The sequence below is a fragment of the Pseudodesulfovibrio piezophilus C1TLV30 genome (genome assembly GCF_000341895.1).
GTDB lineage: Bacteria > Desulfobacterota > Desulfovibrionia > Desulfovibrionales > Desulfovibrionaceae > Pseudodesulfovibrio > Pseudodesulfovibrio piezophilus.
In genome coordinates this window covers 1,669,005-1,726,675 of the sequence record NC_020409.1, presented here as the reverse complement: position 1 = coordinate 1,726,675, position 57,671 = coordinate 1,669,005, and the positions used below count along the sequence as shown (strand labels likewise).

Annotated in this window: 51 protein-coding genes (2 of these 51 cut by a window edge); 30 read left to right on the top strand and 21 right to left on the bottom strand. The window is 52.2% G+C overall.

Translation table 11 applies throughout. The features are described 5' to 3' along the window. Positions 1 to 2,696 carry the 3' portion of an Ig-like domain-containing protein gene (locus tag BN4_RS08300; protein WP_015414934.1) on the top strand. It extends 5,491 nt beyond the left edge of the window, so only the last 2,696 of its 8,187 coding nucleotides appear in the window; the start codon falls outside the window, past its left edge; its stop codon occupies positions 2,694 to 2,696. A gap of 182 nt (positions 2,697 to 2,878) precedes the next feature. Further along, a complete protein-coding gene (locus tag BN4_RS17165) occupies positions 2,879 to 5,017 on the top strand; it encodes a diguanylate cyclase (protein WP_015414933.1) in 2,139 nt (712 codons plus the stop codon). Between the two features lie 69 nt (positions 5,018 to 5,086). Here BN4_RS17165 and BN4_RS08290 read toward each other — a convergent pair whose 3' ends face one another. The 4 genes from BN4_RS08290 to BN4_RS08275 all read right to left on the bottom strand — a co-directional run bounded on the left by BN4_RS08290 (position 5,087) and on the right by BN4_RS08275 (position 7,473). Further along, positions 5,087 to 5,545, bottom strand: coding sequence for a YaiI/YqxD family protein (locus BN4_RS08290; protein WP_015414932.1), 459 nt, complete (start codon positions 5,543 to 5,545; stop codon positions 5,087 to 5,089). A gap of 8 nt (positions 5,546 to 5,553) precedes the next feature. Beyond that, a complete protein-coding gene (locus BN4_RS08285; RefSeq protein WP_015414931.1) occupies positions 5,554 to 5,751 on the bottom strand; it encodes a YwbE family protein in 198 nt (65 codons plus the stop codon). A gap of 78 nt (positions 5,752 to 5,829) precedes the next feature. Next, the gene (locus BN4_RS08280; RefSeq protein WP_015414930.1) at positions 5,830 to 6,351 is read right to left on the bottom strand and encodes a hypothetical protein; all 522 of its coding nucleotides are present in this window, start codon (positions 6,349 to 6,351) and stop codon (positions 5,830 to 5,832) included. A gap of 69 nt (positions 6,352 to 6,420) precedes the next feature. Continuing rightward, positions 6,421 to 7,473, bottom strand: a complete 1,053-nt coding sequence (locus BN4_RS08275; protein ID WP_015414929.1) for an OmpA family protein — start codon at positions 7,471 to 7,473, stop codon at positions 6,421 to 6,423. A gap of 242 nt (positions 7,474 to 7,715) precedes the next feature. On the opposite strand from BN4_RS08275, the gene rfaD reads away from it, so the two are divergent. The 11 genes from rfaD to BN4_RS08210 all read left to right on the top strand — a co-directional run bounded on the left by rfaD (position 7,716) and on the right by BN4_RS08210 (position 21,958). Beyond that, positions 7,716 to 8,696 (top strand): ADP-glyceromanno-heptose 6-epimerase, encoded by a 981-nt coding sequence (rfaD, locus tag BN4_RS08270; RefSeq protein WP_015414928.1) that lies wholly within the window; start codon positions 7,716 to 7,718, stop codon positions 8,694 to 8,696. A gap of 12 nt (positions 8,697 to 8,708) precedes the next feature. Beyond that, positions 8,709 to 11,096: an LPS-assembly protein LptD gene (locus BN4_RS08265; protein ID WP_015414927.1), complete on the top strand. Its 2,388-nt coding sequence runs from the start codon at positions 8,709 to 8,711 to the stop codon at positions 11,094 to 11,096. 14 nt (positions 11,097 to 11,110) lie between these two features. After that, the gene (gene mutL / locus BN4_RS08260; protein ID WP_015414926.1) at positions 11,111 to 12,973 is read left to right on the top strand and encodes a DNA mismatch repair endonuclease MutL; all 1,863 of its coding nucleotides are present in this window, start codon (positions 11,111 to 11,113) and stop codon (positions 12,971 to 12,973) included. Between the two features lie 4 nt (positions 12,974 to 12,977). Continuing rightward, entirely contained in the window at positions 12,978 to 14,105 is a 1,128-nt protein-coding gene (alr, locus tag BN4_RS08255) for an alanine racemase (protein ID WP_015414925.1), read from the top strand. Positions 14,106 to 14,175: 70 nt separating this feature from the next. Continuing rightward, positions 14,176 to 14,397 (top strand): hypothetical protein, encoded by a 222-nt coding sequence (locus BN4_RS08250; RefSeq protein WP_015414924.1) that lies wholly within the window; start codon positions 14,176 to 14,178, stop codon positions 14,395 to 14,397. Between the two features lie 995 nt (positions 14,398 to 15,392). Beyond that, positions 15,393 to 17,180, top strand: a complete 1,788-nt coding sequence (locus BN4_RS08235; RefSeq protein WP_015414921.1) for a HAMP domain-containing sensor histidine kinase — start codon at positions 15,393 to 15,395, stop codon at positions 17,178 to 17,180. Between the two features lie 50 nt (positions 17,181 to 17,230). Further along, positions 17,231 to 18,469: an inorganic phosphate transporter gene (locus BN4_RS08230; protein ID WP_015414920.1), complete on the top strand. Its 1,239-nt coding sequence runs from the start codon at positions 17,231 to 17,233 to the stop codon at positions 18,467 to 18,469. A 40-nt stretch (positions 18,470 to 18,509) separates the two neighbouring features. After that, positions 18,510 to 19,184 carry a TIGR00153 family protein gene (locus BN4_RS08225; RefSeq protein WP_015414919.1) on the top strand — a complete coding sequence of 225 codons (675 nt, stop codon included), beginning with the start codon at positions 18,510 to 18,512 and terminating at the stop codon, positions 19,182 to 19,184. Between the two features lie 482 nt (positions 19,185 to 19,666). Further along, positions 19,667 to 19,990 (top strand): hypothetical protein, encoded by a 324-nt coding sequence (locus tag BN4_RS17160; protein ID WP_015414918.1) that lies wholly within the window; start codon positions 19,667 to 19,669, stop codon positions 19,988 to 19,990. Position 19,991: 1 nt separating this feature from the next. After that, positions 19,992 to 20,681, top strand: coding sequence for an HD-GYP domain-containing protein (locus BN4_RS08215; protein WP_015414917.1), 690 nt, complete (start codon positions 19,992 to 19,994; stop codon positions 20,679 to 20,681). Positions 20,682 to 21,097: 416 nt separating this feature from the next. Beyond that, entirely contained in the window at positions 21,098 to 21,958 is an 861-nt protein-coding gene (locus tag BN4_RS08210) for a substrate-binding periplasmic protein (RefSeq protein ID WP_231856616.1), read from the top strand. Between the two features lie 130 nt (positions 21,959 to 22,088). Here BN4_RS08210 and ilvD read toward each other — a convergent pair whose 3' ends face one another. Continuing rightward, entirely contained in the window at positions 22,089 to 23,750 is a 1,662-nt protein-coding gene (gene ilvD, locus BN4_RS08205; protein WP_015414915.1) for a dihydroxy-acid dehydratase, read from the bottom strand. Between the two features lie 231 nt (positions 23,751 to 23,981). Between ilvD and BN4_RS08200 the strand changes: the two genes are divergently transcribed. Then, positions 23,982 to 24,233 carry a YHS domain-containing protein gene (locus BN4_RS08200; protein ID WP_157871314.1) on the top strand — a complete coding sequence of 84 codons (252 nt, stop codon included), beginning with the start codon at positions 23,982 to 23,984 and terminating at the stop codon, positions 24,231 to 24,233. An 8-nt stretch (positions 24,234 to 24,241) separates the two neighbouring features. Here the strand turns inward: BN4_RS08200 and BN4_RS08195 are convergent, their stop codons facing one another. Then, on the bottom strand, positions 24,242 to 26,929 hold the full coding sequence (locus BN4_RS08195; RefSeq protein WP_015414914.1) for a cobyric acid synthase: 2,688 nt from the start codon (positions 26,927 to 26,929) through the stop codon (positions 24,242 to 24,244). Between the two features lie 278 nt (positions 26,930 to 27,207). Between BN4_RS08195 and BN4_RS08190 the strand changes: the two genes are divergently transcribed. Beyond that, positions 27,208 to 27,648, top strand: coding sequence for a flavodoxin (locus tag BN4_RS08190; RefSeq protein WP_015414913.1), 441 nt, complete (start codon positions 27,208 to 27,210; stop codon positions 27,646 to 27,648). 136 nt (positions 27,649 to 27,784) lie between these two features. On the opposite strand, the gene BN4_RS08185 is transcribed toward BN4_RS08190, so the two are convergent. The 5 genes from BN4_RS08185 to BN4_RS08165 all read right to left on the bottom strand — a co-directional run bounded on the left by BN4_RS08185 (position 27,785) and on the right by BN4_RS08165 (position 31,756). After that, positions 27,785 to 28,285, bottom strand: coding sequence for a PocR ligand-binding domain-containing protein (locus BN4_RS08185; RefSeq protein ID WP_015414912.1), 501 nt, complete (start codon positions 28,283 to 28,285; stop codon positions 27,785 to 27,787). A 188-nt stretch (positions 28,286 to 28,473) separates the two neighbouring features. Then, complete coding sequence (locus BN4_RS08180; RefSeq protein WP_015414911.1) at positions 28,474 to 29,130, bottom strand: riboflavin synthase; 657 nt, start codon at positions 29,128 to 29,130, stop codon at positions 28,474 to 28,476. 207 nt (positions 29,131 to 29,337) lie between these two features. Beyond that, a complete protein-coding gene (gene ribD / locus BN4_RS08175) occupies positions 29,338 to 30,480 on the bottom strand; it encodes a bifunctional diaminohydroxyphosphoribosylaminopyrimidine deaminase/5-amino-6-(5-phosphoribosylamino)uracil reductase RibD (protein ID WP_231856593.1) in 1,143 nt (380 codons plus the stop codon). Beyond that, positions 30,452 to 30,910, bottom strand: coding sequence for a deoxycytidylate deaminase (locus BN4_RS08170; RefSeq protein WP_015414909.1), 459 nt, complete (start codon positions 30,908 to 30,910; stop codon positions 30,452 to 30,454). Before BN4_RS08170 ends, ribD begins: the two co-directional genes overlap by 29 nt. 96 nt (positions 30,911 to 31,006) lie before the next feature. Next, positions 31,007 to 31,756 carry a substrate-binding periplasmic protein gene (locus BN4_RS08165; RefSeq protein ID WP_041720229.1) on the bottom strand — a complete coding sequence of 250 codons (750 nt, stop codon included), beginning with the start codon at positions 31,754 to 31,756 and terminating at the stop codon, positions 31,007 to 31,009. A 638-nt stretch (positions 31,757 to 32,394) separates the two neighbouring features. Here BN4_RS08165 and BN4_RS08160 point away from each other — a divergent pair. Beyond that, complete coding sequence (locus tag BN4_RS08160; RefSeq protein WP_015414907.1) at positions 32,395 to 32,892, top strand: Spy/CpxP family protein refolding chaperone; 498 nt, start codon at positions 32,395 to 32,397, stop codon at positions 32,890 to 32,892. Positions 32,893 to 32,906: 14 nt separating this feature from the next. Here the strand turns inward: BN4_RS08160 and BN4_RS08155 are convergent, their stop codons facing one another. Further along, the gene (locus tag BN4_RS08155; protein ID WP_041720227.1) at positions 32,907 to 33,323 is read right to left on the bottom strand and encodes a hypothetical protein; all 417 of its coding nucleotides are present in this window, start codon (positions 33,321 to 33,323) and stop codon (positions 32,907 to 32,909) included. A gap of 56 nt (positions 33,324 to 33,379) precedes the next feature. Here BN4_RS08155 and BN4_RS08150 point away from each other — a divergent pair, with 56 nt between their 5' ends. From BN4_RS08150 to gltX, 6 genes are all read left to right on the top strand, one after another. Beyond that, the gene (locus BN4_RS08150) at positions 33,380 to 35,221 is read left to right on the top strand and encodes a two-component system sensor histidine kinase NtrB (protein ID WP_015414905.1); all 1,842 of its coding nucleotides are present in this window, start codon (positions 33,380 to 33,382) and stop codon (positions 35,219 to 35,221) included. Between the two features lie 42 nt (positions 35,222 to 35,263). Next, positions 35,264 to 36,661 carry a sigma-54-dependent transcriptional regulator gene (locus BN4_RS08145; RefSeq protein WP_015414904.1) on the top strand — a complete coding sequence of 466 codons (1,398 nt, stop codon included), beginning with the start codon at positions 35,264 to 35,266 and terminating at the stop codon, positions 36,659 to 36,661. A gap of 8 nt (positions 36,662 to 36,669) precedes the next feature. Further along, positions 36,670 to 37,311 carry an MBL fold metallo-hydrolase gene (locus tag BN4_RS08140; protein WP_015414903.1) on the top strand — a complete coding sequence of 214 codons (642 nt, stop codon included), beginning with the start codon at positions 36,670 to 36,672 and terminating at the stop codon, positions 37,309 to 37,311. Positions 37,312 to 37,417: 106 nt separating this feature from the next. Then, a complete protein-coding gene (locus BN4_RS08135; RefSeq protein WP_015414902.1) occupies positions 37,418 to 38,485 on the top strand; it encodes an HDOD domain-containing protein in 1,068 nt (355 codons plus the stop codon). A 67-nt stretch (positions 38,486 to 38,552) separates the two neighbouring features. Beyond that, positions 38,553 to 38,780 carry a NifU family protein gene (locus BN4_RS08130; RefSeq protein WP_015414901.1) on the top strand — a complete coding sequence of 76 codons (228 nt, stop codon included), beginning with the start codon at positions 38,553 to 38,555 and terminating at the stop codon, positions 38,778 to 38,780. A gap of 532 nt (positions 38,781 to 39,312) precedes the next feature. Continuing rightward, positions 39,313 to 40,710 (top strand): glutamate--tRNA ligase, encoded by a 1,398-nt coding sequence (gene gltX, locus BN4_RS08120; RefSeq protein WP_015414899.1) that lies wholly within the window; start codon positions 39,313 to 39,315, stop codon positions 40,708 to 40,710. A 91-nt stretch (positions 40,711 to 40,801) separates the two neighbouring features. Here gltX and BN4_RS08115 read toward each other — a convergent pair whose 3' ends face one another. From BN4_RS08115 to rpmB, 4 genes are all read right to left on the bottom strand, one after another. Beyond that, complete coding sequence (locus BN4_RS08115; RefSeq protein ID WP_051053249.1) at positions 40,802 to 41,077, bottom strand: SHOCT domain-containing protein; 276 nt, start codon at positions 41,075 to 41,077, stop codon at positions 40,802 to 40,804. 153 nt (positions 41,078 to 41,230) lie between these two features. Then, positions 41,231 to 43,141, bottom strand: coding sequence for an ATP-binding protein (locus BN4_RS17155; protein ID WP_015414897.1), 1,911 nt, complete (start codon positions 43,139 to 43,141; stop codon positions 41,231 to 41,233). A 14-nt stretch (positions 43,142 to 43,155) separates the two neighbouring features. Further along, positions 43,156 to 44,418, bottom strand: a complete 1,263-nt coding sequence (locus tag BN4_RS08105; protein WP_015414896.1) for an ABC transporter substrate-binding protein — start codon at positions 44,416 to 44,418, stop codon at positions 43,156 to 43,158. Positions 44,419 to 44,609: 191 nt separating this feature from the next. Then, positions 44,610 to 44,825, bottom strand: a complete 216-nt coding sequence (gene rpmB / locus BN4_RS08100; RefSeq protein ID WP_041720224.1) for a 50S ribosomal protein L28 — start codon at positions 44,823 to 44,825, stop codon at positions 44,610 to 44,612. A 309-nt stretch (positions 44,826 to 45,134) separates the two neighbouring features. Here rpmB and BN4_RS08090 point away from each other — a divergent pair, with 309 nt between their 5' ends. From BN4_RS08090 to glyA, 8 genes are all read left to right on the top strand, one after another. After that, a complete protein-coding gene (locus BN4_RS08090) occupies positions 45,135 to 45,653 on the top strand; it encodes a DUF177 domain-containing protein (RefSeq protein WP_015414893.1) in 519 nt (172 codons plus the stop codon). Between the two features lie 79 nt (positions 45,654 to 45,732). Then, complete coding sequence (gene rpmF, locus BN4_RS17540; RefSeq protein ID WP_083863088.1) at positions 45,733 to 45,912, top strand: 50S ribosomal protein L32; 180 nt, start codon at positions 45,733 to 45,735, stop codon at positions 45,910 to 45,912. Further along, positions 45,905 to 46,963, top strand: coding sequence for a phosphate acyltransferase PlsX (gene plsX, locus BN4_RS08085; RefSeq protein WP_015414892.1), 1,059 nt, complete (start codon positions 45,905 to 45,907; stop codon positions 46,961 to 46,963). The genes rpmF and plsX overlap by 8 nt, the downstream gene beginning before the upstream one ends. A 65-nt stretch (positions 46,964 to 47,028) precedes the next feature. After that, positions 47,029 to 48,021 (top strand): beta-ketoacyl-ACP synthase III, encoded by a 993-nt coding sequence (locus BN4_RS08080; protein ID WP_015414891.1) that lies wholly within the window; start codon positions 47,029 to 47,031, stop codon positions 48,019 to 48,021. 143 nt (positions 48,022 to 48,164) lie between these two features. Beyond that, complete coding sequence (fabG, locus tag BN4_RS08075) at positions 48,165 to 48,908, top strand: 3-oxoacyl-[acyl-carrier-protein] reductase (protein WP_015414890.1); 744 nt, start codon at positions 48,165 to 48,167, stop codon at positions 48,906 to 48,908. A 29-nt stretch (positions 48,909 to 48,937) separates the two neighbouring features. After that, positions 48,938 to 49,171, top strand: coding sequence for an acyl carrier protein (locus BN4_RS08070; RefSeq protein WP_015414889.1), 234 nt, complete (start codon positions 48,938 to 48,940; stop codon positions 49,169 to 49,171). 98 nt (positions 49,172 to 49,269) lie between these two features. Further along, entirely contained in the window at positions 49,270 to 50,508 is a 1,239-nt protein-coding gene (gene fabF / locus BN4_RS08065) for a beta-ketoacyl-ACP synthase II (protein ID WP_015414888.1), read from the top strand. A gap of 361 nt (positions 50,509 to 50,869) precedes the next feature. Further along, a complete protein-coding gene (glyA, locus tag BN4_RS08060; RefSeq protein ID WP_015414887.1) occupies positions 50,870 to 52,108 on the top strand; it encodes a serine hydroxymethyltransferase in 1,239 nt (412 codons plus the stop codon). Between the two features lie 186 nt (positions 52,109 to 52,294). Here the strand turns inward: glyA and BN4_RS08055 are convergent, their stop codons facing one another. From BN4_RS08055 to murB, 5 genes are all read right to left on the bottom strand, one after another. Beyond that, complete coding sequence (locus BN4_RS08055; protein ID WP_041720221.1) at positions 52,295 to 53,956, bottom strand: radical SAM protein; 1,662 nt, start codon at positions 53,954 to 53,956, stop codon at positions 52,295 to 52,297. 39 nt (positions 53,957 to 53,995) lie between these two features. Beyond that, on the bottom strand, positions 53,996 to 55,261 hold the full coding sequence (gene ftsZ / locus BN4_RS08050; protein WP_015414885.1) for a cell division protein FtsZ: 1,266 nt from the start codon (positions 55,259 to 55,261) through the stop codon (positions 53,996 to 53,998). Between the two features lie 137 nt (positions 55,262 to 55,398). After that, entirely contained in the window at positions 55,399 to 56,634 is a 1,236-nt protein-coding gene (gene ftsA, locus BN4_RS08045; RefSeq protein WP_015414884.1) for a cell division protein FtsA, read from the bottom strand. 45 nt (positions 56,635 to 56,679) lie between these two features. After that, positions 56,680 to 57,531 (bottom strand): cell division protein FtsQ/DivIB, encoded by an 852-nt coding sequence (locus tag BN4_RS08040; protein WP_015414882.1) that lies wholly within the window; start codon positions 57,529 to 57,531, stop codon positions 56,680 to 56,682. Continuing rightward, positions 57,528 to 57,671, bottom strand: partial view of a UDP-N-acetylmuramate dehydrogenase gene (murB, locus tag BN4_RS08035; protein WP_015414881.1) — the end only. The gene runs 738 nt beyond the window's last position; only the last 144 of its 882 coding nucleotides appear in the window; its start codon lies beyond the right edge, outside the window — the gene reads right to left on this strand; the stop codon is at positions 57,528 to 57,530. Before murB ends, BN4_RS08040 begins: the two co-directional genes overlap by 4 nt.

Genomic DNA, 57,671 nt, shown 5'->3' with positions numbered 1-57,671 from the left:
CATGGACTTTTACTCCCGGACAACTTGACGGGTTGACCTTTACACCTCCCCCCAATGCGAGCGGGGATTTCGAATTGACCCTTTCGGTGTATACTCTTGAGGAGTCCACTGGTGAGGTTGCTGTTTCCACTCAGGCGGTGACGGTTAGTGTGGAGGGCGAGGCTGATGACGTTCCGGTCGATTCCATCGGTACGAGTGGCGATGAAGACACGGCCATTCCTATTGAACTCAGCTATTCTTCTATCGATACGGATGGTTCTGAGACGGTTACTGCTGTCTTGACGGGTATTCCCGCAGGGGCATCTCTCTCTGCCGGAGTGGTTCAGGGTGATGGATCGTGGCTTGTGCAGGGGGAAGATCTTCCTGATTTGACCATCACACCTCCTCTGGATTTCTCGGGAAGTATCGATATCCATGCTGAAATAGTCGTAACGGAAGCTGATGGCGACTCTGTTTCGACAGGAACTGATTTCTCAGTCGAGGTGATTCCTGTGGCTGATAATCCGAATCTCTCCCCACAATCCGTGGTGGGCGATGAAGACACGGCCATCCCGCTCGACCTTCAGGCCAGCGTGAGTGATGCTGGTGAAATACTTGAAGTGTCGGTTTCCGATCTTCCGGCAGGAGCAACGCTCTCTGCCGGGACGAAGAATAGTGATGGATCGTGGACTCTTTCCGCCTCGGACCTGCCTGGATTGACACTTCTTCCCGACCAAAATCAGAGTGGTGACTATACGCTGAGCGTCACAGCCACAAGCACGGAACCTGAGACGGGTGAGACTGCTCAAACTTCGGCAACTTTTGATGTGAGTATTACGCCCGTGGCCGATGCGCCAACGTTAATTGTGGACGCTGCGACCGGTGATGAAGATACGACTATCCCGTTGGATATCGAGGCTTCCTTGACTGACATCTCGGAAGTTCTGAGTGTGACTCTCTCTCAGTTGCCGGAAGGAGCATCCCTTTCCGCCGGGATAAATAATCCGGATGGATCGTGGACTCTGGCACCGGAAGATCTTCCTGGATTGACCTTGACTCCGGCTGATAACCAGAGTGGAGATTATACAATTACTGTGACGGCAACATCTCAGGATGGAGCCTCTCAAGCAGAAACCATTTCTGATTTATCGCTTTCCATTACACCCGTTGCGGACACGCCGAATCTGATTGTCGCTCCGGCAGTGGGTCTTGAGGATACAGCCATCTCCTTGGATATTCAGGCTGCGTTGCTCGACACCTCTGAAGTGCTTGAAGTGACGATCGAAGGTGTGCCGACAGACGCGACGTTGTCTGCCGGGACACAGAATCCCGATGGTTCGTGGTCGCTGCTTGCGGCCGATCTTGATGGCCTTCGTCTCTTCCCGGCTGAGGATCAGAGTGGGGATTACACCCTGACAGTGACAGCCACGGCCCTTGATGGTGCGGCAGAAGCCGAGGTTGTGGTTGACCTGCCGCTCTCCATTCTGCCCGTTGCGGACACGCCGAATCTGATTGTCGCTCCGGCAGTGGGTCTTGAGGATACAGCCATCTCCTTGGATATTCAGGCTGCGTTGCTCGACACCTCTGAAGTGCTTGAAGTGACGATCGAAGGTGTGCCGACAGACGCGACGTTGTCTGCCGGGACACAGAATCCTGATGGTTCGTGGTCGCTGCTTGCGGCCGATCTTGATGGCCTTCGTCTCTTCCCGGCCGAGGATCAGAGTGGGGATTACACCCTGACAGTGACAGCCACGGCCCTTGATGGTGCGGCCGAAGCCGAGGTTGTGGTTGACCTGCCGCTCTCCATCCTGCCCGTTGCGGACACGCCGAATCTTGTTGTTCTTCCGGCTGTTGGGCTTGAGGATACAGCCATCTCCTTGGATATTCAGACATCCCTTTTGGATACTTCAGAGCTTCTTGAAATAACGATCGAAGGTGTGCCGACAGACGCGACGTTGTCTGCCGGGACACAGAATCCCGATGGTTCATGGTCACTGCTTGCGGCCGATCTTGACGGATTGACCTTGACCCCGCCTCCTGACAGCGCTGAAGATTTTGACCTGACAGTCACGGCAACAGCTCTGGATGGTTCTTCGGAGGCTTCCACGACAGTGACATTGAATGTTGATGTCATTGGTGATCCTGATGTGCCGACATTTTCGGTACTCGATGTTTTGGGCGATCAGGACCAGCCTATCGCTCTTTCCATAGATGCGCAGACAGATTTACCGGGCGAGTTGCTTACAGTGACGATTTCAGGTGTTCCTGACGGTGGCAGCTTGACGGCAGGGCAAGACAATGGGGGAGGATCTTGGACGCTTTCTTCCGACGAAGTGCCGGGGCTTTCGCTGAATCCTCCCGAGGGGTTTACCGGGTTGCTCGATTTGACTGTTGAAGCCACTGTAGAACAGGATGGTTCAAGCATCACCTTGACTGAGAATGTCAGTGTGGAAGTCCTTTCCGTTGATCTCGGATTGAGCACTGAGGCCCAACTGTATACGGATATTCTCGGTCTTGGTACCCAGACGAATGATGGGTCGGATGCAACATTAGCCCAGGCTTTGGATCATACTCTGAACGGGCAGGACATGATTGCCGACAGTCTGGATAATTCGCTTCTCGAAGAACCCGTCACAAACGATGGGGATCTCGGAGCTGCGGATAATACGGAATTACTCGATCCTATTATAGAACAGATCATGCCGCCGGAAGAATAAACTCTGTGGAGCCAGACGGTCGAGATGGGGGGAGGCTCCGGTTTGGGAGTGACTTTCTGTTGCCATGATGAAAAATTATATAATAATTTGAAAACACAGTGCAGGCAGCATAATAAGTTTACCACATGTGGAAATTGTGATCATGTGCACCCTTACGAATATGCCGAGCAGGAGAATCTGCCTTGAAGATCCGGTCCTTTCTTCAAATCACTTTCGTGACGATTTTGATCCTCATAATGGATATAGTGGTTCAGCAAACAGCCTTATATCGATATCGAAATCAGCAAGTTGTTGAAATTACACAAGAATTATCTCCAGTTCGATTCGGATTGGAAAAAGAGATTGTCAGCGGTCTACTTCTTATACAGGGGATGGCAAATCATATTTCAATCCATCCGACATTCACGCAAAAAGAATTCGCGCTCTATGCCGAAAATGCGCTACGCATCTCACCTGTTTTAAAAAATATCGGAGCAGCACCCGACTTCATCATGGCTTACATGTACCCACGTGCCGGGAATGAAAAAATGCTGGGTGTCAATTATCGAAGTTTGCCAAAGCAGTGGCCACAGGTACAGCTGGCTTGGTTGAGCGGTGGTATTATTGTTGCCGGTCCTCTTGATCTTGTTCAGGGAGGGAGTGGACTTATTGGGCGTACTCCCGTCTTTGTCAGGCAGAACGACAAGGAAAATGTGGAAGGGGAAGATTCCTTCTGGGGTATTGTTTCGGCTGTGATCGATATGGATCGCCTTTTCGAAAGCGTCAATATAAATGCTCTTTCCGGGCTGAAAATTGCCATTCGAGGAATAGATGGCAAAGGTGCCGAGGGTGAGGTCTTCTGGGGAAGAGAGTCGCTCTTTGATCCCACTGGCGATCCGGTTTTGGTTGATGTGTTTTTCCCTTCGGGGTCATGGCAGATAGCGGCGCTTCCTGTTGGTGGGTGGCCGGAAGAGTCCCCTTACTCCCTCTCTATTCATCTTTTCATGGGGGGACTTCTTCTTATCGGACTTTTCCTGAGTTACAAGGACATACGGCATCGTATCGAAATTCAGAATGTGAAGGAAAAGCTCGGAGAAGCACAGGCCTTCGCCCACCTTGGAAGTTGGGAGCAGGATTTACGCCGGAAAACTCTCTGGTGGTCAGATGAAGTCTATAATATCTTTGGCGTATCCAAGGATGAGTTCGTCCCCTCAGAGCAGGGGTTTCTTCAAAAGGTGCACCCGAATGACCTTGTGCGGGTGAAAGAGGCCTACCGACAATCTGCCAAGGGCGAAAATGCTTTTTCATTGAAGTACAGAATCCTTCGACCGGATGGAGGAGTTCGGTTTGTTCAGGGACAGGGAAAACACCTTCGTAATGAAAAAGGAGAGCCAACCCGTTTTCTCGGTACCATTCATGATATTACAGAACAAAGAGAGATCGTGAATGCCCTTGAATCCGAGCAGGCAAAACTTCAGGCCATGGCCGAGGCCACATATGATCCGTACATTATGATAGACAGTCAGGACACAATCCTTTTTTGGAGTCCGGCCGCGGAAAAAGTCTTCGGGTGGACCAATGAAGAGGCCCTTGGGCAGAAAATGCATGAATTGATCACTCCTCCCGAATACATCGAACCAGCACTCGAGGGGCTTCATCATTTTGCGCAATCCGGAAAAGGGCCGGTTCTTGATTCCATTTCTGAGCTTCCCGCCATCAGAAAAAACGGCGAATACTTTCCGGTCGAGAGGTCGGTCAGTGCCTTTCAGGTGGGAGACTCCTATTATGCTGTGGGAGTTCTACGTGATATTACGGAAAGGAAAAAAGCGGAAGAAAAGTTGGCACAACTTGCCTCCACAGACGAACTGACAGGGCTTTTTAATCGCAGAACCTTCATTGAAATGACCGAGTATGAACTGAAACACAGTAAGCGAAGTGGCTCCCCAATATCTCTGGTGATGCTTGATGCGGATAAATTCAAGAATATCAACGATACCTATGGACACGCTTTTGGTGATGAGGTGCTGCAAGTTCTTGCTTCGACTGTCCTGTCCTGTGTTCGCGAGGTGGATATTCTCGGGCGGGTTGGCGGTGAGGAATTTTTGCTTATGTTACCTGATACTCCGCTGGAGGGAGCCGTTGGTGCTGCGGAGCGCATCAGGGCCGCCATTGAGCAGGTCGAGTTGCAGCATGAAAGTGGTGAAACAATTCGATTCACAGTGAGTATGGGAATTTCTGTCTGCAACCATGGGGAAGAGAGTTTTGATGATCTGTTTAATCGTGCGGATATGGCCATGTATCAGGCCAAGCAAAAGGGACGGAACAGAGTAGAGACAGCCTGACTCGAAGCTTTCTTCACGTAAGAGAGGGGCCGAGATGGTGGGGAGTCTGTAAGGCAGGCTGCCTGCTGTTCAGTTTTGTTTGTTTGCCTGTCGGGTGAGGTATCGGTCCAACTGATTGGTGAATTCCTGCCTGTCTTTTGGTCCTATGGGAGCAGGCCCGCCAGAGACCATGCCGCCGCTTCGAAGTTCTTCCATAAGATTGCGCATGCGCAGAAGTCCCTTCACATTTTCTTCGGTATAGACTTCCCCTCGAGGATTCAGACCGGTTGCCCCTTTATCCACTATGGCATCAGCCAAGGGGATATCTGCTGTAATGACCAGATCGCCAGGCCCGACTTGGTCAATGATCTCCTGGTCGGCCACATTGAATCCCGCTCCAACCCGGATTGTACTGATGAGTGAGGATTGAGGGACGGAGAGCGGTGAATTGGCTACCAGTGTCAGCTGAATATCACGTCTCTGTGCCACCTTGTATAAAACGTCCTTGATGATGTTCGGACACGCGTCGGCGTCCACCCATATTTGCATGGTCCTTCCTAGTCTTCGAGGATTTCCTTGACTCGCCCGACCTGCCCGTCTTCCAGACGAACTTTGATGCCGTGCGGATGAGTGGGAGATTTGGTCAGGAGATTCTTAATGATGCCCTGTGTGAGTGTGCCGGTTCGTTGGTCCTTTTTGAGGACGATGTTGACCCGCATGCCGGGTTTCAGATTTTTGCGTGTGCTGCCATCCATAAAAACTTCCTGTGTGGAGGTCTAGGCACAAAAAAAGCGGACCGTGTGGCCCGCAATCATTGTGGCTGTGAAATCCGGCTATTGCCAGAGGCCTTTCTTATAACTGAAAATATGACGGTTCGGAATGATTGAAACGGGTGAGAATTCCGCTTTTTTGCAGGCATCCGGGCTATCGGCAATTGCTTCAAAGACTTCTTCCTTGAAAGAAAGAACACCGACAAAAGGAATGGTCTTCGATTTGGATCGGCGGACTTTACAGACCAATGAATTGCTATCGATTTTGTGATACCGGGCACGGTATGTGCCGTCTGCCTGTTTGATTATCTGCATACGGCTGCGTGACATGCGGTGATTGCGATTGAGAGTCGAGACTTTGGATTTGGCGAAGCGGGAAAAATTGGCGTGTTTGTTGGCGAGGTCTTGATCGAGAAAGACAGGGAGATTGGTGCTGGCAACGGGAACTTCACCCAACCCCGGAGTGGCGATAGCCACATTGACCGGTGCGTCGGGGGTTTCGGCATCGGCAGCCAGTACGTTGGGGAGACTCCCCCAACAACTGAGAAATATCGCAAAAAAGAAAATGAAAACAGTTTTATGCATGATGGTAGATCCTTTGGCCAAGGCTATGAGGCTGGGCGGCAGTGCCGCCCAGCCGAATGGAACATACCTTTACTTGGTCTGGATTTCAACCCTACGATTGAGCTTGCGGCCTTCCTTGGTCCCGTTGTCATACTTGGGACTCAGTTCGCCGTATCCTTTTGCTTCGAGACGGGAGGCGGAGACGCCGGCGTTCTCAAGCCATGTCATGACCGAAGCTGCGCGGCGTTCGGAGAGACTCTGGTTATAAGCGGTGGGCCCCGTTGCATCAGTGTGTCCGGCAACTTCGAATTCTGCGTTCATGTCTTCATCAAGAATGGCCTTGGCTTCTTCCAGAACCGGAATCATTTCGTCGGTGATGGCGTCCTTGTCAAAGCCGAAGTTCAGGCTGAAGGTGATGGTTTCCTTGGCAGTGGAGACAGCCGGAACCGGGGCCGGGGCCGGAGCTTCAGCTTCTTCTGCATAGAAGACCTTTTTGGCGTATGCATCCATGGCACCGGGGGCCATGAGCGAATTGTAATCAGCAACTTCAGAGCAGGAAGACAGACCGCGGATTTCGTCAATGATCATTTTGCCGCGATTGGTGTCTGCAAAGCTGACCACATGAATGCACAGGTCATTGCCATACTTGGTGTACAAGGCTTTGGCTTGGGCCACGGGGTCGGCGCCGAGATTGGAGTCTCCATCGGTGAAAATGATCAATCCGGTCGTGCCGGACAGGCCGGAGATGACGGGGTCGATGTCCATGAGACCGTTACCCATGGCTGTCTGGCGATTGAAGATGTCGAAATCGGTGCTGACATCGGAAACGTCATCCATGAGGGCTGCCTTGTTAAAAACTCCGGGTTGGGAGGCTTCTTCAAAGGGAGCGAACAGGAACATGGAAGATGTATAATCCAGGGCCGGAACCGTTTTGGTCATGGCCTGCATGGTCTCCACAGCCATGTCGATCTTGAGCTTGCCCGTGGCATCGTCTTTTTGTGCCATGGACCCGGACTGGTCAAGGAAGTAGATGAAGTTGTCGATTCTCTTGACCTTTTTTGCACTGGCAGGGGCCGCCAGAGCAAAGGTCACTGCCAACATGGCGATAAAAGATGTCAGTAAGAGCTTGTTCAGGTGTTTCATGAGTCCTCTCTCCTTTGGGAATTATTTTTCAAGTGTGGCAATAGTGATCAGCTTCATTTGCCTTATATACGCGACAGAACAGACCCACGCAAGGGGGGGGCACGAAAAAACACGTTATAGAGCGAACTTTTCGTGACTGGGATTGAGATGTGAACTTCGGTTGCGTCTCACGCGTGAACACAGTATAAAGAAGCGTTTACCGTTTCTTTTGACGGTGTTTTCAGTGCAGCGAAGGAGTGTGCATGTATATAGTTACGGGCGGCGCAGGGTTCATCGGCAGCGCCATGGTTTGGAAGCTCAACCAGATGGGTATTGATGACATCCTGGTCGTCGACAACCTTTCGACCAGTGAGAAATGGAATAATCTCGTTGGACTGCGGTATGAGGATTATCTGCATAGGGATCAATTTCTCAAGCTCATATTGGAAGGAGAAGACGCATTCGATACTGATGCGGTCATCCATATGGGGGCGTGTTCGGCCACCACGGAGTTGGATGCCGACTTCCTGATGGAAAACAATTATCGTTACACCCAGTATGTCTGCCGTCACTGCCTCAATCACGATGCCCGGTTCATCAATGCTTCCAGCGCCGCCACCTACGGTAATGGCGAGTTTGGGTTCAATGATGACCACGAGGGAATAGATCGGTTGCGTCCTCTGAACATGTATGGATACTCCAAGCAGCTTTTCGATATCTGGGCCAAGCAGGGGGAAATCCTCGACAAGATTGTCTGCCTCAAATTTTTCAATGTGTATGGGCCGAATGAATTTCACAAGGATGACATGCGAAGCGTCATCTGCAAGGCACACAAGCAGATACTGGAGACAGGGAAGCTGAAGCTCTTCAAATCGTATCGCGAGGAATATCCTCACGGCGGGCAGAAAAGGGATTTTGTCTACATCAAGGATTGCGTCAACATCATGGCGTGGTTTCTGGAGAACCCGGACACAAACGGTATTTTCAATATCGGAACCGGTACGGCCCGTACCTGGAATGATCTGGCGAATTCAGTGTTTGCCGCCATGGACCGGGAGCCGAATCTTGAATATATTGAAATGCCTGAGTCTATTCGGGATAAATATCAATATTTTACCGAAGCCAATATGGACAAGCTGACCAAGGCCGGGTGCGATGTTGTCATGACTTCGCTTGAAGATGGTGCTGCCGATTATGTGCGGAACTATCTGGACAAAGACAACTCCTATCTCATGTCTCGCTAGTCAGAGGTTTTTTTGAGGCGTAAACGCTCCATAGCATTAATGGCGGTGTTGGCATTGGCCTTCACTCTGGCCCTGCCTTTGACGTTGCTCGGCAAAAATCCTTTGCTGTACAAGGTCAGACGATATGTGCCCGAGGCTCCGAAGAAAGTGCCGGCCAGTGACGAGTGGGTGTTTTCCGCCGACCGGGTGGTCGGCGACTACACCAGCGAGTACGTTGAGGCATTCGGCAACTGCACCTTGTCCATGGGTGAAGATCAGTTGCGAGCGGATTTTGCCCGCTATTATCAATCCACGGGGTGGGTTTTTCTCAAAGGAAATATCCGGGCGCACTGGGGAGGCGACTTTCTTCAGGCGGATGAAGGGGAGTTCGACCTCAATAACATGACCGGCTGGCTCAAGAACGGTAAATTGTTCATGACCAAGCCCCATATTTATGTTGAAGCCGAGCGTGTGGGCAAGGCCAAGGGCGACTCATATACTTTCAAGAATGCCAAGGTGACGGCCTGCGAGGGAGACAGACCCGCATGGTCGGTCACCAGCGAGGAAGGCGACATTGAACTGGACGGGAATGTCCGGTTGTATCGTTCGGCCTTTCGCATCAAGAATGTTCCGGTTTTTTATTGGCCATATATGTCTTTGCCGGGCCGCAAGAATCGGCAAAGCGGTTTTCTCATGCCAAGCCTCTCTTCCAGCGACAAACTCGGTTTTCAAACAAATCTCCCGTATTATTGGGTTATTGATGATGAAACCGACGCCACCTTCTACCAGAATTTCATGTCCAGGCGTGGGTATATGCAGGGTGTTGAATTTCGGCATACCGAAGATGCCTCTTCCAAGGGATTGTGGATGGCTGATTTTCTCAAGGACACCAAGCGGGCTGTCTCGGAATCCGACGAGTGGGATGACTACCAGGACGATGGATTGACCCGACCTAACAGGAGCCGTTGGTGGGTTCGCGGAAAGTATGATGGTTGGCTGGGAAGCCCTGAGTTGCAAGTCAAACTTGATGTGGATGTGGTTTCGGATCAGAATTACCTTCGGGATTTCCAGGATGGGCAAAACGGATTTGACAAGACTCGGGAGAATTTTCTTGAGACTTTCGGGCGTGATATCGACAACAAGGATGATTTCACTCGCACTTCCACGGCTCTGATTTCTCGAAGTTGGGATCGATTCGGGCTTGCCGGGAAAGCGCAGTTTACCGAGAATCTCGAATTCATGAACGGGAATGGCGATGAGGACGACAATACTACGGTACAGACCCTGCCTGAATTGGAGGCCTTTCTCTTTCAGCAGAAGTTGGCCGGAACACCCATCGAAGTTTCAGCTGAAACAAAATATGATTATTTCACCAGGAACAAGGGCGATACCGGGCACCGTGTGCGCGTGACCCCGTCTATTAAGGTGCCGATGTCCACGGACTACTTTACGTTCATTCCCGAGATATCGGCGGATCATACGTCCTACAACCTGACCTCGCATGAGGGGTATGGGAATCAGACGATCGTCGACTCGGGCGGGCGGAATGTCCAGATCAACACCAATGCCACGGATGACGGCTACAGCAGTCGAACGACATGGGAGGCCGGGTTCACGGCATTTAGCGAAATGACCCGCGTCTTCTCGCTTGATGAAACCATGACGGCATCTCCAAGCCTGGCCGGAACATCGCGTTGGACCAGCCTCAAACATTCTATCGTGCCTCGAGTCTCTTACGCGTATACGCCGACAATCACCGGACAGGACCATCTTCCTTATTTTGATGAATTTGACCGTATTTCCGGGAAAAACGAGGTCACGTATTCCATCACCAATGTGTTGGATCGCCGCCGGGATAAGGTCGTATTATCTCCGGGAATCCAAGATGGACCGCAGGCTTCGGTGGCCACGGATTATCTGGATTTTCTGTTGTTTCGGATAGAGCAGTCTTACGATATGAATGAAGCATCCCGCAAAGATGAGTTGTCTACCTATGCACGACGTCCTTTCTCGGATATTCTGACGGAGCTGAAAATCAGACCGGAAGACTATGTGGACCTCATTAGCCGGGTTTGGTTTTCTCCTTATAATGCCAGCATGACCCAGGCGGAAAATACTATTCGTTTTCATAAGGACGGACTGGGTGAATTTTCCATCGGGTACGACTATCAGGCCGAAATTGATGAATACAAGCGGTACAGGGACGATACCTTGTCGATTATCGATCTTGGTGCCAAATGGGAAATCAATGATGTATTCGCCTTGGGTGCCAGATTCCGTCATGACTTCAATGACCAGCAGGATCTTGAGCGGACGCTTCAGCTTGACTGGGCCGCAGAGTGCTACACCTTGCATTTCACGTTTTCGCAGAAACCCGGCGACAATCGTTTTGGGCTGAGTTTCGATCTCCTCAATTTCTAGATACCGGAGGGTATATGAGCGTGGGCACTTTGCCTGTCATTCGTGTCTTGCCTGCGGGCCTGAAGAATCAGATCGCAGCGGGAGAGGTGGTCGAACGCCCCTCCAGCGTCGTCAAGGAGCTGGTGGAGAATTCGTTGGATGCCGGAGCCTCACGAGTGGATGTCACCGTGGAGAAGGGGGGTCGAGCCTTGATCCTTGTTCAGGATAACGGGTTCGGCATTGCCGCGAATCAACTCAGTCTGGCCGTGACAAGGCATGCTACCAGCAAGATACAGCGGTTTGAGGATATTACCTCCATCGGTTCATTCGGGTTCCGGGGGGAAGCGTTGCCCTCTATCGCATCGGTTTCCCGTTTCACCATGACTTCCTGTCATGAAGGGGCGGATGAGGCTGCTTTCATCGAAGTGCGGGGAGGAGAAATCGAGGGCGAAGGTCCGGCTGCATTGGCGGCAGGCACGCGGGTCGAGGTCCGTGATCTGTTTGGAAATACTCCGGCCCGACTCAAATTCCTCAAGACGGAAGTCACGGAAAACAAACGATGCCAGGAGACGCTCATGCGCATCAGTCTGGCTCATTTGCACGCGGGTTTTTCCCTGACAATGGGAGGACGAGAAGCCCTTCGTCTGCCACCGGACCAGGAACTTTCGGCCCGACTCAAGACTTTTTGGCCTCCGGTCGTGTGCGAAGGGCTGCGCCCCTTTGACTTCGAGCGTGAGGGCTATCGTGCCCACGGTGTTGCGGGTTCTCCGGCCACGGCTCAGGGGCGTGGAGACCGTATCCTGCTCTATGTCAACGGGCGTTCGGTGCAGGACAAGATGATGCTCAGCGCTGTCCGCCAGGCCTATCGGGGGATGCTTCTCTCTCGGGAATACCCGCAGATAGTACTTTTTCTGGAAGTGCCGAATGAAGAAGTGGACGTCAATGTTCATCCGGCAAAGCTCGAGGTGCGTTTTCTGGAGGAAAGTCGGGTTTTCTCGACTATTCGAGGTGGTGTCATGCAGGCTCTCTCCTTTGCCGAAGAGGCACCTCCTGTGTTGCCGCACCCCGGACACTCACGCCCCCTGGAAAACATCGGGAATGATTATGCCGGGACAGGGGCTGCTCCGGTCAAGCGGAGCCATCAGCCTTCGGCTCTTCGGAGCGAACCGAAATTTGCGACCTATCGGGAATATCAACAGGATTACAATCCTCCAAAAGACATCCCCTTGCCTGTGCCACCATCCAGAACGAGTTCGGAAAGGGTTTTTTCAGATGACCGGACGGAATTCGGGACTCATGAAACTCACATCTCAGGAGCGGTTGCGGGGCGGGCCGAAGGTGTGACCCTGGCCGGAACCAACTATACGTATCTGGGACAGGTGGCAGACACCTATCTGGTCTTGCGGCAAGGGGAATCCCTGGTGCTTATTGATCAACATGCCGCACATGAACGAGTTCTCCTCGCTGCCATGCGTGAAGCCCGGACCAAGGGAGACTCGCAGCCCTTGGCCCTGCCGCTTGAAATTACTCTGCACCCCAGCGAAGTTGATGTCCTGCTGGGGGTGAAGGATGACTTGAAATCAATGGGGTTTCTTTTGGAGTTGGACGGTCCTGCCAAGGTGCTGGTGCGTGGAATTCCTCCGACTCTGGACACGGGGAAGGCGAGGGAGTATCTGGTTGATGCCTTGGCGGAAAAGGCCAAGACCCTTGATGATCTGTGGACTATGATGTCTTGCAAGACAGCTATCAAGGCCGGACAGGCTCTGGCTGTGGATGAAGCCCTGGCTCTGCTGGATGTGTGGTTGCAGACGCCGGAGCGGGATTTTTGTCCACATGGCCGCCCTGTCGTGGTTCGGTGGAATCCTCTTGATCTCGAAAAGCTCTTCAAGCGAAAGTAGTAGCATGACTATTGATTACAATAAGATTCAGGTGCATGTGACGTTAGAGAATCTCCGTCACAACTACAGGGTGTTCAAAGGTGTGAGTGACTCGGTCATCCCTGTTATCAAGTCTGATGCCTATGGGCATGGTCTGGCCGAGGTGGCCGGAGTCTTGGATGAAGAGGCCGAGACTTTTGCCGTCGGGTTTGTCAGCGAAGCAGTCCATCTGCGTCATTCAGGGTGCGAAAAACGCATTATGGCATTGCTTGGGCCTGTTGATGAAGCGGATTATGTTGCCTTGTGGGAGCATGATATCCTGGCTGCCATGAGCCATATGGGACATCTGAAGACCCTCGCTGAACTGGCCCGATCCAGAGGGAGCCTGAATATTGGACTCAAATTCGATACTGGTATGCGTCGCCTTGGTTTTCTCCCTGAAGAGGTCAGGCAGGTTGTGGAATTTCTCAAGGCGAATCCGGCCCTTAATCCGGTCATGATTACGTCTCATCTTGCCTCGGCGGATGTGCCGGAACACAAGGCCGATGTGGAACTCCAGGCAGCGCGTTTTCAAGGAATCGTCGAGGCTGTGCGTGGTGCCGGATTTCAGGTGGAAGCCAATCTGGCCAACTCCGCCGGATCAATGGTGCATGACGTCTGCCGTCTCGACAGTGTGCGCCTCGGGATTTCCCTGTACGGGGCCGATCCGCTTTATGGGACGGATTGGGCGGGGCAAGTCGGTCCTCTTAAACCGGCCATGGAAGTTTCCGCTCCGGTCATGCAGGTGCATGGTCTGAAAAAAGGTGAGGGGATCAGCTACGGTTGGACGCATGTTGCAGAAAAAGACTGCACTGTGGCAGTCATCGGAGTGGGCTACGCCGACAACTATAGCCGGGGGCTTTCGAATTCCGGTTTCATGAATATCAAGGGGTATCGTGTCCCTATTCTTGGCCGTATATGCATGCAGATGGCCCTGGTTGACGTCTCGGATATTATGGGCGAAGGGACTGGTGTCGTGCCTGGAGACCGAGCGTGGCTGCTGGGTGGCCCTGCGCCGGGGAGTATTTCTGTTGAAGAATTGGCCGATTGGTGGGGAACCATCACGTATGAAGTTTTTTGTCTGCTCGGTATGAACCAGCGACACTATATTTAATGGATAAATGCCGAGTTTCGTTGATGCTCTATTGGCGGCGGAACACTCGGCTCTGTCAAGGAGAAGAACAATGCCCGCAGTACAAGATGATGAATGGACCGTTGCCGAAAGTTATGCCCGGACTGAAATGGATGAACAGGGAGTTTCTCCAGAATGGCTGGCCGGAAAATGGATGAATGTGGCCGAGGATATGGCCCTTATCCCGGAAAACAATGTTCGAGTCATTGAAGAGAACGGTGTCGTGCGCATCGAAGTTTCTGTCTACCTCATGGAGTGCATGCGCGGATTCTAGGCATTTGTGTCACCATTGTACAGGTGTGGCCTCAATGCTTTTCTGGGCTCTTTCGCGTGTCGATTCTTTTTCCGCCTGAGAGGCTGAGGTCCATGACTGAAAGAGTCGCTTTTCCGCAACCGGTACCCTGCGGGGCGCACTCTGGTGTGCCCTTTTTTTCTGTCGGGCCAACAGCTTTTGCCTTAGAATAATAATGGTCTGAAACATGCGTCTCCGGTGTATGCTTGTCCTTATTGGACATCAGCAAGGACGTAGAGAGGATGATCATGAAATTACAGGGGATTTCAATTCTGTGTGCGTTTCTTGCCGGTCTTGCCTGGACTGTCCCGGCAGGGAGCCATTCTTCTGCTCCTCATGTGGATCAGTCTCGGTGTGGCGGGACTTTTTCAAGCTGGAAAGACATGTCCACTAGGAGCAATTTCCGGATTCTTCGGGGATGCAATACGGTCGTTCTCCACACGGTCTCTTGCACATCGTGTATGTGAACATGGAAGGGTGTATCAAAGGTGCCCAAGACCTTACTTGTACGCCCCTCGTCAAGGAAGATTACACGGCAGACAAGAGACTGGCCGATCTCACCATCATGTGTAAGCTTAAGGGATGTAACCCTGAGTACGGGGATTGGTTTTGGGCAAAATATGCCTCGGGTGGAACGGTGCAAAAAGAAGGGAAGCCTGAAGGGTATATCGCGTGTCATATGGGTCGAGTTGGACACGATTTTATAATGACTTCAGACTGTTAGTTTAAAGAGATCAAGGAGCGCAAAGACGTATGAAGGGTGATCTTGAGATCGTCCATCGTACGGCTTTTGATTCAAAACTGTCGCATGAATGTTGCAATACGCTGATATGGTTGACAAATATTATCGTAACAAAACCGTAACACTATAAAACGTTACATTTGTGTGACGAACATGTTACAGACCCTCGCGTCGTGCTTGGCAACTCCATCCATGCTACAGGGGGGCCGTGTACACAAAAACAAGGAAATTTTGAATGAAACTGCGCTCCTTTCAAATGCGGATTCTGCTGTGGACCTGGGCTTTGCTGCTCATGGCCATGGCCGTGATTTTCTATTATTCCACGAGTATTGTTGCCAGCGATGTGTTGGCTGAGACCAAACTCCGCTCCATGAGCGAGTTGGAATCCATCAAATGGCTCATTGACGAGCACCCCCGTTTCACGACGGAAGAGGCTTTTGCCACATGGGTCGATGCCCTTGGCCCACGACTGGGCGCACGGATCACCTATATCATTACTGACGGACGGGTTATTGCCGATTCGGGAGTGACATTCGCCAATCTCGCTGAATTGGATAATCATAGTGAGCGTCCCGAAGTCATTGCCGCGCATATAGAAGGCCATGGGACCAATGTCCGGTATTCCGATACCTTGCATAAGGATATGCTGTACGTCGCCACCAAGATCAGAGCCTCCGTCAGCCTTCCTGCCGGGGTTTTGCGATTGGCTGTGCCGTTTTCCGATGTCAGCCATCGCTTGAGTTCTCTCAGGCAGAATTTCCTTTGGATATTTATTTTGACCCTCCTCTGTGCGGGATTGGTCAGTGTCATCATGTCGCGCAACATGAGCCGGGAGATTACCGCTTTTTCCGAACTTGCCCGGTCTATCGGTGAGGGGGATTATGGCACACGGTTGCGGGTCTTGCCTGGCGGCGAATTCAAACCGCTTGCTCAATCCGTGAATCGGATGGCGGAGAATATCGAACGGAACGTCCAGATCATCAAAGATCAGAAGGGACAACTCCAGGCTATTTTCGAGGGTATGCGCGAGGGAGTTATGTCCATTGACTCGGAGGGACGCATCGAGTCCTACAACTCTGCCCTTGATGTCATGTTCAACCTGGCTGAATCCACTGTTGGCCGGACCCCCATCGAAGTCACCCGTCGATTTGAAATTCAGGATTTGGTGGACGAATTACTGCACGCTCCCGATGAGGGAGAGCGGACTATTCAGATAGATCTGATGGATTCCCGTACTGTTGAAGTCAGTGCTGTTCCGTTTCACGATCAGAAGGGTGTTCGAAAAATTATTCTTGTTTTTTATGACATCACCGAGATGAAGCGGAGCGAGAAAGGGCTGAAGGATTTTGTGGCGAACGCGTCTCACCAGCTTCGGACACCGTTGACTTCCATCAAGGGCTACAGTGAGACTTTGTTGGACAACCCTCCGGCCAAGCCCGAAGATGGACGTTTTTTTCTGGAGACTGTGCTCAAGAACGCAGACCATATGGATAAAGTCATCTCCAGCATGTTGGCTCTTGCCAAGTCGGAGCAGATGGGCAAACAGCTCAAGCTTCAGCCGGTTTCGGGGAATGAATATCTGGAAAGAACCGTGGCGGATGTGACTCCCTGGGCGGCGGAAAGAGATATCCGGTTGGAAGTGAATGCACCGGATGACGCCATGCTCGTGATGGGAGAGCCAGATGGGTTGCTCCATGTCTTTCACAATCTGCTGAACAACGCGGTCAAGTATAGTCCGGAAAACGGGAAAATTACAGTCACGGCACAGGATGATGGCGAGTCCATCGTCTTTTGCGTGGAGGATCAGGGGCCGGGTATCTCCAGAGAGCACAGCACCAAGGTCTTCGAAAGGTTTTATCGGGTTGATGAGAATACGATTGACAGTTCTTCGGGTAGTGCGGGCCTCGGGCTTGCCATCTGCCGTCGCATCGTGCGGAACTTCGGAGGTGAAATCTGGCATGACGGATATGGTGAGGATATCCGAGGTGCCCGGTTCTGTTTCCGGCTCAACAAGCCTGTCTGATCGGATGATGGCAACACTTTAACGAACGCCCTCGAAAGAGGGGAAACCCAATGGACATTTACGATATCTTCTTCTACCTGGCGCTGGCGGCCGGGTTCTGGAAAGCCTTCAACCTCGGTGCCAATGACGTGGCCAATTCCATGGCTTCGGCTGTTGGAGCCAAAGCGATCACTGTGCGTCAGGCTGTTGTCATTGCGGGCATACTCAACTTTGTCGGTGCGGTGTTGCTTGGCTCTCAGGTGACCAAGACCATTGCCAAGGGAATTATCGATCCCATGGCTATTGGCGATCCCAAGTTAGTGATGATCGGCATGTTTGCCGCTCTGATTGCCGCAGCATTCTGGGTTTTCATGGCGACGCTGACATCTCTGCCTGTTTCGTCTACCCACTCCATCGTAGGAGCTATCCTCGGTTTCGGCATTGTTGCCGGTGGAGCCAGTGTGGTCAATTGGTATGTCCTTGGCGCGGTCGTGGCATCATGGTTTATCTCTCCGTTCTTTTCCGCTGCCATCGGGTTTCTTGTCTTTACCCATATACGAAGTCGGATTCTCAATGCCCGGCAGTTTATCGTCGCTGCCAAGAAATGGGCACCACGCTGGATCGGTCTGACCATCGGCATCATCTGTATGTCGTTCATGTATAAGACCCCATTGGGAAAATCTCTCAAAATGCCTCTCTACATGGCATTCTTCTGGGGGAGTTGTTTTGGAGTGGTCGCCTGGGGAATCAGTCGGTTTTTTGTTGCCCGTCTGGTCATGGATGAAGAAGCGGGAGCCGAAGCCGTTGAGCGGATTTTTCGGAAGATGCAGATCGGGACGTCCTGCTATGTCGCTCTTGCACATGGGGCCAACGATGTCGCCAATGCCATAGGCCCGGTGGCGGCCATTTATCTTATCGCCAAGGATCAGACCATAGCGACTCAGGCGGAGATTCCGTTTACGATTCTGGCTATCGGTGGTATCGGCATTGCTGTGGGGATTCTGCTGCTGGGGCATCGGGTCATGACCACGGTGGGTGAAAAAATCACGGTGCTCAACAATACCCGTGGTTTTGCCGTGGACTTTTCCACTGCCACCACGGTTTTGGCAGCATCCAAATTAGGGTTGCCCGTTTCTTCTACCCACGCAGCCATCGGTGCCATTGCCGGTGTTGGTGTTGCCCGTGGTTTCAAGGCGGTTGATTTCAGAATTCTTGGAAAAATTGTCATATACTGGTTGATTACAGTTCCGGTATCGGCTTTTACTGCCGTGATTCTTTTTGAGATTCTGAAATGGCTGTGTTACAACTAAATCATCAAGTTAGCGCAACGTTATCCCAAGAGGTACATATATGTTTTTGAAACTCCCCTTTTTCGGTCTTCTCGCAAGTCGTTCACCCATGGACGGATTGACGGAGCATTATGACAAAATTGCCGAATGCATAGAGACTATCGACGAATCCCTTGAGTGCTATGTTTCAGGTGGTGTCTGCCGCGAGTTCGAAGAACTGACCCGAACTATCGACCAGATCGAAAACCATGCGGACAAGATCAAGCGTAATATTCGCAACCATCTGCCCAAAGGGTTATTCATGCCTGTGGAGAAATCCCTTTTTCTCAGCTACACCAAGTCGCAGGATAATGTGCTTGATGCGGCTCAGGACGCCCTGCATTGGCTTGCTATGCGCAAGGTGGAGTTCCCGGAGCAGATTCAGAAAGATGTTATTTACCTGCTCGATGCAGTCTCCCGGACCACGGTCCTGCTTGGCCCTGCGCTGAAAGCGACCATTGCCCTTTTGCACGGGGAATCCCTTGACAGAGAAGGGACCAAAACCTGCTTCCGCAAAGTGCGCTCCGAACGAGACAAGGTGCGTAAGCTCAAGAATGAATTGCATAAGAAACTGTATGCCATGGACCTTGATTTCAAGGACATCTATCAGCTTATGCATTTCGTGGATTGCCTTGATAATATGGGGCACAATACGGAAAATTGTGCAGACCATTTAAGGGCTATGATCGCACGATAACTTTCAATCTTCACGTTCTCGTAGAGCGTTGCCCGCCTGAGTGTGGGCGACGCTCTTTTTTTTATTTGGCGTTTTTTGAATAATTCAACGCTCTCAAAAAAAAGTCGGTCATTGTGGTTTATGCAAAACCACCCATCTGGGATGGAAGGATCCTGTTGAGACAACTTATTCAACTTTCTGTTGTTTTTCCAGAGATTGGAAATGACGAAATGTGTGAAAAGCGATGTGATTATAGCTTATTCCATGTGTTTCTCGTTTCTGTATTCCCCAAAGACAGGCAAAGAAAATTCTTGAAATTGATTTTCATTGTCAATATACTCCACCTTGTGCGGTATGAAATGGGGAGGCACGGGATGGCAGTGAAAGAGCATAAGATATCTTGCAGCATGCGTACAAATGTAGAAGAGGCGTCCTTGAAGCGGTGTAGAATTCCGGCGGGAGCTTTGCGTCCGCTGGGTAAACCTCGCGCAAGGAGTTATTTCATGAGCAGTTTGCACAGACTTGGTATGTTCAACAGGGAAGGAATGAAGGCTTTCAATAATGGTCAGGTCGAAGATGCCCTGTTTCAGTTGGCTCAGGCCAACCGGATTGCTCGGCAGATGGGGTCGCCCCTTCACGAAGCCAAGGTAAGGAATAACCTGGGGCTGGTCCATCAGAGTGCCGGGAATGAAGAGGAAGCGCTTGTCTGCTTCCGTCTGGCAGCCAAGTCTGCTGTCAAGGGAGCAGGAATCGACAACTCCCTCCATAAAGTGATTTCACGAAATCTTTCTCGCCTTGAGCACGACATCGCAAGCAGAGCCGTGTAATATGGAACTTGATCTTCAATCCCCGGCAGCTGGCGCTTCGCTGCCGGGGACCAGTCAATGCGCAGAACCAACGCAGTTCATCTCGGCCATTTTGCATCAATTTGCAGAGTCGTTGGGGAATGCTATTGACGCAAAGGATCAACATACATCCATGCACTCTGCTGAGGTCGCACAGATTTCCCATGCTCTTGCCCTTGTTATGGGGCTCTCTTGTGTTGAATCAGATGTCGTGCATGTGGCGGGTCATCTGCACGATATAGGAAAGATTGGTGTTCCTGATGCCGTTCTGTGCAAGCAGGGACCTCTTGACCCAGTAGAATGGGTCGCCATACGAAATCACCCGGAAGCAGGGGCTGATATCCTCCGTCCTGTGGCGGCCCTGCGACAACTGGGGGTGGTGGACATGGTCTTGCATCATCATGAACGTTTTGATGGCAACGGCTACCCTCAGCGCATCAAAGGCGAGGCTATTCCCCTGGGTGCTCGTATTATCTCACTTGCTGATTCGCTTTCCGCCATGCTTCAGAACAGACCATATCGTCAGGCGTTGAGCTTTGAAGCCGCCCAACGTGAAATTATCCGCTGCTCCGGTACTCAGTTCGACCCAGTGGTCGTGGAAGCATTTGCAGCTTCCACTGGGGCCATTCGGTCTATCATGGAAGGTCTTTCCGAAGTTCAGATCAGAGCCTGAGACTCGGCTCACATTACATACAAAAATTTTGTCCCATGAAGCTTTCCAGAGCGGAAAGTTAAAATTCTTGTACCCTTTGAAGTACCAAACGAGAAAAATACAGAGAGTCAAAATGACAAGTAATACACTGTAATAATTATATTATTAATAAAAATAGTTTAAATCTGTCTTGTTGGCATGGCTGGTGCATTAAAGAAAGCATCTTCCTTTTATTTGCACCGAGAAAACACCAAGCCTCCTCCGGGAGGCTTTCTCGTTTTGGTCACAAGCTCTACTGGTATTGGCTTTGCCGTCATTGTGCCTTGAGTGAAATGCGTGGTCTGCTCATTTTTCTGGTGCAATTGAGAATGAATTGGTGTAAAAATGTGGTAATGATCAAAATAAAACAGTTTGGGAAGCTGGCGGTTTTCTTGCTTGTGTTCATACAGGTTGGCATCATTCCGGTCCGATCTGCCGAACTCTCGGTCTATACTGAGTTGGCAGGCCGATCTGCCATGATGGTGGATGGAGAATTGACTGGTTACGGTGTGGCTCTTGTGCGCGAAATAATGCGTCGGGTAGGGCAGGAAAGCAGCATTACGCCACTGCCCTGGGCTCGGGCATATGATATTCTGCTTACCACGGCAGACACGGCCTTGTTTACAATTGCGCGGAATGAAGCGCGAGATTCTCTCTTTACATGGGTGGGGCCATTCATGCGCCTGCAATGGGTCTTCCTGGCCAGAAAAGGGACAAACCAGACTCTTCACTCACTGGATGATGCGCGAGATGTTCACTCCATCGGGACCTATAGAGGAGATGTCAGGGATGCATTTCTTCGCGATCAGGGGTTCACGAATCTGAAACAGGCTGTGAATAATGTCCTCAATTTTCGCAAGCTGGTTCGTGGGCGGTTGGATTTGGTCGTAGCCGCATCTTTGGGCATCAGTGAGACAGCGCTTGCAGCGGAAGTGCCTCTCGACGCTCTGGAAGTTGTGTATGTGATCAAGGATGTGGACCTTTATCTCGCTCTCTCGCATGGGACAGATCCGAAGACCGTGCGCCTCTGGCAGGATGCGTTTCAATCCATGCGTGCAGACGGAACTTTTTCTCATTTATTCCGCCAATGGTATCCGGCTCTGGTGCCGCCTATGGACATCCGGCGACCCTGGGTGGATTCGCCTCTTCAGGGCAGTCAGGGCAGTCAGGGCAGTCAGGGCAGTCAGGGCAGTCAGGGCAGTCAGGGCAGTCAGGGCAGTCAGGGCAGTCAGGGCAGGAGTCGTGCTATTCAGGAGTGAGGGGAGTGGCTCTGACGAGGATTTTTCAAGGGTAAGAAGTCTTTCTTCTCTTGTGACTCTGCTTTTGAAGCAAAGAGCCGGCCAGGATATTCTGGTCGGCTCTTTGAGTTGGTCGTGTGAATTTCTTCGATTATTTTTCGAAGACTGCACCTCGGGAGGCCGAGGTCACAAGTTTGGCATAGCGGCGGAGGAAAGGAGATTGGACTTCCTTGACCACCGGAGTAAAGTTTTTCCTGCGCTCTTCGAGTTCAGCTTCATCAACCAGCAGATTGATGGAGCGTTTAGGGATGTTGATTTCGATGCGGTCTCCCTCTTGGACCAGTCCGATGGGACCGCCTGCTGCGGCCTCGGGCGAGATGTGGCCGATAGCAGCGCCACGGGTTCCTCCCGAGAAACGACCATCGGTGATCAAGGCGACGGAACTGCCCAAGCCCATGCCGGATATGGCCGAGGTCGGAGTGAGCATTTCACGCATTCCGGGGCCGCCCTTGGGACCTTCATACAGGACAACCACCACGTCTCCGGGTTTGATCTTGTTGCCCAGAATAGCTTCTACACAGTCCTCTTCGGAGTTGAAAACCCGTGCGGTGCCTGTGTTGACCATCATTTCCGGTGCCACGGCAGACTGCTTGACGCATCCGCCCTCAGGCGCAATATTGCCGTACAGAATGGCAATGCCGCCTTCTTGGGAATAAGGGGTCTCTATGGGGCGAACAATGGTCTCGTCAGAGACATGTGCTTTCAGGTCCTTGAGATTCTCTCCCAGGGTCTTTCCTGTGACGGTCATGACATCAAGATTGAGCAGGTCTTTCTTGACCAGTTCAGACATTACAGCCGGGATGCCGCCTGCTTCGTTCAGGTCCTCCATATAGTGAGGTCCGGCAGGGGAAAGCTTGCACAAATTGGGTGTTTTTTTGCTGATCTCATTGAACATTTCCAGATTGAGATCAAGGCCTGCCTCGGCGAACAAGGCGGGCAGATGCAGCGTTGTATTGGTGGAACAGCCCAGGGCCATGTCCATGGTCACAGCATTGTGCACGGCCTTTTCTGTGACGATATCGCGAGGTCTGATATTCTTTTCCAGCATTTCCATGACTTGCATGCCAGCCTGCTTGGCGAGGCGAACTCGTGCGGACATGACTGCCGGGATGGTACCATTGCCGGGCAGGGCCAATCCGATGGACTCGGAAAGACAGTTCATGGAGTTGGCGGTGAACATGCCAGCGCAGGAGCCACAGGTCGGGCATGCGGACTGTTCAAATTGCTCCAGTTCCTCTTCCGTCATGGTGCCGGCCTTGACCTTGCCAACTCCCTCAAAAACATTGATAAGATCAGCGCTTTTTTTGCGTCCTGCCAGCATGGGGCCACCGGAAATGACGACGGCCGGGATGTTCAGTCGCAGAATCGCCATGAGCATACCCGGAACGATCTTGTCGCAGTTGGGTATACAGACAATGGCATCAAAGGGGTGGGCTGTTGCCATTATTTCCACGGAGTCGGCGATAAGCTCACGGCTGGGTAGTGACATCTTCATGCCTTCATGGTTCATGGACAGCCCGTCACAGACGCCGATTGCGGGAAATTCCATGGGGGTACCGCCTGCGATACGGATGCCAGTCTTAACGGCCTCGGAAATCGTGTCTAGATGCACATGTCCGGGGATAATTTCGTTGGCTGCGTTGCATACGCCGATCAACGGGCGGTCCATTTCTTCTTTGGACAGTCCGGTCGCGTACAAGAGCGAGCGGTGCGGGGCCTTTTCCAATCCACCAGTCATTTTTTTACTGCGCATCAAGATACTCCTTAATAGATAGAAAAACGGATGCGTAGTTCAACCCGAATGAAGCGGGCTGTCAACTTGTTTGGTCGGAAGAAAAAAAGGTCATTTCTTGAGTTTCAGTTTGATTCGTCAATGAAAAGAACTGGTAGGAGGTACTTCTATAAAAGGTGCGTTTCAGTTGGTCTTGATGTATGATGGAGACGAGCCGGAATGTCCGGTCAAAACGCAACCTGGGAGGAAACTATGAGCAAGGGATGCGGACCAAGTTGCGGCTGCGCCAAGCGCCGCCAGGAGGACAAGACCGTGAATTATGTCGCTCGCGACCCCGTGTGCGGTAAGCGTGTCGATAGAAATAACAGCAATAGTCAAAGTATCATGCAGCCCGAAGGCGAGATGTTTTTTTGCAGTACCAAGTGCATGACCGAATACATCAGTGACCCTTCTCGATACGCAGGTAAAAAGAAGGGCTTTTTCAGTTTCCTCGGGTTTGGTTGAGAAAAGACTCAACCGCCCATGGAAAAGAAAAGGCTGGCTTGGGCACAGCAGCCTGAAAAGCCGAGTGATTTGTAAATGGAATCCATATTGACGGCTTCGCGGACAATTCCGGCCAGATGGTCGAGGGCGTCTTCGAGGTCGAACCGCGCCTGAACATTCTCAAGGGGCGAAAGCCCCTTGTCCATGCGCAACTGATCTATAAACCAGCGGCGGAATTCATCCGCATCGAAGAGTCCATGAAGATATGTTCCCCAGACCCTGCCATCAGGTCGGGAAAAACCAAGGGGATTCCCGGCACTGTCTCTTAGGGCCACTCGCAGGTTCTCTGTCAAAGAGACAGTCTGGCCGTGGTGGATTTCGTAGCCATGAACCTGGTGCCCGGATGTGGAATGAACCCCGGTGGTGCGGGTCAGGGTCTTTTCCGGGACTAAGGTCGTCTGAATCGGCAGGAGACCGAATCCTTCCATGCGAGTCGTTTCCGACTCCAGGCCAAACGGGTCGTCGACCAGGTCTCCAAGCATTTGGAAGCCGCCGCAGATGCCTATCATCCGTGTCTTGTGATCGTCGTTGGCCAGTTCCCGCAGAACTGCGGCCATGCCAGTCCCCTTGAGGGCTTTCATATCCGGCACAGTTGATTTGGAACCAGGCAGGATCACAGCATCCGGGGTTCCGATATCGTGGGCATCAGAGACCACTCTGATGCGGACATCCGGCTCCATATAGAATGGGTCAATATCGTTGAAATTCGATATGCGTGGCAGATCAATGACCACGATGTCCACACACTCCGCGTCAGGAAGACGTTCCAGGCTGTCTTCCGGTCTGAATCCTTCCTTGAATGAAACAGAATCCTCCTCGGGAAGGCCGAGGGAATGGATATATGGAATGGTCCCCAGGACCGGCTTACCTGTATGCTCAAACATTTGCCCGAAAGCGGGATCAAGCAGGCTGGGGTCCCCGCGGAAGCGGTTGATGAGAAAACCCTCCACATGGTCGCGTTCTTGTGGGGTCAAAAGATTCATGGTGCCGACGATGGAGGCGAAGACGCCGCCTCGATCGATGTCTCCGGCCAGCATGACTCGTGCCTTGGCGTGTCGCGCCATAGCCATATTCACGATGTCGTGGTGTTTGAGGTTGACCTCGGCAGGGCTGCCAGCACCTTCAAGGACGATGACATCGTATTCATTCGCCAGGGAGTCATAGGCTGTTTTCACCGCTTCCCAGGCTCTTGGTTTGTAGCGAACATATTCACGTACGGACATATTGCCCACGGGTTGGCCCATGACGATGACCTGCGAGCCTGTATCCGAGCCTGGTTTGAGCAGGACCGGATTCATGCGTACTTCCGGGCGTAATCGGCACGCCATGGCCTGGGTGACTTGCGCCCGTCCCATTTCTCCGCCCGATTCCGTGACATAGGAGTTGAGGGACATGTTTTGGGCTTTGAACGGTGCCACGGAATACCCGTCCTGAAGCAGAATGCGACAAAAAGCCGCTGTGAGAACGGATTTCCCGGCGTTGGAGCTGGTTCCTTGGAGCATGAGGGCCGGGGTGCGCTTGGTTCGTTTGACCACTGGGCCACGGCCGGTGCCACTGACTGCTTCCATGGCCTTGATCAGCCGTTCATTGTCTCTTCCATTGCGGACAGCCACCCGAAACCAGTTATTATCCAGTCCCTCGTAATTGCCGCAGAGCCGGATTGCGATACGATGTTCGGTCAGGAGGCGATCAAAAAGAGGCACTGCATCCTGTCCGATACGCTCCACCCGGCAGAGCAGATAATTTGCTTCTCCCGGCATGACCTTGATGCCGGGGATCTGGCGCAGTCCCGAGGCGAGGTTCTTGCGCAAGAGGGTGGTCTGCTCACGAGTGTGAATCGCGTATTGTTTATCACGCAGACAGCGTGCCCCTATTTTCTGGGCTAGGGTGTTCACGGACCAGGCAGGCATGTTCTGCTTGAGCCGCAAGATGATATCCGGGTCGGCAAATGCCAGCCCGAGCCTGATGCCGGGGATGGCAAAAAATTTGGTCAGAGATAGAATCGTTATGACATTGGAAGGACGATTGCGGATGAGTCTGTCTGTCCCTTCGGGCCGGAATTCAGCAAAGGATTCGTCCACGATAAAGCGGCTTTGCGGGAACATGGTTGCCACTTCGCGTAGGTCCGCTGCGGAAAATGTAGTGCCAGTGGGATTGTTCGGGCTGCACAGGAAAACCACGGAGGGAGTCGCCAGCAGAGGACCCATGGCCGGGAAGTTTATTTGGAAGCCCTCGGCCATGGGGACTTCCCGAACTTTCAGCCTGTGAGCTTTGCACGCACGCGCGTAATCCACATAGGTGGGGGAGGGGATGATCGCCTGGCTGTAGCCTCCCAACCCTGCGGCGGCAAAGAGCAATTCGGACGCGCCATTGCCCGCAATGACCTGGGTGGGCCATACTTTATATAATTCGGAGGCGGCCATGAGCAGATCATGAGAGTCGGGGTCTGGGTAGGAGTCCACACTCTGTAGGGCGTGCCCGACAACCTGCCCGAGCCATGGTGGTGGGCCAAGAGGATTAACGTTTGCAGAGAAGTCCACTATTTCATGGGGGGAGCATTTGGCTTGTTCTGCCATGCGTCGAAGGTTGCCGCCATGGGCGAACTTCTGTTCGTCGAGGATATCTGGAACGCCTGCGAAGACCGATTGTTTAACCATATTATTTAATCCCGAAAACACCGGTACACAGAGGTTTCCGCATGTTCTTCAAGAAGTCTAGAAATTGTTGAGATCAACTCTCTATCTACGTTGAAACCGGGCCGGAGACAAGAGGGGAAAGAGGGGATTCTCTCGAAAATAACATCATGCTGGATGTTAAAGGGGGCTTCATGTCTCCTTGTGAAATCCTCAAACAAATTACACTTTGTGATTGACTTTGATTTTCAATTTCAATTAAGCCGTGAGGAACAGGCTCACACATCACAAAGGAGAAAAACATGCCTAAAACCTTGATTGTATTCGGTTCAACCACCGGCAACACGGAAAATGCCGCTGACACTATCGCCAAACATTTGGAGAAAAACGAGTACGCAGTTGATATCCGTGATGCATCAGACGTGTCTGCGGACGGACTGGCGGACGGGTACGAACTGGTCCTCTTTGGCTGCTCCACCTGGGGCGACGATGAAATCGAGCTTCAGGACGATTTTATCGCGTTGTATGATGACCTTGAAAAAGCTTCGCTCAAGGACAAGCCAGTCGCGGTCTTCGGTTGCGGAGACTCCAGCTATACGTATTTCTGCGGTGCGGTTGATGCCATTGAAGAGAAATCTGAACAGCTGGGAGCCAAAGTGATCGTGGAGTCGCTGAAAATTGACGGCGATCCGGATGATGACGAAATCATCAAGTGGTGCGACCAGATTATCAGCAAAAATTAGTTGGTAAGGGGAACTGACGTCTGACGCAACCGGCGTGGATCGACATTGGGTCGATTTTCCCCCTAGGATCTGAAAAGCCGTCCGACATGGACGGCTTTTCAGAAGAGAAGCGAATGGGGGATTCTTTTTTTGAAGGTTAGACCGAAGCGACGATTGCAGCCACTTTTTCTTCAATATAGGTTTGCATTTCCTTGAGCTTTTCCTGAGATATCGTCGGGATTGTTTCAGCCAGCTGACAGACTTCCTCTTCCTCCATTCCCATAGTCGCCTGGACCATGAAATCTTCCAATTCGTTCCCCTCCGGCAGAGGACCACAGCCTCCGACGGCACCAACCAGTTCCCCATTGACGATGACCGGAACGCTGATCTTGGCAAGGCCGAGATCACATTCCTCGACAAATGGCAACCGTTCCTCTCGTGTCAGGCGAACGAATTCCTGCCCGGCCGGGGCACAGATGCCGCCGACCCCCTTGTCGCTTTCACGAATCGCCTTGCACAGCGAGTTGCACCACAGGCGTCTGTTGGTGACTCGTTTGCCGTCTTCTTCCACGACTTCTGCGTTGATATGATATTTTTCGTGAAGGTCTTTTTCCAATTCAAGCCATTTTCCCATGGGCATGAGGTCTGTCATTTTCATGATATCTGTCTCCTGGATGCGGTGAGGTCAAATCAGACTCAAGTCATTGATGCCGTTCAAGCACTGCCTTTCGAGCCTGGGAAAAGAAGATAAGCATACCTCCGGGGGGTGTCCAGAGGTGAAGGAGAAACTCGTGTGTCAGGAAGGGGAGGTGGCTCCCTGTTTTGCAGGGGAGGGGGTGGGATTGATCAGAAACCGTGTTCTCTCAAGTAGTCCATGGTGAGAGTTGATTTTGTTTCGGCTTTTCCCTTTGCAGCCCAGGGCGTGACCATGCGCTCGACGTATTTGCCGATGATATCCGTTTCCATATTGACCTTGCGGCCGGGTTTCCAATTGGAAATGGTGGTGGCTTTTTGGGTCTCGGGAATGATGTTCACTTCGAGCCAGTCTTCGCCGCACTCGTTGACGGTCAGCGATATCCCATCTAACGCGATTGAACCCTTGGGAATGACATACCTGCCATGGGCAGCATCGAAAACGAGTTTATAGATATTTGATTCTCCGGCAGGGCGGACTTCTGCGACTTCGGCAAGAGCATCCACATGACCCGCGACAATATGTCCGCCGAAACGATCGCCCATGGCCATGGCCCGTTCCAGATTGGCTTCGGAGCCGACACGAAGTTCTCCCAGTGAAGTGACGGACATGGTTTCGCGGCTGGCGTACGCGGTAAACCAATTGTCGCCATGGGTCTCCACTGTCAGGCATGTGCCGTTGACAGCAATGGATTCCCCCAGTTCGATCCCCGGAAGGTCGAAAAGCGTTCTTATGCGAAAGCGTGTCTCTGCGCCGCGATTGTCAGCGGCCTCTATGCGGCCCATGCCCATGATCAGTCCTGTGAACATACGGATTCCTTGTTTCATGCTGTCTTGCACGTCGTTCTATCAGGGAGATGGCCGGGTGTAAATCTCCGGCAGCACGAGGTCTTGATCTCTCAGGGGAACCCTCAGGCCGGTGGGCATTCGGTTGGTGCCGCAGGGGGCGGAGTTCACCGCGAAGTAACAAGTGGCTGAGAATTTTCCGGGTGGACTCTGTTGTTTGTCAACGAGAGGTTACTCCTGACGTGGCAGCATGGTCAGGACCACGTCCTGTCCGCTGGTTTCGGTTTGAGTAATGCGGTAATTCACGGTTTCAGCCATGCTGACATTCTGGCGGCCGGAGTAGGCCGATGGTGCCAGGTCATCGCCGAGAATACGGGGGGTGACGAAGTGGATCAGTTTGTCCGCGAGGCCTTGCGAGATACACTCCATGGCCAAGCGGCCACCACCTTCAATGAGCGTGTAATGGCATTGGTGGTCATACCTGAGCCGTTCGAATCCCAGGGAAAGGTTGAAGCAGCCATCTGCATCGTTGAGAGACCAGACACTGGTTCCCCGTTTCCGAAGTGCATCGGCTTCAGGGCTGTGAGCGGCCTTTTCCGAGGTGAAAAAGATGGTTTTTTCCGGTCGCTGTCTGAGCAGTGTGAAGTGCTGCGGTTCCGCTGGCAGACGAGAGCTGACGATGACTGCCAGAGGTTGCCTGAAGTTCGGATCAAGCCCATCCAGACGGCATGAGAGGCTGGGGTTGTCGGCATAAAAGGTTCCGCCGCCCACAACCACGGCATTCACCATGGATCGCAGGCGATGAACGCGCTCAAATGATTCCGGGCATGAGACCGGTTCCGGCTTGTGTTGTCGTGAAGCAATTTTCCCATCAAGTGTCGCAGCCATTTTGATGATATTATAAGTCGAATAGCTCCTTTGCCAGAGAAGAAAATCTGCGATCAAGTCCCGGCATTCCTGCTCTAGTATACCGACCTTGACGGTGATCCCATGCTCCTGCAATGTCTCGATCCCTCCTGCCGCCAGAGGGTTGGGGTCGCGGGTGCCGATGACAACTGTTTTGATCCCGGCCTCGATGATGGCCTGTGTGCAGGGAGGGGTCTTTCCGTGATGATTGCATGGTTCCAGAGTGACAAAGAGGGTCAGCCCTCGCGGGTCGATATTTTTTTCTTCGGCATCTGCCAGACATTCCCGTTCTGCATGGAGGTGCCCATATTTTTTGTGCCAGCCTCCGGCCACGATATGTCCTTCGCGAACCAGAACAGCCCCGACACAGGGGTTGGGTGCCGTGGTTCCTCTTCCCAGTGTGGCGAGTTCGATGGCGCAGGCCATCAATTCTTCCGGACTAGATGAATTCACCTTGCATATAGACATAATTCACCCCCGCTTCCTTGAGCATTTCTTCTGACAACTCGTCATTGTAATCTTCGGCGTAGAAGATGCTTCGCACATCGCAGTTGATGAGCATCTTGGTACACAGGATACACGGTTTGGTGGTACAGTAAATGTCACATTCCTTGAGATCGAGTCCATGGGTCGCAGCCTGGATGATGACGTTCTGTTCCGCGTGGAGCCCTCTGCAAAGTTCATGGCGTTGGCCAGAAGGGATACCGAGTTTTTCGCGGAGACAGCCGACTTCTTCGCAGTGAGAAATATTGGAGGGAACCCCGTTGTATCCGGTGGCAAGGATTCGCTTGTCACGGACAGCGATGGCTCCTACCGCACGGCGGGTACAGGTGGAGCGCTGTGCGACAAGATGGGCAATGCGCATGAAATAATCGGGCCAGGGAAGTCTATTGGGCATGGTCTTTCCTCAAACGGTCAAGCTGGTGTGCAACGAAGGGTCTCTTCTACCATTTCTTGAAACGAAAGGAAACGGCCAGCACCGGGAAGAAGCTGATCAGATGGATGGGCGGAAGTATTTGGAAATGATTTCGTGATATTCACTGATGCCGTTTGGTCCGTTCTTTTTCAGGTCATCCAGAGCTGTCTGGATTTTAAGGATTTCGATGTCGTCAGTCAGTGGATAAAAGGCATAATACATATCCACGTCGCGGAATTCCAAAACCATTTCATAATCGTTTGGATCAATGCCTATTTGCAACATGCCGTACAGGGCTGATGATTTAGGAAAGGCGAGAAGGTCGATCTGCCCTGAGTGGAGCATTCGAATCGCCTCATCATTATGATCAAATCGAGTCAGATTTTCCAGGGGCACGCCCTCTTGTACGAGGATCTTTTCCGGGGCACTTCCCTTGATTGTGCCTATGCGAAATGAAGTGGCTTCCTGGAAATTTTTAATGGGGATATGAAGTTTTTTCGAAGCGATGAGGCCAAGTTTCGCCGTATAAATCGGGCCGACCCATTTAAACTCTGCAATACGGGATTCGGTGCGTGCCATACCGAGGCAAATCGTCTTTGGCGTGGTTCGGGTTATGTCGTATGATTCCTGCCAGGGAGCGAAGACTATATCGTCAATTGTGAAGGCGAATCCGGCTTTTTCCATAATTCGGATCAGGACATCACTGGCGATGCCCGAGGCTTTGTCGTCCTGAATAATTTTGATAGGAGGAAGTTGGGTGATGAAGGCTTTGAAATCTCCCGCCGTCGAAAGAGACGGAAGGATCAGGATAAAGAGCAGAATGCCCATTGTTATATTACTACGATGGTGCATGCTTGAACGTATAAGGAGTGGCTTTTTTTTGGCAAGAGGAAAACGAGGGTTATAATGGCTTGAGAATAGTGGTACCCCGGCCTGGGGCACGATTCAGCCTCCGCCTCCTCCGCTACAGGCAGTCATGGGCGCGGTAGGGTGTGACCTTTTCGACTGGTTGTCTCCAGATTCAAGGTTGGCGAACAGACGTTCATGAGCTTTCCCGTTGCCTCTGCACCATACTGGGAGGCAAATAGGTTTATGCTCTCGTCCAAAGGTCAACTCCTCAAATGAGTGCCCACAAGCACTGCAACCATATCCGTAGATAGTTGCGTAGGTTTTAGTGTGTCTATACCGATTTTATGGATATGAAGAGGGGCGCGTTTTTTTCTTGAAGAAGTCAAGATTCGTCCTTTTGCACAAATTACACAGTATGTGCAGAAAATAATGCAGACAATTGCACTTATTTATGTGCACATGATCTTGGTATCTGCGATTTATTTAAATAATACAGCATGATAAGAACTTTGGCACGGCAGATGCTTATACCAGTGGCAAGAAGATCAACACACTCTCATCTTCCTCCGAGCAAATGTTTCATTCGAACAGTAATTTTTTACAGAAGGAGTCATCACATGAAGAAAAACATTACCATCACAGCTCTGGCCACAGTCCTGGTTCTCGGTATGGCAGCAATGTCAATTGCAGGTCCCGGTTACGGCCACGGTCGCCGAGGTGCTTGCGGCGGCAACGGTCCGAACTCGGCCTATAGCCAACTCTCGCCGGAAAAACAGGCTGCGGCTGACAAGATTTTTCAGAAGTACGCTGATCAGATGTCTGAATTACGGACCGCCATGTGGACCAAGCATTCCACACTGCAAGCCATGATCAACGGCGGCGATGCCAATGAAAAGAAAATTGGCAAGCTGACTTCAGAAATCTCCGAATTGCGTGACAAGATGCGCGACATGCGCGGGCAGATGGGTGAGGAACTGGCACAGGCTACCGGTATTACCTTTGCGGGCGGATTTGGCGGGTGCCCCTCATATGGCGAAGACGGGTGCCCCGGTTTTGGTGGCCCCATGGGGCCTGGATTTGGTCGCGGCCATGGTGCGCACAACGGCATGTACTAGATGAACATTTCCGATTAACGGGAAAACAGGAATAGGCGGAGCGGTTCTTCACGGGGAAGAATCGCTCCGTCATAAATTTCTTTGAATGTCATGGGCCATGAATTCCATGGTCGGCATAGTGGAGAATGAGGGCTGGCATCAGGGATTGCATCCGGGGGATGATGCAGGGAGATCACTGATTGCATGCGGCTGAGTTGCTTTTGGCCCTTCTCCATGAGAACCTGACGCTGTCTTATGGCGTAAAGGATGTCCCCTGACTCGAAAGACACGGTTTTATAGTGGCGAGTCTGTTTTTTTGTTGCCAGTGGCAATGAAGCCGCCGGAACCGATCGGCTTGAGTCTTTTTCGACCTTCCCATTGCACTCGTTTAACCTGATGTCCTGCCATTTCCGGTGGATCTTGATGGGGGGCGAAGGCAAAGGGGCAGGCATGATGGTACAGCCCCAAAGATGTTTACAACGCACCCTGGGGAGACTAGAGAGGCGCGATGGAAGTCCATTCAAGCGGGAAAGAAAAAGGGCCGCTGGTTGCCCTGGTTCTGGCACTGATCGTGTTGGGGCTTGGCAGTCTGTATCTGACGTGGCGGTCGATAGCCCATCAGCGTGAGCTGGTGGAGGATCACATGATCATGACTGGCTCCTCCATTTTGCGTGGGGTTGATAACAACCTGACTCGTATCATGCGTTCCTTGCGTATGAATTCCCAGGCCGCTCCCCTTTTCCCTGCCATGGCTGAAGAACTTTTCACTGAACTTGCCAAATCCGAGGATATTGTCTTTATCACTTTGTATGATGACGACAGCCATGTGCTGGTGACATCCGACAAGGGCAAGAACAATCCATCTCTAGAGTTGCCGGGAAATGTGACTCGTAATATCGAAGTTGGTCGGGCCTGGCATGTGATGGCCGAATTCGGCAAGCAGGGAGTGCTCATTTCCGGCCTGAAGGTCAACCCCGGCATTGCCGCGCTGGCGACGGGCAAAGCCCCGCAGGGGAGGGGAGACGGCATGATGCATCAGGGTATGATGATGGGACAGGGACGCGGGCATGGAGCGGATCGGTTTGATCGCGAACCTCCGCCGATTTATCTTGTCGTCGGATTCAATGCTGAAAAGCATCTGGACCAATTCCGCCAGTATCGTCGGGCTGCAACCTACCAGACAGGGTATGTCTTTCTCGCCGCAGTTGTTCTCTGGTCATTGGTTTTCGCATATCTCAGAAGACGGGGTGAAGGCCGCAAGCTTGTTCGCATGGAGCGTTTTCAGAACAAGCTGCTTGATAACATGCCTGACGGATTGGTGACACTCGGTGAGTCCGGTGAAATCATGGCGGCCAACCATTCTGCCAAAAAATTGCTAGCCCCTGCCAAGGCCGAGGGTGAAGAGGAAGGAAACGGTCAAGCGGCCCCGGAAATTATCGGCGTCAACTGGTGCGATTTTCCCTTTGGACGGCATATTGATGATCTGACCTGTATTGCGCCGTACGAGTGGGAGCAATTCGATTATCAGGGCCGCCAGTTGGAAATTCTGTCCCTGCCGTTTCAGGCCAGCGATGAGGACGCCGCTCCTGAATTGGGGCAACGTCTTGTCCTTCTACGAGATCGGACAGAAATCCGTTCCCTGGAGGAAGATTTGAACGAAGCCAACCGTCTTGCCGCCATTGGTTCCCTTGCCGCAGGGGTGGCTCACGAAGTTCGAAATCCCCTGAGTTCCCTGCGAGGTTTTGCCCAGCTCTTTGCCAATAAGCTTAAGGGACAGCCCCCTCTTGATCAATATGCGACCACCATGGTGCAGGAGGCCGACCGGCTGAACCGTGTCGTCACGGACTTGCTTTATCTGGCGAAACCCCGGCAACTCGATCCCGTGGCTGTCAATCTTTCGGACGTGGGGGAATCGTTGAGACAGCTTATGCGGTTTGATTTTCAGAGCAAAGAGACGGAGTTAACTTTTGAGTTCGGCACTGATCCAGCTTATGCGGATCAGGATGCCCTGCGGCAGATATTGCTCAATCTCATTTCTAATAGCCTGGATGCCATAGCCGCCTGTCAGGACTGCGACAAGCCCGGACATATTTGCCTGACTTCAACACATGAAGATGGTGGTGTCTGGATCACCGTGGCCGATGATGGGCCGGGTATGGACCCTCTCATGACCGATGATGTTTTCAAGCCTTTCGTGACCGGCAAGAAGACCGGGACCGGGCTTGGGCTGGCCATTGTTCAGAATATCATGCGTGCCCACAGGGGAAAGGTTTTCATTGATTCGTTGCCGGGTGCGGGCCTCAGGGTCAATCTGTTCTTCCCGGACAGGGATACCGAAGCCCGTTCATAGGCCGTGATTGGTTTGAAATGTTCAGAAGGAACCGGAGTACATATGGACAATAGAATAGTCTTGATCGTGGATGATGAACCGGGCCACAGATTGATGGTGCGGGCCGTGCTGGAAGATGACGGCTGGACTGTCCTTGAAGCAGACTCTGGTGAGCGTGCTTTGAGCGTGCTGGCCGAGGAAGCCGAATCCGACACGTACCCTGATGTTGCCATGGTGGATATGAAAATGCCCGGCATGGATGGGATGCAGCTGCTCAAGGAATTTCAGGTGCGTAGGCCTGGTATGCCCGTTGTGTTGCTCACGGCGTTCGGGAGTGTAGGCAGTGCGGTGGATGCCATGAAAAAGGGTGCATTCGACTATCTGACCAAGCCTGCCGACAATGATGAACTCGTTGCCGTGATGGGCAAGGCCTACGAATATCACACGTTGATCAAGGAAAATATCCGCCTCAAGGCTCAGGTCGGTGGCGAGCCGGACTTTATCGGGGCCAGCCCCGGTATCGAACGGGTACGTGATCTCATCGGTCAAGCCGGTCCCAGTGAGGCGACGGTGCTTATTCTCGGCCAATCAGGAACAGGTAAGGAACTGGTGGCCGAAGGACTGCACCGGGCGAGTAACCGGAGCAATCGACCGTTGATCAAGGTCAACTGCGCGGCGCTGCCTGACGACCTCCTCGAAAGCGAACTCTTTGGATATGAGAAAGGTGCATTTACCGGGGCTGTCAAGGATAAGCCCGGACGTTTTCAACTGGCTGACGGCGGAACGCTGTTTCTCGATGAAATAGGTGAGATGCCTGCTGCACTTCAGGCGAAACTGTTGCGCGCCTTGCAGGAAAAGACCATTGAACCTCTGGGATCGGTGAAGACCGTCAAGGTGGACACGCGCATTATCGCCGCGACAAACCGGAATCTCAAGGCCGAGGTTGCTGCCGGACGATTCCGTGAGGATCTTTTTTATCGACTCGCCGTGCTTGAGATTCGTATCCCTCCTCTGTGCGAACGCAAGGAGGACCTTCCTCTGTTGGTCAGCTTTTTGTTGCGTCGCCTCGGAAACAAGAACAACAAGATCATTCGAACCGTGACTCCCGCATTTCTCGATGCCTTGTCCGGATATGATTGGCCGGGGAATGTGCGTGAGCTGGAGAATGTTCTCGAACGTGCGCTGATTCTTTCCCGGTCAGATGCCCTTGGTCCCGATCTCCTCCCCCCTCAGGTGGCAGGAGCCCGCGAGGCCGCTTTGGATATGACAAGTGGTATTGAGCCGGAGATCCTGTCTCCGATGGTCAGCACCCCTGCTTCTTTGGAGGAAGCCGAGAAGTTGGCAATCATGCGGGCCTTGGAAGAAAATGGAAACCATCGGGAACGTACGGCAGATGCTCTTGGGATCAGTCGGCGAACTCTCCAGTACAAGCTCAAGAAATTCGGATTGACGCGCCGCTAGGATCCTGTATGCCCAAAAGATTGACCATAGAGACCTTCGTTCTTGGCCCTGATGAAACGAACTGTTACTTACTCAGTGTCGGGGATGAAGCGGTGGTTATTGACGTCGGGGTGGCTCCTCAGCGTCTTGTTAGGAGGATAGAGGAAAAAGGCTTTGATCTGAAAGCCATCTACCTCACGCATTTTCATCTTGACCATATAGGCGGCGTCAAAGAGGTGCTCTCCCGTTTTGATGTGCCTGTTCACGCCAGCGGGCAGGATGATTTTCTCAAAGAAATATCTCTTGAGGCCGGGGGGCTTCGGGAATTTGTTTCCCATATCGATTTCGACTTTCAGCCAGTCGGGCCTGGTGCGCGAACTGTACTCGGTCAGCCCATGCTGGTTCTCGATACCCCCGGACACACTCCGGGAAGTCTTTCTTTTTTCTTCCCCGCTGCCCAATGCGTTTTTGTGGGAGACCTTATTTTCATGATCGCGGTGGGGCGAACAGACCTCCCTCGTGGCTCCGGGCCGGAATTGATCGGGTCCATCCGTTCGCGCCTCTTTATTCTGCCAGATGCCACCCGTATCTATTCCGGGCATGGTCCCATGACAACAGTCATTCACGAAAAGGAAAACAATCCTCATTTCAGTCCGGGAATTTTCAAATGATTCCCACTTTCAGCGACGCTTTTTTGTCATAAACCCCTTTTGCTTCCTGTTGTTTTCTTTTAGAGTCATGAAAGCTGTCTGCTTCAAACTGATATAGGATCACCTCATGGCCGAACATACGGATGCCAACGGAAATACGATGGATGTCGCCCCGGAATTCTTGGAGGCGGCAAAAAAACTTCTGACCAGACGTTTTAAGTTCGTCAAAAATCCCGATGATTCCATCAAACGGCTGGCCCGTCATGGTGCGCGATTTGTGGCTCATGACATGGCTCTCAATCCCCAGCATTACGCATATTCCCCGTCAGAGGAAGCGCTTCCGTTGATTGAACCGCTTGATCCTCTGGATATCCTGAGAAAAGAGCATCAACTTCCTTCATTGCCTCAAGCCTTTTTGGAGTTGCAGCAGGCCATCAATGCCGATGCCACTTCGGCTGATGATCTTGCGAATATCATCAGTCAGGACCCGAGCCTAACTGCTTTTCTGTTGCGGATGGTCAATTCCGCTTTTTATAGTCTCCCCATGCAGATTGATACAATCTCCCGTGCAGTCACTGTGGTCGGTGTCAACCAGCTTTCCACTCTGGCCGTGGGAACATCGGTGCTTTCTTTGTTCAAGGACATCCCCGCCGAGGTCCTGGACATGGAATTGTTCTGGAAGCATTCTGTCACATGTGGCCTTATCGCACGTCGGCTGTGTCGCATCACGGGCAAGGGAGATCCCGAGCGCGCTTTTGTCGCCGGACTTCTCCATGACATAGGCCAACTCATCCTGCTTCAGGCTGAGCCGGAAAGGGCCGTCGCAGTTCTGTCTCATGCCAGAAGCAAGGATATTCTGCTGTGGGAACAGGAGAAAAAATTATTGGGATTCGACCATGCCACGCTGGGAGGGATGTTGCTCCGTAAATGGAATTTCCCCTTTGTCCTCGTTTCTGCCGTGATCGAACATCATACACCCAAGGAAAATCTCAAGGAGGATGAACCCGCTCTGGTTCATTGCGCCGAAACCATTGCCACCGGACTGGGTGTCGGCTCCAGTGGTGAATTTTTCGTGCAGCCGCCCAATCCGAAAATATGGGCATCCATGGGGCTGACCCCTGACAGAATTGATGAGATGATCGAAGATCTTGATGAAGAACTGGACGAGGCGTTCGGGATTCTGATCCCCCAATAGCCTGAATTGACATGCTCAGGGCAAAACCGTACTTCTCTCCATCCAAAAGACCTCAAGGAAGAAAATTATGCTTTATGAAAAAGTTCAAGCTGTGCTGGAAAAAGTTCGTCCCATGTTGCAAAGCGATGGTGGCGACGTCGAACTTGTGGACGTTACCAAATCCGGTATTGTTCAGGTTCGACTCACCGGAGCCTGCAAAGGATGCCCCATGTCCCAGATGACGCTCAAGAACGGCATCGAGCGGATTGTTCTCAAGGAAGTTGCTGAAGCCAAAGGCGTTGAAGCCGTTGATTAGATTACAGTGATATTTTTGTGTCTGTTTTCGGCAGATGGGGGGAAGGGGAGAGAGGGAACCCTTTGTAAAGGGCTTCCCTCTCTCCCCTTCCCCCCCATCCCCTCTCTCCTAAATTTTTTCTCTGCACATGTGTGCGGGTAAGTGAAGTCCCGGTGTCCTGGGGGAATATGGAAGCTGGCCTTGATGTTTCGATCCAATGAATGTCAGGCTGTGACCGGAGCGCTCCGCGAAGCGCACTATGAAGTTTTGGAAGATTCTCAAGAAACCCTTTTTCAAAAGGCTTTTTGAGCCGCCGGAGGCCATTCTTCAACATCACTTGAAGATTGATTGAGGCAAAAAAAACTGATGTTATTTATATTTGACGAACCGGTAAGATATGAACTCTGATGTTTCGATCCAATGAATGTCAGGCTGTGGCCGGAGCGCCCCGCGAAGCGCACTAAGAAGTTTTGGAAGATTCTCAAGAAACCCTTTTTCAAAAGGTTTCTTGAGCCGCCGGAGGCAAAAACCGGCATATAAGGAGATATTTGTCATGACGAAGATTGTTTCTCGATTTGCACCAAGCCCGACGGGGTATTTGCATATTGGTGGTGCTCGTACTGCGCTATTTTCCTGGTTGCTGGCTCGTGCTGCTGGTGGAGAATTTCGCCTTCGCATTGAGGACACGGACCGGGAGCGGTCCACTCAGGCGGCAACGGATGCGATTATAGATTCCATGAAATGGCTGGGGCTGGAACACGATGGCGAGATTGTATTTCAGTCTTCCCGTATGGAAAGGCATAATGAAGTTATCGATCAGCTCCTGGATGCAGGGCATGCCTATTATTGCCAATGTTCCAAGGAAGATGTGGATGCCATGCGGGAGAGGGCCATGCAGGAAGGTCGGAAACCCAAGTATGATGGGACATGTCGGGCCATGGGGCTGAAAGAGGGCGTTGTTCGTCTGAAAACTCCACAGGACGGCGCGACCGGATATGTCGACATGGTCAAGGGGCATATCAGCGTGGAGAATGTGGAGATGGACGATATGATCTTGCGCCGGAGCGATGGAACTCCGACCTATAACCTGGCCGTGGTGGTTGACGACCATGATATGGGTGTGAACACGGTTATGCGTGGTGATGACCATGTGAACAATACACCGCGCCAGATTCTGATTTACAAGGCTCTGGGGTGGGAGGTGCCGCAATTCGGTCATGTTCCGATGATTTTGGGACCGGACAAGAAAAAGCTGTCCAAACGTCATGGTGCGCTGTCGGTGATGGAGTATGAGAAGATGGGCTATCTGCCTGAGGCTGTGTGCAACTATTTGGCACGGCTTGGATGGTCGCATGGAGATCAGGAACTGTTCAGCATGGATGAGATGGTCCGGTTATTCAGCACTGACAATCTCGGCAAATCACCGTCGGTGTTTGATCTGACCAAGTTCGAATGGGTGAATGGTCAATATATGCAGGAAGCAGCCCCGGAGAGAATCGCCGATCTGCTGCATGAATTTCACATTCGCGAGGTGGGAGAAGAAGCAGCGAAAGCTGTTGACAAGGCGACTTTCTTACGGATCGTTCCTCTCTTGCAGACTCGTGCCAAATCAGTGATTGATATGCTGGAACAGGCTCAACCGTTCATCGTGGATGCATCGGCTTTGCCATACGACGACAAAGCAGTGGAAAAATTCCTGACCGAGGAGACCCGAGCTTTGCTGTCGGAAATTCTTGAACGGATGGAAGCTCTGGAAGAGTATTCCGAGAAGTCACTGGAGGATTTGCATCGGCAGTTCTTGGAGGATAAAGACATAAAGTTCAAGGCCATTGCTCAGCCTATTCGTGTGGCTATCGTCGGTAAGACACAGTCTCCTGGTTTGTTCGAGACCATGATTGCGCTTGGGAAAGAGCAAACTCTGGCTCGGTTGAAAAGAGCGATTACATTGTAATTCTCAACATGGCTATAAACACGAGAAGCCCCTGCCGGACCATCCGGTAGGGGCTTCTCTGTTACGGAGAGGACACGAGTATCGCGCTGAGCTAACGGAGTTCGTGTTTCATGCGATCATAGGTCTGCTTGTCTATTTTACCCTCGGCATATCTGCTTTTGAGCGTGTCGAGCGGAGAGAGGGAACCCGACGTGGCGACAGGGGGCTTGCGGAGTACCCTGACTGCCAAAAAAACAACCAGACCGATGAGAAGTATTTGAAATAAACCACCCATATGAAAAGGGGAATATCCGCTCATGCCCCACCCAGAGCCATGCCCGAATCCTGAACCAGTACACCATGTGCTGAAAGTATTGAAGAGTGTCATTGTTGCTTTCCTTGTCTTTTACTTCACATTTGCATGTGGCGTGCCAAGGAAGTAATCGAGTAATGACGGTATGTTAAAGTGACTGTGGTGTGTTTTGTCTTGTGCATTTGTGCAATTTTAGTGTCAACAGGAAGACAGAAAGTGCACAGGTTCCTATGTGAGGGGCAGTTCGATAATAAAAGTGGCACCTTCACCGGATTTTGATTCGACCCATATGGTGCCATGGTAATGGTTGATGATGTCCCTGCTTATGGCCAAACCCAGTCCTGCGCCATTGGGCTTGTCGTCAGCCGGGCCGACATGCCCGGCTTGGTGGAATATTTCAAAAATACGCTCCTGTTCATGAAAGGGGATGCCCGGTCCGGTGTCACTGACCTCAAATCGAATGGTGTCTGGGCGTGGGCGATGGGCAGAGAGGGTTACCGATCCTTTGGCTGTGAATTTGGCCGCATTAGTCAGTAAGTTGAGCAACACCTGAAGCAGACGGTCAATATCCACAGTGATATCAGGTAAATCCTCGTCAGTCTGTGTGAGCAGTTCGAGTTGAGGGTTGTTGTCGAATTGACCGCTGGCGGATTGTGCAGCCATGTGGATCAATTCGGTAGGGTGAACCTTCTGGTCATTCCATTCAGTGTAGCCCATTTCGATTTTATTCAGGTCCAAAACGTCATTGATAAGCCGGGTTAATCGATTTCCTTCGTGAATGAGAATATTAAGATTTTCGACGATTTGTGAACCTTTGGTCAGGAGTTTGGGGTTGTCCTTGGCCAGGGGCCAAAAATGATTGGCAAAATTTTTGAGGATCAATTTGGAGAATCCCAGCAATGATGTGAGCGGGGTGCGCAGTTCATGTGACACGGAAGAAACCAGAGTGGATTTGGTCTCATCCAGTTCCCGAAGCCGTTGGCTGACCTGTTCTGCATCGTCTTTGGCCTTGGTGAGTCGCTGCTCCATATCTTTCCGATATGTGATATCTCGAACCAGCCAGACCGTTCCCTGTACCTCAGATTTATCACCAATGCGTGAAATGCGCGCTTCAAACCACGTGTTACCGGTCTGAAGCGGCAGTTCATATTCCAGTGTTTGTACCGTGCCTGTCTCAATACATTCATGGATGATTTCGAGAAATTTATCAGCACTGGGTGTGGGGAGAACCTCATGCATCAACTGCCCTTTGAGTTCGAGAGTGTCCTTGTAAAGAAGGGTTTCCTCCGGTGTATAGATGTCTTCATAGCGGCCATCCATGTCGAGAACGAACATAATGTCGGGCATGGCCTTGATAAACGCCGCAAGTCGCTGTTCCCGTTGACTGATGACCTTGTTGGCTTCTTTCAGTTCCTTGATAGTTCGTTCGATGGCGGTTTGCATGGCGTCAAAGCTTTTGGCCAGGTCACCTATTTCGTCGTCCCGATCTACGGGGAAGGAAAATCCTCGTCCGTCCAGGCGAAGGGCATCGGCCACTTGTTTGAGTTCTCGCAGTGGGCGGGTCACCCTGCGACGGGTATAGTCGATAATGACGGCTGAGGTGAGACAGATGCAGAAAAGGGAACCGAAGATGAAAAGCGCGGCAATGCGCCATTTTTTGGCTTTGGCTTCATGAGTGCTTGCTTTAACGAAAACATGAAAGAAAGGTTTGGCTCCAGGAAAAGCGACAAGGGGAGTTATGGAGATCACGCTCACATTGTTTGGTTTGTATATTTCCTTATCAGTGCGGATCAGAGCGGTCAGATTGTCGGCTTGTTGAGGGTACTCAGTCAGGCTGTTTCCCACCATGGATTGGTCAAAGGCATAATAAATACGTCCGTCCGATCCGATGACCATGGCATCGAGAAATTCGTTGCCAACCAGGTCTTGCATGACGCCGATATCCGAGACGGATTCGTATTTGAGAAGTTGTTTGTTCATCAATTGGCCAGGAAGGCGAACCGACGCTTCGAGATTTCTGTCTATTTCCCAGGAAAAACGTTCGATGTAGAAAAGTCCGAGGGATACCAGCACCAGGAATTCTACCAGGAGAACAACTGTGCCAATATTGAATATCAGGCTTTTCTTGTATACATGCATACCCGTTTCCGTCCCTATCTGATCGTATGAATCTGTTCGTGAATCCGGTCTGCAAGAGCATTGAGAATCGAATTGATGGTCATGGGATTCTTAATGAAATCTGCAAACGCAGCAAGCCCGAGCCTGGCCATTTCCGGTGGTGTTGCCAGATCGTAATTGAACGCCCAATGGGGAGCAACCCGAATGGCGTGGAGCAGTCTCCTTTGCATTGGTGAGTAAAAAGTCAAAGGGATGAGGCGGCTCGGGGAAAGTGCTCCGGCAGATCGACTGAGCGCCATTTGCGGGCCTGGGGCCGCGAAATGTATAAGCGCTTCCAGTGCCTTTTCTCGCCTCGCTTTGCTGGCAACGGCAATGACGTCAAGAGGACCGAAGGGAATTCTTGCGATAGACTCATCCATGATCGGGAATGGGAAAAAATCGAAATCAGTCCCCTGTCGCCAATTAAGTTTTTTTTCGAAGATGGTTATTATTCGGCTTTCTGAGAGAGTCATCGCGGCCTTGCCGTCATGGACCAGTCGAGCTGCTTCCTCCCAGTCGAGAGCATCGGGAGAAGTGTTGAAATACTTGGCGTCGAGAAGTGATTTCCAGATGGTGAAGACTTTTTTTACCTGTGGGTCCCGGTAGGAAGCTCTATTTTCCATTAGGGCTTGTCTGTATTTCGGGCCTGCTGTTCGGAGCAGCAGGGCGTCAAACCAGAACTGGGCAGGCCATCCTGCCTTTGAACCAAGGGCAAAGGGGGGTATTCCGGCGCTTTTGAGTTGGTCGCATGCGGCAATGAATTGTTTCCATGTCGTGGGAGGCATGATGCCATGCTGGGCCAGGATTCGCTTGTTATAGAAAAAAACGACAGGGTGCATAGCCACTGGCAGTGCGTATTTGTGGCCTTTGACTGTGCATGCTTCGGAAATCGATGGCGGAAAGGCCTTATCCAAATCGGTTTTCGCCCAGAGTGTGTCAATCGGAGTGATGGCCGTTTTATTGACAAGACATTGGATTCGCGCTCCTGCCCATGAAGTGAGCAGATCAGGCGGGGAGTGTGACGAGAGGAGGCTCTCCAGGCATGTTCCCGCAGGCAAGCCCGGTGTCTGAATTTTGGCGTTGGGTATAATCGTTCTGATGATCTGGTGCACTTCAGGAGTTTTTCGGCCGGAAGTCTCAGCCCAACAGTGCAGGAATACCAGAGGAGAATCCGTGGCAGGAAAGACGGCAGAAGGCCACAAGCCGGTCAGCAGGAAGGTCGCTAGCCATATAAGACTGAAACCTCTGAGCGTGAGCATCTCTTCCTCCCCCCCTTATGCAATTCGATTGGCGCTCAGGTTGGAACGGGTACCTTATTTCTTATATAGTATAAAATGAGTGTGCAATAAAAGGTATTATAGTCATGGAGGGCTGTGAAGAGAAACGCAAAAAAGCTGCTACCGAGTCAATTCGGCAGCAGCTATGCTCATAGAGCGAAATGCTGGGAGACTTAGGCGCCGGTCTTTGGGGCGGCGACGGGCTTGGTGATAGCTCCGTTACGAATGCAGCGCGTGCAAGCCTTAATGCTCACAACCTGCCCGGACTCCAACTGGTGGCGGACCTTTTGCAGGTTAGGCATGAAACGGCGTTTGGTCTTGATGTGGGAGTGGCTGACATTGTTGCCGCTCTGGGGACCTTTACCACATATATCGCAAACCTGGGACATTGCGACCTCCTCGCGTATTCTTATAGAATCGTTTGTTTTTCGTGTTGAGTCGCTGCATGAGGTTGGTAGCTTCCTCCGTCAGCGGGAGTGATTCATTACCGAGCCTTTTCACAAATGGCAAGGGTTTTTTTCTTGACAACGGAAAAACTTCCCATATAGGAAGCAGCGGTTGCCCGAACACTCGCGGTGCCCTTTGTGGCCAAAAAACCGCTTGTCTGGAAAAGATCGCTGCCTGGTCAAAATGGCTCTTGCAGAGGCTTTTTAGTGTAACGTTTTTGTATGTCGGGTACAAGGGCAACGGAGGAAATTATGCCTGATCAATGGATAGCAATGAGTGATATCTCCGCTGAGGGTCGAGAGATGACTTTCGATGACCAGTCGCTGTGGCACGAGGGATGGAAAGAATTTTCCATTGACGTTCAGCCCTGCGAAGATCTGGTCGCACAGGTCTTTATTCTGCCTCAAGGAGAAAATGCCGCTTTGGTACGGGGTACTCTCAAGGGAAGTGTACGGATGGCATGCGATCGATGCATCGAGTCCTTTACTCTGCCTATTGAGACAACCTTTGATTCCTACGAAGCTCTTCCGGAGGAAGAGGATGACGAGGAGCCGAGGGTTCGTACGGAAAGCGGGCAGCTGCAACTCAACATCGGTGCCATCCTTTGGGAAGAATTCGCGATCATTTTGCCTGTCAAACCGCTGTGTTCCGACGGCTGCAAGGGGATGTGCCCCAAGTGCGGCAAGGACCTGAACAAGGAAGCGTGTGCGTGTGAGCAGGATGAGGGCGACGAAAGGCTTGCGGTTTTCCGCAACTTGAAGATAAAGTAACGCCCCTTGCACGGACATCGGTTCTCCGTTTGTGCGTGTGATGAAATAACAGAAGACATCATAAAACGAGGTATACATCATGGCAGTCCCCAAGAAAAAGACTTCCCGGTCCCGCAAAGGCATGCGCCGTTCTCACGATAACGTGGCAGTTCCAAACGTTGTTTACTGCGAGTGCGGTGAGCCGAATCTTCCCCATCGCGCTTGCGCCGTGTGCGGCACCTACAAGGGTCGTCAGGTAGTCAGCAGCGAAGATGCCTAGCAACGACGCGCAGATGGCTCCACGCATTGCCGTGGATGCCATGGGGGGCGACTTTGGCCCTCATATCGTCGTTCCCGCTGCGGTCGAGGCCGCGCGCGAGGGCATAGCCATAATCCTCGTCGGAGATGAGGACCGTATCAACGCCGAGCTTGCCGATCTCTCTATCGACGGGTTGGATGTCTCTGTGGTTTCGGCAACCCAGGTTGTCGAGATGGATGATAAGCCCGCAGACGCTTTGCGCCGAAAACGGGATTCCTCCATCCAAGTTGCTTGTCGACTTGTCAAATCCGGAGATGCTGACGGCGTGGTCTCTGCTGGGAATTCCGGTGCCACGGTTGCCTGCGGCATGTTTGTGCTCGGGCGAATCAAAGGCGTCTTACGTCCTGCCCTGGCCGGAATCATGCCGACGGAGAAAAAACCTGTCGTCCTTCTGGATGTCGGGGCCAATGTCGATTCCAAACCGCAACATTTGCTTCAGTTCGGCCTTATGGCTGACGTCCTGGCGCGGCATGTGCTTGAGATGGACAACCCGTCTGTGGGGATTCTGTCCATCGGAGAGGAAGAGGGCAAGGGCAATGCCGCTGTTCGTGAGGCATTTGATCTCTTGCGATCTTCCAAGCTGCGCTTTATCGGCAATGTTGAAGGGCGCGATATATTTACCGGTGACGTGGACGTGGTGGTCTGTGATGGTTTTGTGGGTAATGTTGCGCTCAAGCTGTCCGAAGGACTTGCCAAATCCATGGGACGTATCCTGAAGCGCGAACTGACTTCAAGCTGGCTCTCGAAACTTGGAGCAATGCTCTCGCTGGGCGCTTTCAAACGGTTTCAGAAAGTTGTTGATTATGCCGAGTATGGCGGAGCCCCGTTGCTTGGTCTCAAGGGTGATGTCATCGTCGCCCATGGCAAGTCCAATGAACTCGCCATGATCAACTGCATTCGTATGGCAGCCACGAGTGTGCGTAACAAAGCTCACGAGCATCTTGCCAAAGGATTGGCCGCGCATAGCGACCTGGTTGGAAAATCGGAAAAAGCAGGAAAGGACGCTGCCTGATCGGTCAGTGGTGCAAGACTCTGCACTGCTTGACCGAACCAGGGCAATCCCTTACATCACCCCCCATGAACAAGAACTTCGTCCTACGCGGCTTTGGGCGGTACGCTCCCGAGCGAATCCTCACCAATGCCGACCTTGAAAAAATCGTCGATACGTCCGACGAGTGGATCACCACTCGCACAGGCATCAAGCAACGTCATATAGTGGCTGAAGACCAGGCTGCTTCTGACTTGGCTTATGAAGCCGCCAAACACGCCCTTTCCCAGGCTGGCATGGATGCCAGCGAATTGACCCATATAGTCTGCGGCACCTTTACCCCTGATTCCGTGATTCCGTCCTGCTCCTGCCGTATTCAGGAAAAGCTTGGTATTACCGGACAGATGTGTGTTGATATCCAGGCTGCATGTTCAGGGTTCCTCTACGCACTTCAGACTGCACGCGGGTATTTGATGCTCGAACCGGACAGCAAGATTCTGGTGGTGACGGCTGAGGTCGTCTCCCGCAGAGTGAACTGGGAAGACCGTACAACGTGCGTTCTTTTCGGCGATGCTTCCGGTGCAACGATCATGACCGCCAATGACAAGGATGAGGATCTGCCTGAACTCGTGGACGTCATGCTCGGTGCAGACGGCAGTCTTGGCGACTTGCTTGCTGTGGACGGGGGCGGATCAGCTCATTCCTACAAAAAGGGTGATGTGATCGGTGATGAATATTTTGTCAGAATGCAAGGCCGTGATATTTTCAAACACGCTGTGCGAAACATGGTCGGTGTGTCTCAGAAATTACTGGCCAAGCACGGTATTGATAAAAAAGAGATCGATGTCCTGATCCCGCATCAGGCCAATTGGCGTATAATTGATGCCGTGGGCAGGAAGTTCGATATCGCTGAAGAGAAAGTTTTCTGCAACATCGACCGCTACGGGAATACTTCCGCAGCATCGGTGCCATTGGCCCTGTCAGAGGCCGTCGAGAGTGGCTTTATCAAGAAGGGTGACCTTGTGCTCATGCCGGCCTTTGGTGGTGGATTTACCTGGGGTGCCGGTTTGATTCGCTTTTAGGCATTCAAACATGTGTTTCGCTATACTTTCGTAACACAAGTATGATAGACGACTGCACCATGTCGCACCCCTGAAATTTGCAGTCATGAATCAATTGGTATAATGGGTGCAGATCAAAGAGAAATTCACGAGGTATATGATACATGAGTGATCTTCCTAAAGTCGCGCTGGTCACGGGTGGTTCCCGTGGCATAGGTCGAACAATCGCCGAGCGACTCGCTGCCGAGGGCTTTGAGGTCTACCTGACCTACGTAAGCCGCCCGGAAGAGGCAGACAAGGTGGTTGCAGCCATTGCGCATAACGGTGGCAAGGCCAAGGCCTTTCAACTGGACTCCGGAGATCGTGACGCTATTGCCGATTTTTTCAAGACTGAGATCAAAGGCAAGGCAAACCTCGAAGTGCTGGTCAATAACGCGGGCATCACTCGCGATGGCCTGATGATGCGTATGAAGGATGATGACTGGGATAAGGTCATTCAGATCAATCTCACCGGTTGTTTCTCCTTTCTCAAGGAAGCGTCCAAGATTATGGGCAAGCAACGTTCCGGGCGTATCATCAACATTACCAGCATCGTCGGCCAGATGGGGAATGCCGGTCAGGCCAATTATTGTTCCGCCAAGGCAGGTCTTATAGGCCTGACCAAGTCCGCAGCTCGTGAGCTGGCAGGGCGTGGGATCACGGTCAATGCCGTGGCTCCCGGCTTCATTGAGACCGATATGACAGCCGAATTGCCTGAAAAGGTCGTCGAAGCCATGTTGGCACAGATCCCGTTAAAATCCCTCGGGCAGTCCGAGGATATCGCAGCCGCAGTCGCCTTTCTGGCCGGTCCCGGAGCAGGGTATATTACCGGACAGGTCTTGGGCGTTAATGGCGGTATGTACATGTAATCAAAGAAAAATCGATACTGGAGGAAAGTATGTCCGACGTTGCAGCAAAAGTTAAAGAAATTATCGTTGACCAGCTTGGTGTGAGTGCAGATGAAGTTGTTGAAGGTGCCGCCTTCGTTGAAGATCTGGGTGCTGATTCCCTGGATCTGACAGAACTGATCATGGCCATGGAAGAAGAGTTCGACCTGGAAATCGATGATGAAGACGCCCAGAAAATCATCAAGGTTCAGGACGCTATCTCCCACATCGAAAAGGCTGTTTAACTGCTTGATTCGATACAGATATTAATGCGAGCGCCTTATCACTTCGTGAGAGGCGCTCCTTTTTCATTTATTACACGTAGACAATACGGATACATATTATGAATAGGGTTGTCGTCACGAGCGTTGCGGCCATCACTCCGATCGGCAATGACGTTGAGACCAGTTGGCAGAATCTTCTGGCAGGCAAGTCCGGTATTGGCCCGATCACTCGGTTCGATCCTGCGGATTTTGCTACCCAGATTGCCGGTGAAATCAAGGATTTCGATCCCACTGTTTTCATCAACAAAAAAGAAGCACGCCGCATGGAGACTTTTACCCAATATGCGGTCTGTGCCACAAAGCAGCTTTTCGAGAACGCTGGGTGGACCATTCCCGAGGAAGAAAAGGATCGCGCCGGAACCATTATCGGCGTGGGCCTGGGTGGTCTCCAGTCCATTGAGGACATGCATGCCAAGCTGTTGAAAAAAGGTCCGGGGCGAATCTCGCCTTTCTTCATTCCCATCCTCATTGCCAACATGGCCGCCGGTCAGGTGTCCATTGAGGCAGGAGCCATGGGGCCGAATATCTGCACGACCACGGCTTGTGCCTCCGGTACTCATGCCGTGGGTGCGGCTTATACTGATATCGCCATTGGGCGGGCAGACGTCATGATCTGTGGTGGAGCTGAATCCACTATTACGCAACTTGGCGTTGCAGGGTTCAACTCCATGAAGGCTTTGTCCGTGCGCAACGACGAGCCGGAGCTTGCATCCCGTCCTTTTGACGCGGACCGGAGTGGTTTCGTCATGGGTGAAGGCGCTGGACTGCTGTTGCTTGAGTCTCTTGATCATGCCAAGGCTCGCGGTGCTGAAATTCTGGCCGAAGTGGTCGGATTTGGCGCTTCGGGCGATGCCTATCACATGACAGCACCGCCCGAAGACGGCGCAGGCATGGCGCTGGCCATGACGGCTGCTGTTCGGGAGGCTAAGATAGATCCCAGTGAGATCGATCATATCAATGCGCACGGAACTTCCACCAAGTTGAATGACCTATGCGAAACCAGGGCCATTAAAAAGGTCTTTGGTGATCATGCCTATAATATTGATATCTGTGCCAACAAATCCCAGATAGGGCATTTGCTGGGCGCAGCCGGTGGTGTTGAATCGGCATTTGCCGTCAAAACCCTGGTCGAGGGTATCATTCCCGGCACCATAAACCGCGACACTCCCGATCCTGATTGCGACCTTGATGTGTGCGCTGACGGACCGCGAGAAAAACAGGTCAATTATGTGCTTTCGAATTCATTCGGATTCGGTGGCACGAATGCTTGTATACTCTTCAAGCGTTTTGCAGACTAAGAACGGGGAGGCCATACGGCCTCCCTTTTTAGTGGAATAGACGAGTGAGTCCGAGTGCTGAAAAGGCAATGCAATGTCAGTCGAGATGCGTTTTTTGCGAGGAATGCGGATGCTGATTTCCCTTGCGTACGAGGTGCGACTTCCACTACAACATAAGGCCCGAAAGGGGTGTCTCCCAGTTGGGCTGATCGGCCCTGCTGTATTGATATAAGGACGGATCTCCACCCCACGCGGGCTGGCGGGAGTCATGGCCGGTACCGGGTGAAAAAACTCGGATTTCGGGCAGGGCGCATGGACCGTCAATGCTGCGCGATTGGCGTGGGAAGCCATTCGCATCCACACTCAACACGAGGTAAAATCGATGGAAGAGCTGTTACTCCAAGACCCGGCAGTGGCCAAAACAATCATCTCCGAAGCTGAACGGCAGGTGACCAAGCTGGAACTCATTGCCAGCGAAAATTTCGTCTCTACTGCTGTTCGTCAGGCCCAGGGAAGCGTCATGACCCACAAGTACGCCGAAGGGTATCCGGGCAAGCGTTGGTATGGAGGGTGTGAATTCGTTGATCAGGTCGAAGAATTGGCTCGTGACCGCGCCAAGGAATTGTTCGAAGCCGCATATGTCAATGTGCAGCCCCACTCCGGTTCACAGGCAAATATGGCTGTCTATTTTGCTGCATGCAAGCCCGGCGACACCGTGCTTGGTATGGATCTTTCACACGGTGGACACCTGACTCATGGGTCCCCGGTCAATTTCTCCGGTAAGCTTTTCAATATGGTTCATTATGGTGTTTCCCGCGAAACCCAGACCATCGATTATGATCAGGTGGAGGCGCTTGCCAAGGAGCACAAGCCCTCACTCATCATAGCAGGTGCCTCAGCCTACCCACGGATAATCGACTTTGCTCGATTCCGTAAGATTGCCGATGAAGTCGGAGCAAAGTTGCTTGTCGACATGGCCCACATAGCCGGTCTTATCGCCGCTGGTGAGCATCCGAGCTGCATTGAGCATGCCCACTACACCACGACCACCACGCACAAAACCTTGCGCGGTCCTCGTGGAGGTATGATTCTTTCCAATGAAGATTTGGAACAGGAACTGAATTCGAACATCTTCCCCGGTATCCAGGGCGGCCCGCTCATGCATGTCATCGCTGCCAAGGCTGTTGCCTTTGGTGAAGCTCTGTCCCCCGGATTTATCGAGTATCAGCAGCAGGTCGTCAAGAATGCCAAGCAGCTTGCCGCATCACTTCAGGAAGCGGGGCACAAGCTCGTCTCCGGTGGTACTGATAACCACATGATGTTGCTTGACCTTTCCGAACTAGATTACACCGGTAAAGATGCTCAGATCGCCCTCGACAAGGCAGGAATCACCGCCAATAAGAACACTATTCCGTTCGAAACAAAGTCTCCGTTCCAGACGTCGGGTATCCGCATCGGAACCCCGGCTCTGACCACTCGTGGCATGATTGAAGAAGATATGATTGTTGTTGCTGAGGCCATTACTGCCGCATTGAACAACATTAATGATGATAAGATTCTCAAGGAAATCAGCGTGGAAGTTGAAGAGTTCGCTCAGGAATTCCCGCTTTTCGCCTGGTAGACAGAAACTGATTCAAAAAAAAAGTCCGTTCCACGGGGGAACGGACTTTTTTTTTGCTTTCTGTAGAGAAAGAGAGAAGCCGAATTGTAAGGTGCAAACAGGGTGGGAATCAAGAAAATGCTTTCGCTTTTAACGAGATGGATATTGGGTCAGATGTGGTACACATTTGGACCTTATTGAGTGGTGTTATGAATCTTTCTCCATACCGCATCCCACACAGTGAGTACATCCTTTGGGTGAACATTTGGGACTGACTTGGGCTTTCTTGGAACGCGACCATTCTTTCCAGAGATGTTCGCGCTTGACGCCGATGTCGATAACTTCCCAAGGAAAGAATTCATCCTTGGTGCGTTCGCGGGATAGAGTTGCGTCAATATCACCATCCCACCGTTTGAGCGCTTTTTTCCATCCGCCATGCTCTGCTGCCAGGAGGATGAAGTCGGCAAGTTCTTCGCCGCCGCGGGCCAAGAGCGCCTGTAGTCGGGCTTGGAATGGGTTGTCGTGGTGGAGTGTAACGCCCTTGTATGGTTTGACCATTTTGGTCAGCATTTTCATTCGTCTGTTCAGTGCCTCTTCGCCTGTCATCGGTGCCCATTGAAATGGTGTAAACGGCTTGGGGACCAAAGAACTGACGCCGATGGTGATGCGCATGAAATGCTTTTTGCGGCCTCCAGGTTCCTCCGAGCGAATCTGGACTATCTTTTCGAGGAAATCACGCAGCTCTTCATAATCCTCATCAGTTTCATCGGGCCACCCGGCAATAAGATACATCTTGAGATGATTGACGCCATAGCGGGCACAGAGACGGACTGCATTGAGGAAGTCCTCGGGATCGAGCTTTTTGCTCATCATGTTACGTAGCCGTTCGCTGGCCCCTTCAAGAGCGAGGGTAATGGTGCGTATGCCACGTTCCCGCAAATAGATAAGCAATTCTTCGGTAATTCCGTCCGCCCGCATGGACGAGAGTGAAAATTTCTTCTTCTGTCCGTGAATCCATTTAAGAAATGGAAGCAGATCGGGCCAATCCGTGAGTGCGGTCCCCACAAGCCCTATCTTCGGTGGATCAGTGAGTTCCACAATGCGTTTGAGTTCATCGATATCGGCATTTCTGGGAGGACGGTAGATAAATCCGGCGGCACAAAAGCGACAGCCGTAAGGGCAGCCCCGGTTGACCTCCAGGAGCAGTGTGTCGCGAAAGGTGGCATGGCCTGAAATGAAACAGGAGAATCCGGGATCGACCAGGGGACCGGGACCGCTGGAAACAACACGGCGGACAGGTGTTTGCGACTTGCCGGGTACATAAACGCCGGGGAGGTCTTTGATGGTGTCGAGAATGGTTTCGCGGTCTGCACCGTCAAAGATGAGTTGTTTCAGCGTGAGGAAGAATGGGATGAAATTATTGTCCGCTTCACCGACCCAGAAAATATCCACAAAGGGTGCGATAGGGGCCGGATTCAGAAAGGCGGGCGGTCCTCCGACCATGACCAGAGGAAGGCGCGAGCGTTCCGCCGAAAGAGGCGGAACGCCCGCAGCCTGGAGCGTCCGAGGGAGGATGAGGAAATCCTCCTCGAAAGTGACACTCCAGGCGATTACAGGGAATGAGGATAGTGGGCTTTGTGATTCACGCGTCGTAGGATCGCCACCGTCTATCAGCCCTCGCTTGTCCGGGAAGACACGTTCTACGGCAAGGCCGGGCTCCTCGCTCAGCATCCGGTATACGGATTGCCAACCGAGGGTCGAGACGGCGTTCTTTTCCCCTCCGGGGACAGCTATCGCTACGGGTAGCCGTCCGCCGAGGTCCGGAGCGCTTGGCTCCGTTACGCCATGGTACAGGGTTCGCTCGTCGATGACGGCAACTCCTTTTTTTACGCGTGAGTGATTTGGGACCTAGTCAACATTCTTGCGAATGAAGGCCGGGACATCGAAGTTCTCTTCTGCATCGTCAAAGATAAACTCCTCCTCACCGGGGGCTGCTCCCACTGCCGCACGCTTGGCGATGGGCTGTTTGGGCAGTTCGGTGGTGTTAAGTTCGCCACCAGCCTTGCGCAGATACGCCGGGATATTGCGGTCAGTATTGATGACGCGCTGGTGCCCGGGGCGTTTGGCCTGCTCGACATTCTTGGCTGTACCGCGGGGTCCGAGGAGCAACATTTTCTGCTGCTCAGCCTTGCTCAGCACAGGCTCCGGTTCTTCCATGGCGGTTTCAATGCCGGTGGCGATGACGGTGATACGCATTTCGTCGCCCGCATCGGGGTCGAAGACGGTACCGAAAAAGATCTCGGCATCGTCATGCGCTTCCTTGTAAATAATATCAGCGGCTTCAGAGACCTCATCAATGAGCATATCCGGGCCACAGGTGATGTTGATGAGGACGCCTTTGGCCCCTTCAATGGAGACGTCTTCCAGCAGAGGGCTGGTAATCGCCTTCATGGCGGCTTCCTTGGCACGGGATTCTCCAGAAGCAATGCCGGTTCCCATCAGTGCCATTCCAGAGGAAGCCATGGCGGCCTTCACATCGGCAAAGTCGAGGTTGATCAGGCCGTGGACGGTGATCAGGTCTGCGATACCTTTGACTGCATAGTAAAGTACTTCATCAGCTTTCTTGAGCATATCCGAGAAAGATGCCTTTTTCGCAGCTAACTGAAGCAGGCGGTCATTGGGGATGGTGATGATGGAGTCAACTACATCCGCCAAAGCACGTGCGCCTTCTTCGGCCTGCTGAAGGCGGCGTTTTCCTTCAAAGTAGAAGGGCTTGGTCACCACACCGACGGTGAGTGCGCCCATTTCGCGCGCGACTTCGGCCACAACCGGTGCAGAGCCGGTTCCGGTCCCGCCCCCCATTCCGGCTGTGATGAAGACCATATCAGAGCCTTCCAGAGCCTCACGGATCAGGTCAACAGATTCCATGGCAGCAGAACGGCCTATTTCGGGGTTCGCACCCGCGCCCAGTCCTTTTGTCAGTTTTTCGCCAATCTGAATCTTGTGCTCAGCCAGAGATTTGTTGATGTCCTGGTGATCAGTATTGGCCACGATGAACTTGACGCCCTTGAGCGCTGACTGGATCATGTTGTTGACAGCATTACCGCCGCCGCCACCGCAGCCTACGACCTTGATCTTGGCATTGGTGTCATGTTCGATTTCAAAGTATTCCATTGTGTCTTCCTCCTCGAAGCGGTGTTTTTCGTTTGGCCGGACGCGCTTCGTGCTGAAGGCTGGTCCGTGTCGACAAAAAACGCCTGGTTTTCACTCGTTCCCTGTTGAGTTTTTGGTTTATTGAGTTCCTCATACCTCTAGGCGATGTCTGTAAACCACTTCTTCATCCGCGACAGGATGCGGTCAAAACCGGAATCATCGCGGATTTTGAAGGGCCGCACTCTTTGCAGGCCTTCTTCTTCTGCTCCATGGAGCAGCAGGCCAACAGCGGTGGCGTATTTGGGGCTTCTGACTTCCTCTGTCAGGCCTCCGATGCCTTCGCCTGGTGTGCCGATGCGGACCGGCAGGTCAAATATTTGCTCGGCTAATTCCTGCATGCCGTCGATCAGGCAGGTTCCGCCGGTAAGAACGACGCCCGCTGCGATCATGTTCTTGAAACCGGACTTGAGCAGTTCCTGGTCTACCAGGGCGAGGATTTCCTCACAGCGCGGCTCGCAAATCTCAGCCAGAACCCGTTTGCTCATCTTGCGGGATTCGCGTCCTCCGACACTCGGCACTTCGATGATTTCATCCGTGGTTACGAGGTCAGCCATGGCGCAGCCGTAATCCATTTTGATCTTCTCAGCGCTCATCATGGGAGTCCGCAGTCCGTAGGCAATGTCATTGGTCAGGTTGTGCCCGCCCAATGCCAGCACCGAGGTGTGCTTGATGGAGTCCTTTGAGAAAATGGCGATGTCCGTGGTTCCGCCGCCTATGTCGACAAGGGCCACACCGATCTCTCGTTCTTCTGGTGAAAGCACAGCCTGGCTTGAGGCCAGGGATTCCAGCACGATATTAGAAACATCAAGGCCTGACCGATTGCAGGAACGGATGATGTTCTGGGCAGAGGTGACGGCTCCGGTGACGATATGAACCTTCACTTCAAGCCGAACTCCGGCCATACCCAGAGGATCGGCGATTCCGCGTTGATCATCCACGATGAATTCCTGGGGCAGGGTGTGGAGAACCTCCCTGTCCATCGGGATGGCGATGGCTTTGGCAGCCTCGATAACCCGGTCCACATCAAGCTGCGTGACTTCACCGCCTTTGACCGCGATGACGCCATGCGAATTGAAGCCTTGAATGTGACTCCCGGCGATACCGGCGTAGACGGAGCGGATATCGCATCCTGCCATCAGCTCGGCGTCTTCGAGGGATTTCTTGATGCACTGGACTGTCTTCTCGATATTCACGACAACGCCGCGTCGCAGTCCGGTGGAGGGGGCAGTGCCGATGCCGATGATGTCGACACCGTTATCACTGGCTTCGCCTACCACTGTGCATATTTTGGTGGTGCCTACGTCAAGGCCCACGATGAGATCGTTTCTGGCCATAATATCTCCTCTTTCCTCTAAAGTTCCCTGTAATATCTTTGCGTTCTAGCCTCGGCTCGGACGCTTTTTGACCCATATTTTATCGCCGCTGGCCGCTATGATGGCCGCGTTCTTGAACTCACCCCGGCGCATCATATCACCCCAGGCAATTTTCAGTCGTTCCAATTGGAGTTCCCACCGATCCATGGATAACCGGACGGTCAATCCCTGGCCTCCGGCGTGACCATCCAGATAAATTTCTATTTCATGGGCACTCGTCAGTTTGATCCATGCGGTCTGATCCTGTGTAAACGGTGTTTGACGATTCTGGATTTTTTTGAGGATGCCGCTCAAGACTTCGGCCCCGTCATCAATGGATTCAGCCACAGAGAGAATAGGAAGAGAGGCCGTTTCACCAGGATGCATGGGGGCGATGACTTTGCCCCTGGCATCCGCGAAGTATAATCCGGCTCCCTGGCGTATCCAGAACATGGGGATTTTTTCGGTTACATTGATACGCAGGGTGGAAGGGAACTGCCGCCGCACGGTCACATTTTTAATCCACGGATTCCTTGAGAGTTTATTTTCTACTTCGCCGACATTCATCTCCAGGCAGTTGAGGCCAAGATTGACATTCCCCTGGCTGAGGACGTCTCCATAGGTCAGTCTGCTGGTGCCTGTCACCTGAATTTCCTTGAGGTTGAAATACGCCGTGGAGGTGATGAAGCGATAGCCGTACAGCAGTCCCACCCCAAGGGTGGCGATCAGGGAAAGGCCGAGGAGCGTCATGATGAAACGCATGAGGATTTGGCCGGTCCCTGTGAGGCTGCGGTTTTGTTTTTTCTTTTTGTGCAGCTTGTTGCCGCTTTTTGAGCCGATTTTCAATCGGTTCTGTTTGCCCATGGTTAAGGTACTCATAAAACGATGACCTCCGTTTCCAGAGTGATACCGAATTGTGTTTTGACTGCGGTCCGTCCTGCTTCGACAAGCTCCAGAGCATCTGACGCATTCCCGGTGCCAAGGTTGATCAGGAAGTTTGCATGCATTTTAGAGAAGGC

Bases quoted from the DNA above. Each gene is read 5' to 3' on its own strand.
- BN4_RS08290 (WP_015414932.1), bottom strand. From the start codon at position 5,545: ATGCAAATATGGGTGGACGCCGACGCGTGTCCGAACATCATCAAGGAC.
- BN4_RS08285 (WP_015414931.1), bottom strand. From the start codon at position 5,751: ATGGATGGCAGCACACGCAAAAATCTGAAACCCGGCATGCGGGTCAAC.
- BN4_RS08280 (WP_015414930.1), bottom strand. From the start codon at position 6,351: ATGCATAAAACTGTTTTCATTTTCTTTTTTGCGATATTTCTCAGTTGT.
- BN4_RS08275 (WP_015414929.1), bottom strand. From the start codon at position 7,473: ATGAAACACCTGAACAAGCTCTTACTGACATCTTTTATCGCCATGTTG.
- rfaD (WP_015414928.1), top strand. From the start codon at position 7,716: ATGTATATAGTTACGGGCGGCGCAGGGTTCATCGGCAGCGCCATGGTT.
- mutL (WP_015414926.1), top strand. From the start codon at position 11,111: ATGAGCGTGGGCACTTTGCCTGTCATTCGTGTCTTGCCTGCGGGCCTG.
- alr (WP_015414925.1), top strand. From the start codon at position 12,978: ATGACTATTGATTACAATAAGATTCAGGTGCATGTGACGTTAGAGAAT.
- BN4_RS08250 (WP_015414924.1), top strand. From the start codon at position 14,176: ATGCCCGCAGTACAAGATGATGAATGGACCGTTGCCGAAAGTTATGCC.
- BN4_RS08235 (WP_015414921.1), top strand. From the start codon at position 15,393: ATGAAACTGCGCTCCTTTCAAATGCGGATTCTGCTGTGGACCTGGGCT.
- BN4_RS08230 (WP_015414920.1), top strand. From the start codon at position 17,231: ATGGACATTTACGATATCTTCTTCTACCTGGCGCTGGCGGCCGGGTTC.
- BN4_RS08225 (WP_015414919.1), top strand. From the start codon at position 18,510: ATGTTTTTGAAACTCCCCTTTTTCGGTCTTCTCGCAAGTCGTTCACCC.
- BN4_RS17160 (WP_015414918.1), top strand. From the start codon at position 19,667: ATGAGCAGTTTGCACAGACTTGGTATGTTCAACAGGGAAGGAATGAAG.
- BN4_RS08215 (WP_015414917.1), top strand. From the start codon at position 19,992: ATGGAACTTGATCTTCAATCCCCGGCAGCTGGCGCTTCGCTGCCGGGG.
- ilvD (WP_015414915.1), bottom strand. From the start codon at position 23,750: ATGCGCAGTAAAAAAATGACTGGTGGATTGGAAAAGGCCCCGCACCGC.
- BN4_RS08200 (WP_157871314.1), top strand. From the start codon at position 23,982: ATGAGCAAGGGATGCGGACCAAGTTGCGGCTGCGCCAAGCGCCGCCAG.
- BN4_RS08195 (WP_015414914.1), bottom strand. From the start codon at position 26,929: ATGGTTAAACAATCGGTCTTCGCAGGCGTTCCAGATATCCTCGACGAA.
- BN4_RS08190 (WP_015414913.1), top strand. From the start codon at position 27,208: ATGCCTAAAACCTTGATTGTATTCGGTTCAACCACCGGCAACACGGAA.
- BN4_RS08185 (WP_015414912.1), bottom strand. From the start codon at position 28,285: ATGAAAATGACAGACCTCATGCCCATGGGAAAATGGCTTGAATTGGAA.
- BN4_RS08180 (WP_015414911.1), bottom strand. From the start codon at position 29,130: ATGTTCACAGGACTGATCATGGGCATGGGCCGCATAGAGGCCGCTGAC.
- ribD (WP_231856593.1), bottom strand. From the start codon at position 30,480: ATGTCTATATGCAAGGTGAATTCATCTAGTCCGGAAGAATTGATGGCC.
- BN4_RS08170 (WP_015414909.1), bottom strand. From the start codon at position 30,910: ATGCCCAATAGACTTCCCTGGCCCGATTATTTCATGCGCATTGCCCAT.
- BN4_RS08165 (WP_041720229.1), bottom strand. From the start codon at position 31,756: ATGGGCATTCTGCTCTTTATCCTGATCCTTCCGTCTCTTTCGACGGCG.
- BN4_RS08160 (WP_015414907.1), top strand. From the start codon at position 32,395: ATGAAGAAAAACATTACCATCACAGCTCTGGCCACAGTCCTGGTTCTC.
- BN4_RS08155 (WP_041720227.1), bottom strand. From the start codon at position 33,323: ATGCCTGCCCCTTTGCCTTCGCCCCCCATCAAGATCCACCGGAAATGG.
- BN4_RS08150 (WP_015414905.1), top strand. From the start codon at position 33,380: ATGGAAGTCCATTCAAGCGGGAAAGAAAAAGGGCCGCTGGTTGCCCTG.
- BN4_RS08145 (WP_015414904.1), top strand. From the start codon at position 35,264: ATGGACAATAGAATAGTCTTGATCGTGGATGATGAACCGGGCCACAGA.
- BN4_RS08140 (WP_015414903.1), top strand. From the start codon at position 36,670: ATGCCCAAAAGATTGACCATAGAGACCTTCGTTCTTGGCCCTGATGAA.
- BN4_RS08135 (WP_015414902.1), top strand. From the start codon at position 37,418: ATGGCCGAACATACGGATGCCAACGGAAATACGATGGATGTCGCCCCG.
- BN4_RS08130 (WP_015414901.1), top strand. From the start codon at position 38,553: ATGCTTTATGAAAAAGTTCAAGCTGTGCTGGAAAAAGTTCGTCCCATG.
- gltX (WP_015414899.1), top strand. From the start codon at position 39,313: ATGACGAAGATTGTTTCTCGATTTGCACCAAGCCCGACGGGGTATTTG.
- BN4_RS08115 (WP_051053249.1), bottom strand. From the start codon at position 41,077: ATGACACTCTTCAATACTTTCAGCACATGGTGTACTGGTTCAGGATTC.
- BN4_RS17155 (WP_015414897.1), bottom strand. From the start codon at position 43,141: ATGCATGTATACAAGAAAAGCCTGATATTCAATATTGGCACAGTTGTT.
- BN4_RS08105 (WP_015414896.1), bottom strand. From the start codon at position 44,418: ATGCTCACGCTCAGAGGTTTCAGTCTTATATGGCTAGCGACCTTCCTG.
- rpmB (WP_041720224.1), bottom strand. From the start codon at position 44,825: ATGTCCCAGGTTTGCGATATATGTGGTAAAGGTCCCCAGAGCGGCAAC.
- BN4_RS08090 (WP_015414893.1), top strand. From the start codon at position 45,135: ATGCCTGATCAATGGATAGCAATGAGTGATATCTCCGCTGAGGGTCGA.
- rpmF (WP_083863088.1), top strand. From the start codon at position 45,733: ATGGCAGTCCCCAAGAAAAAGACTTCCCGGTCCCGCAAAGGCATGCGC.
- plsX (WP_015414892.1), top strand. From the start codon at position 45,905: ATGCCTAGCAACGACGCGCAGATGGCTCCACGCATTGCCGTGGATGCC.
- BN4_RS08080 (WP_015414891.1), top strand. From the start codon at position 47,029: ATGAACAAGAACTTCGTCCTACGCGGCTTTGGGCGGTACGCTCCCGAG.
- fabG (WP_015414890.1), top strand. From the start codon at position 48,165: ATGAGTGATCTTCCTAAAGTCGCGCTGGTCACGGGTGGTTCCCGTGGC.
- BN4_RS08070 (WP_015414889.1), top strand. From the start codon at position 48,938: ATGTCCGACGTTGCAGCAAAAGTTAAAGAAATTATCGTTGACCAGCTT.
- fabF (WP_015414888.1), top strand. From the start codon at position 49,270: ATGAATAGGGTTGTCGTCACGAGCGTTGCGGCCATCACTCCGATCGGC.
- glyA (WP_015414887.1), top strand. From the start codon at position 50,870: ATGGAAGAGCTGTTACTCCAAGACCCGGCAGTGGCCAAAACAATCATC.
- ftsZ (WP_015414885.1), bottom strand. From the start codon at position 55,261: ATGGAATACTTTGAAATCGAACATGACACCAATGCCAAGATCAAGGTC.
- ftsA (WP_015414884.1), bottom strand. From the start codon at position 56,634: ATGGCCAGAAACGATCTCATCGTGGGCCTTGACGTAGGCACCACCAAA.
- BN4_RS08040 (WP_015414882.1), bottom strand. From the start codon at position 57,531: ATGAGTACCTTAACCATGGGCAAACAGAACCGATTGAAAATCGGCTCA.